The organism is Salinimonas sediminis, assembly GCF_003429285.1.
Lineage (GTDB): Bacteria > Pseudomonadota > Gammaproteobacteria > Enterobacterales > Alteromonadaceae > Alteromonas > Alteromonas indica.
Window position 1 is genome coordinate 2,075,840 of the sequence record NZ_CP031769.1, and the last position, 57,671, is coordinate 2,133,510.

Below are 57,671 nucleotides of genomic sequence, written 5' to 3' on the forward strand. Positions count from 1 at the left end.
GGGAAGGGGACTGTTTTGTGTTTGATAATCGAGTAGCGGTGGGCCACGACTTACAGAAAAGCCAGTATGACGCATGCTATGCGTGCCGCTTACCAATAACCGCACAAGATAAGCAAAGCGATAAATACGAGCCGGGCGTCAGTTGTCCCCATTGTTATGGAACCCATTCTGACGAACAACTTGCGCGTTTTAGAGAACGTGAAAAACAGGTTCAGCTGGCCCATCAGCGCAACGAAGAACATGTGGGCAGCGACGCCCGTATGGCCATGGAAAAACGGCGATTGGACAAAGCGCAGGCACAGCGCGAGAGAGCCCTGGCTGCGAAGCAAAATCAGGCGTAGACAGCGCCTGGTCAGGGCGTTACACTTTGGTATAACAAGTTAGTAAATAGGGAAAATCAGTGAACCCCCAACTTTCAGAAGAAAAAGTAGCTGAGATTAAAAGCGACTTTAGTTTTTTCGACCGTGATGGTAACGGTCAAATCGATCTGCCGGAGTTTATTGAACTTCTTACTGTGTTGTCGCCTAAAACAAAGGCTAGCCACGTGGAAGAAGGCTTTAAGCTTATCGACCACAATAATGATGGTTATATCGACTTTGAAGAATTTCTGGCCTGGTGGCAAGAAGGCTGGTGGGAATACTAATTCTCGCCAATAAAGTAATCAACGCAAAAGGCCTGACAATCGTCAGGCCTTTTTTATTGCGGAGTCTCATCCTAAATAGTGCTGATTACGCGCGGCGGCGAATATCGTATTAGTATAAGCCACCGGTGACTTGCGGTAATAGTGCACTACATCAGTTAACCAGACTATTGTATCTTGCGCCATAGCCTGCTTGGCTGATAGAAGCATACCTAGATGGAGGGCACGATTATGCCTGTTCTTCGTCATCATCGGGTTGGGCTGGTGTGCGTTTTTTACGCATAACCGGCATCTCGCCCACATCTTTGCCCGCGGTAGTATCAACCCGCCGCTTGGTCTTCTTCAACGCGCTTTGGGTACTATCTTTATTGGATGTTTTGGCGCTGCTGCCTGCCGGAGTATTAGCCGAGTCTGGCTTCGGTTTGATGCCGTTGAAGCGCGCCGGTGCTTCACTGTGCGCCTGACATTCTACCGGGTAAGCCAAATGCGCTTGAATGGCGGTGAAGCTTTGCCAGTCACGGGGGCCAACCAAAGACACCGCGTGACCTTTTTGCCCGGCACGACCAGTACGCCCGATACGATGGATATACTCATCGGCATGCTTGGGAAGGTCATAGTTTACTACCAGACCAACTTTAAGTAAATCTAAGCCCCGTGAAGCGACGTCCGTGGTCACCAGAATACTGTGTTGTCCGCGGCTAAACTCACTCATAATCTGAGCTCGCTGATTTTGCGGTAAGTCCCCACGCAGCGCAATTGCTTCAAGACGGTGTTCGTTCAGCATGGCGCAGATACGATCAGTATCGTCACGGGTAGCGGTAAACACAATGGCCTGGTTGTATTGTTGCTCGTTGATACATTGGGTCAGCAGGGTATCTTTATGGCTGATGTTATCAGCAAAATAGAGTTTTTCTGTGATGTCCTGGTGCGCAGCGGTAGACTGACCCACCGTAATCCTTACCGGCGCTTTTAGCAGATTCTTGCTTAAATGGGTCAATTCTATATTGTCCAGCGTCGCTGAAAACAACATAGTCTGGCGCTTACGATGGTCGGCAAACTGATTGATTAGATTAAGCTGGGCCATAAAGCCCAAATCAAGCATGCGGTCTGCTTCATCAAAGATCAGCAGTTCCAAACCATTTAAAAAGAAGGTTTTATCCAGTAAATGGTCGGCAATACGCCCGGCAGTGCCGACTACAATAGCCGGATTTTTGCGTAATACTTTTACCTGGTTATTATAATTTTCGCCGCCCACCACCAACGCGCAGGGCAAGTTCAGCCCAGTGGTGAGATGTTTTGCTTCGCTGAAAACCTGTTTAGCCAACTCGCGGGTAGGGGCCAGAATCACGACGCGAGGATCTTTACGGCTGAGAGCTTTTTCATTCAACAAACGGTTAATGGCTGGAATCAAAAAAGCCAGAGTTTTACCCGAGCCGGTTTGCGAGGACGCAATAATATCTTTGCCACTAATAGCGGGTAACATGGCTTTTTGTTGTATCTCGGTCAGGGTGTCAAACCCTTTTGTTTGTAACCGATTGATAATTTTATGATGTACAGGAAGATCGCTGATTTGCAATGGATAGCCCCTCAGTTTGCATTGCGCGCATTATCTACCAACGGGCCAGTGATTGAAAGCCAGCAAAGGGTTTTATCGTGGGTAGCAGCGCGAATATGCGGTTTATCTACTGTTAACCACAGCCTGCTGTCGGCGCTATCGCTAGCTAACCACAAAAACCTTAATATTACGGCACCATACCTATATAGCGAAACTAAACCATAACGGTAACCCCCAAAAGGGGGTTACCCAAAGCAGGTTTGGCATCGGCGGGGATTCACCATGGGCTTTCGTTCAGTGGGGCGCCCAGGCGTTAATGCTTAGGCGCTTTTGCTGAGGCGCTTTTGCTAAGAAGCTTTTGCCCCAGTGGTTTCTTCCCCGCAGCTTTCGCAGCGGCGCGAACTGAGCGTCGCTCTGCGCCCAGGCGAATGATCCATGGCGAATGATCCTCGGCGTAAACGGGTAACCGCTGCCAAGCTAACGCTAGACCTGCATTTCCGGTACATTATCTGCGGCAACCAGTTTACCTGCGGTCTTTTCCTTAATCTCGGCTACCGACACGCCCGGAGCGCGTTCCTGTAAATGAAAAGCCCCATCTTTAACTTCTAATACGGCCAAATCTGTGATGATACGGGTAATACAATTTACTCCGGTTAGCGGCAACTTACAGGCCGGCAGTAATTTTGAATTACCGTGTTTATCGGCATGCGTCATGGTTACGATGATATTTTTAGCACCTGCCACCAAGTCCATAGCGCCACCCATGCCTTTAACCAGTTTGCCTGGAATCATCCAACTGGCAATATTGCCATTGACATCGACTTCAAACGCCCCCAATACGGTAAAATCAACATGCCCCCCGCGAATCATGGCGAAACTTTCCGCTGAATTGAATATTGAGGCGCCCTTAATCGCTGTAACCGTTTCTTTGCCGGCGTTAATCATGTCGGCATCTAGCTCGTCCTCGTGAGGGTAGCGTCCCATACCTAGCAAACCGTTTTCCGATTGCAGCATGACATCAATGCCGGGTGGTACATAATTAGCAGCCAGCGTCGGTATACCAATCCCCAGGTTGACATAGCTACCGTCTTTAAATTCCTGCGCAACACGCATTGCAATTTGTTCTCGGGAAAGTGCCATGTTAACGGTTCTCCTTAGCTGTCACTTTTCGCTCAATTCGTTTTTCGAATGTGCCCTGTATCACCCGGTCTACATAGATACCAGGCGTATGAATATGGGCCGGGTCTAATTCACCAGGCTCTACAATTTCTTCTACTTCCACTACGGTGATTTTGCCGGCTGTGGCGGCCATGGGGTTGAAGTTTTGCGCAGTATGCCGATAAATACAGTTGCCATAGCGGTCAGCTTTATAGGCCTTTACGATAGCGAAATCGCCGGTAATTGACGGTTCAAGAATATAGGGGCGGCCGTCGAAATGTTTGACGTCTTTGCCTTCTCCTACAGGCGTACCATAACCAGTGGCAGTATAAAAAGCAGGAATACCGGCTCCGCCGGCCCGCATTTTTTCTGCCAAGGTACCTTGTGGGGTAAGCTCTACGTCTAATTCGCCAGCCAGCAATTGCTGTTCAAACAACGCGTTTTCCCCCACATAAGAAGAAATCATTTTCTTAATCTGGCGGTCTTCTAACAGCACACCCAACCCAAAGCCATCCACTCCGCAGTTATTCGAGACCACCGTTAGCCCGGTAGTGCCCATGCGTTTTATCTGACTAATTAACCCTTCCGGGATGCCACACAACCCGAATCCGCCGGCAATCACCGTCATGCCATCGGTGAGGCCGTGCATTGCCTCAGCATAGTCGCTGACGACCTTATCAAAACCTGACATCATAAACTCCTGTAACAGACCAAAGACAAATATGAGTATCAGTGAGGGATAATATTTTGTAAAATTAATTTTATATCAATATTAATAAAATAATTTTATCAATCGTGGCAATCTCTTATCGCAATATGCTGGCGTTCATTCGGGTCGCTGAGTCCTCTACGTTTGCCGAGGCGGCAGAAAAACTTCACCTCACGCAACCGGCACTATCGAGCGCGATAAAAAAAATGGAAGAACAACTGGGCGGGAAGTTATTCAGTCGCAGTACACGCAGCGTAAAGTTAACACCTGAAGGAGAAACCTTATTACCCAGTGCACGGCGCTTGATAAACGATTGGGATGACACCTTCGAAGAAATTCAAAATCTGTTTGCCGTGCAACAAGGCCGGTTAACGGTGGCAGCCATGCCTTCGTTCGCAGAATCACACTTACCGCCCATATTACAGCGTTACCATGCGGCGCATCCGAACATTCGCTTACGGGTACTGGATGTCGTCATGGAGGCGACCCTGGAGTCCGTATTAAGCACTAAAGCGGAAATTGGCTTTACGTTTGAACCAGAAAATACGGACGGTCTGCATTTCGTCCCTTTGTTTGAAGATAAATTTGTGGCGGTACTGTATCCGCAACACCCCCTGGCCAACCAACCCGCTGTAGCGTTCAGCCATTTGCTACAAAGCCCGTTTATCGCCATGAACCGGGGTTCGGCGGTACGTAAATGGATAGAGGGAATTGCCGGTGACTTTGGGCATTTACATATTATTGCCGAAACTGGTCAGCTGGGCTCGGTAGGCCAGTTAATTTCACAAGGATTGGGCGTGTCGGTAGTACCGCAGTTATGTGAGCCACAAATGCGGCGCAACGGCCTGCTGTGTATACCGTTATCTGATAGCCCGCTGATAAAACAAGTGGGGATGGTAAAAGCAGCAAGAACCACGATGTCTGTTGCTGCTCAGACCTTATGGCAACAATGCTTAACGCAATGGGCCAAAACTGAATAAGCGAGCCTCACTTACCATTTTTTCTTCGGCGCAAACAACTCGTCAAGTTCATCCCGTTCGGCTTCCTGGCGTTTAGCCCGGTCTTGCGCGTTCACGCTTTTGAGATTGTCCTGAATCTCCCGTAGCCATTCTTTTAACGTGGCAATACGGCCAATAATATAATCATCGGGCTGGTTTTGATTTTCCAGTGCCGCAATCGCCTTTTCAAAATACTGGCGGCCCGAGCCCATCATATTTGATTGCATTGCAGCGCGGCCGCGCTTAATCAGGGTTTCAACATTAACTCTCAGTTGCAAGCGCTCTAAGGCTTTGTCTTCTTCAGCATAAACCCGGGTTTCTACCTTACCGCGCGAGTGTTCAGAGCGCAGTAATACGCGCAGTTTTTTAACCGCCTGAATATACTGAATAATCATTTTATCGTTATCCGGCAGATTGAAGTCTGTGGCGGGAAGGGCAGTGGGATCGGCATTTTTGACCCGGTTTTCTGCATCGGCCACCCGTTGTTTAATATCGGATGGCCCGGCACCAGATTCTTGCATTGTCTTAAGTGCATTTAGCACCCGAATTTGCAGAATTTGCATCAGCTTGCCAGACACCGGCATATTCGAGCTGGCCATCAGCACATTTTCAGTTTCATCAATAATGTTTTTTTGTTTATTGAGTTCAGCGCGACGATCGGCATCCATTTTTGCCTTATGTTGCTGAAAGGCATTGATGAAGATAGCTGCGATGATCAACACAACAATCAGTATTATTATTATGGTAAACATGAATGGTTTCCGTTCGCTATTTTTGGTTACCGCTTTGCCCTGCACAAAAGGCTAAACAACTGATTCTATTATTAACGGCAGAGTTTACGGTATTTTTACCTCAAATACACTGCCAGCGTATAAACCGCCATTACTCAGCGTGATAGATCCGGTCTTGTCGGGTTGGCTATGCGCATTGGCAATAAGCCTCGCAAAGAACAATCCCAGGCCAGTACGGCCCTGGCTTACCACACAATCTGCCAGTGCTGTCTGGCTTTGCCTGAGCATAGGTTCAGGATAGCCGTTACCATCATCTTCTACTTTAATCACTAAATAACCATCATCACAAAATGCACTTAGTTTGATACGCTGTTGGCCGTATCGCAGGGCATTAATTAGTGCATCGTTAATCAGCAAATAAAGCAGTTCGCTGTCCAGATACCAGCTAAGGTTTTCGTCACATTCTACCTCTACGCTAAACGCTTTGCGCTGCTTATACAGTCGTACCGACCCCATTACATCTTCCAATAAATCTGCGATAAAGCATTTGTCGACGGTTATGGGCAGGTTATCCAGTTGTGCGCGATATAACGACAATAGTTGCACCAGACTGGTATTCAAGCGGGTCGCTTCATAATGTACATCGGCCACCTGGTTGCTGGCCTGGGTATTTGCCGGGTCAAGCGTTTCACTAAGTTGTTCTATTGATTGAATCAGTAGACAAAGAGAGTTCTTCATATCATGTACGGCAGCGGCCAGTACCGAAGAAAAGTCGATATTTTGTGGGGCGGATGAAGGTGTGTCGGGCATACAGATCTTTCGTCGAACTTCGTTAACTGCTTATGCTAGTATCTAACAAAATCACCGTGTTTGCCTGTTTTTTTGCATAAGCTAGCACTTATAACAAAAATGACTATAGAAATGCATGCGGGATTTCGTTATAACACTAGCATACTGAACCAATTGCGCCAGCCGGTAAGGGTCGCCCAACCATGAAATTACAGCAACTACGGTATATCGTAGAAGTAGTGAACAATAACCTGAACGTTTCTGCTACTGCCGAAAGCCTGTATACCTCTCAGCCGGGTATCAGCAAACAGGTTAGAATGCTTGAAGATGAGCTGGGTGTACAGATTTTTGGCCGTAGCGGCAAACACCTGACCCACGTTACCGATGCCGGCAGGGACGTGATCAATATTGCCCGGGAAATTCTGGCGAAAGTCGAAAGCATCAAGTCGGTGGCCCGCGAACATACCTTACCAGACCAGGGTAAGCTGAACATTGCCACCACCCATACCCAGGCGCGATATGCGCTACCTGATGTTATTCAGGGATTTATGCATAAGTATCCACGGGTATCATTACACATGCATCAGGGGACACCCTCACAGATATCCGATCTTGCGGCGAAAGGCGAAGCAGACTTTGCTATTGCCACCGAAGCGCTGCATTTGTACAACGATCTTGTGATGCTGCCTTGTTATCACTGGAACCGTAGCGTCATTGTTAACAAAGACCACCCCTTATCTAAAAAGGGCTCAATCGATATTAGCGATATCGCAAAATATCCGCTGGTCACCTATGTGTTTGGCTTTACTGGCCGGTCGGAGCTGGATCATGCGTTTGAACGGGCTGGTTTAACCCCTAAAATTGTGTTCACCGCCACCGATGCTGATGTGATCAAAACTTACGTCAGGTTGGGAGTTGGTATCGGTGTCATTGCTTCGATGGCGGTAAGTGAGGAACTGGATGACGATTTGGTTAAAATTGATGCCAGTCATTTGTTTGATTACAGCACCACCAAGATCGGCTTTCGAAAAGGCTCGTTTTTACGTAGCTATATGTATGACTTTATCGAGCGCTTTGCCCCGCATCTGACTAAAGACAAAGTCGAAAAAGCGATGATGCTGAAAAATAATGATGAAGTGGAAAAGATGTTCAAAGGTGTGACGCTACCGGTAAAATAAACCGGTAGCGCTCCCCGTATCGAGATTACACGGGCGTTAACACTCAATAATATTGACTGCCAGACCGCCACGCGCGGTCTCTTTGTATTTGGTTTTCATATCATTCCCCGTATCCCGCATGGTTTTGATGACTTTATCCAACGATACCTTATGTTCGCCGCTGCCACGCATGGCTAGCCGTGATGCATTAATCGCCTTTATAGCCCCCATTGCGTTACGTTCAATACAGGGTACCTGAACCAAGCCGCCAACCGGGTCACAGGTCAATCCAAGATTGTGCTCCATACCAATTTCTGCAGCGTTTTCCACGGCCAGCACGGTTCCGCCCATTATTTCGGTTAAGGCTCCCGCCGCCATGGAGCACGCGACCCCAACTTCACCCTGACAGCCTACCTCAGCGCCACTTATCGAGGCATTTTCCTTATATAAAATCCCAATAGCCCCAGCGGTAAGCAAAAAGCGCGCAGCGGTTTCAGTATCCACCGGTCGAATGAATTTATCGAAATAATGCAATACGGCGGGGATAATACCGGCGGCACCGTTGGTGGGGGCGGTGACTACCCGGCCGCCAGCGGCATTTTCTTCATTAACCGCCAGGGCGAATAAATTGACCCAGTCAAGTGTTTGCATCGGATCAGAGGTATTTTCGGTTTGCAAACGGCGATATAAACCGGGTGCTCGGCGCACTACTTTCAGGCCGCCGGGTAATATCCCCTCGCTTTCGATACCGCGCTGAACCGAAGCTTTCATGGTTTGCCAGATACCAAATAAGGTATCTTTAACTTCATGCTCGGGCCGCTGCACAGCTTCATTTTTAAGCATTAGTGAAGAAATCCGCATACCGTGCGTTTTGCACAGTGCCAGCAGGGTTTCTGCGGTTTTAAACGGGTAGGGGACCTGTGTTTGCATAGCCATAGCATGTGACTTGGTGGCAGCAAAATCTTCCGCCTTGATAATAAACCCGCCTCCAATACTGAAATAGGTTTGCTCACGTAATAGCGTTTTACCTTCATAAACATAAAACGTCAGGGCATTGGCATGTTGCGGCAATGTCTTACGGCGGTGAAATACAATGGCGTCTTTATTGGGAAAACGGACTTCATGGGAGCCGTTTAACAATATACGTTGGCTGGCGTCTATCTGTTCGAGCCAGCTATCAATAGCATCGACATCGATGGACTCTGGCGCTTCACCTAACAAGCCCAGGATAACCGCCTTACCCGTACCGTGGCCCTTACCGGTTTGACCCAACGAACCAAATAAGGCTACTTTAATACTGGTTACGCGGGTTAGCTGACCGGTATGCTGAAGTTCACTCACAAACTCAGCGGCAGCACGCATTGGCCCTACCGTATGCGAACTGGAAGGCCCGATACCGATACTAAACATATCAAAAACACTAATCATAAACGTATAGACATCCTTACCTGTTATAGTGCGATCTTGCCTGTACCACTCGTGAACTACAATACAGAAATGCTAATCAGGTGATAAGAATAGCTAATCAGATGTAAATAAAAGTTGGCTAATCGTCAGGGCTGATATGGTGGGACAAATTCCGCAAAATAGCAGCGGTCGCGCCCCAAATCATCCGCTCACCCCAGGCAATAAAATAGATCGGAAAAGGTTCGTTGTGGCGATGAGCATAGTGAATTAAGTGATTTTTCTTATCCATTAAATGGGCTAACGGAACATCAAACACACTGGCGACTTCATTGCTGTCGATGGCATATTGAAAGCCCGGATCAACAAAGCCCACCACGGGGGTTATCTGGTAGCCGCTGATGGTGCGATAAACCGGCATGGCGCCAATAACCTCAACCTGCGCAGGCGGGATCCCGACTTCTTCCATCGCTTCGCGAGTAGCCGTATCAAACAATGATGTATCCTGCGTTTCAAAGCCGCCCCCGGGAAAGCTTATTTGCCCAGGGTGATGGCGTAAATGCAGGGCTCGCTCGGTAAACAACACATGTAAGCCGTCAGGATATTCAAGTAGCGCAATGAGGACTGCTGCATCCCGCCCAGGCTGTTGCAGCGGAAAGTCAGGCTCCAGGTGTACCCGGCGTATATGCTGAAAACGGGCTAAAAACTGACGGCGGTTCACAACATATCTTCCAGTGCCGGAAGTATTCGGGAAACTTTGTCCAGCGTTTCCTGGTATTCCTGTGATTCATCAGAATCAAGCACAATGCCGCCCCCGGCCCAGCAATATAATTGCTGATTTTCAGCCAGTAAGGTTCGAATGGTGATACTGGAGTCCATATCTTGTTTGATGCCATAGTACATAATACTGCCACAATAAATATTGCGTCGGTCAGGCTCCAGCTCCTCAATTATTTCCATCGCACGTATTTTCGGCGCGCCGGTGATTGAGCCCCCCGGAAACGCGCCAGCGAGTAAATCCAGCGCGCACGCATCGGGGCAAAGCTGGCCCTCTACCGTGCTTACCATATGATGCACCGCAGCATAGGATTCCAACGCGAATAAATGGGGCACATGAACACTATGGGGCTGACAATGTTTACTTAAATCATTGCGTAACAAATCAACAATCATCAGGTTTTCGGCGCGATCTTTGGTGGCGCAGAGTAACGCTTGGGCGCTTTGGTTATCTTGCTCGACACAGCTGTATCGGGGGCGTGTGCCCTTGATAGGCTTGGACTGCACCTTGCCCTCGTTTACCGCAATAAAACGTTCGGGCGAGATACTTAAGATACAGCTTTGTTCCAACCGGATAAAGGCACTAAAAGGCGTATTATTGGTCTCGCGTAACCGCTGATATGCTTGCCACTCACTACCCCGGTATGGCGCGCTGAAGCGTTGTGCCATGTTTATCTGGTAGCAATCTCCGGCCACAATATACTGATGGATACGTCGTAGCGCCTGGGTGTAAGTTTGCTGCGACAAATTCGATTGCCAGGGGCCGGTTAAACCAAAACTGGGGGCAGCGGCCGGGTTGTGCTGATACCAGGCTTGTTCGTGTAACGGGCCAATATGCGCCAGGCGGCAATGATACAGTTTACCAGTGTGAGTGTCGGCAATCACAGATTGCTCAAACAAGCCTATTGCCATATCTGGGCAAAGGTAGGGCGAGGGGTTATGTTCAGGCAACGTTTCGTAGTAGCGGCCCAGGTCATAACCGCACAGCCCGGCGGCGCCTACCACGAAAGGCAACTGGTGATATAAAGCCGGGTTATTACAGCGCAATGGCTGGTTACCAAAATGACTGTCCATTAATGTTTTCACACAGGCCAGCGGCGCGCCCGCGTGCTTTACCGCAGATTGGCTGGCAGCACCCGGTCGGTTATCGGTGACATAAACCGTATTCTGCTTGGCCGTGACCATCCAGGCAGGTTGCCATAGCATAATATGATAGCGGCCGTCCTGGGCGCTTGCGCTATCAAACAGCATTGACCAGGCGGCTTGTTCGATGCGACTGAACACATCATAAATACTGATACCGGCAGGCAGTGTAACCGGGTCAATAATAAGTGAGTGCGGGGTGTTGGGTTGAATCATGTAAAGCAATAACCTGTAAACATTAAATGGTATCAAGACGAAGGCGTATACCCACACGCAAAACGTCGCCTGCTGGTGGCGCATCTGCGTAAGACAGACTTAACTACCTGTCCGAGCTTTTCGATGGTGCCAGCTACGCAGATGCGCTAGTATACGGATTTTTAAGCCATACACACCACATAAAGGCTAGTTTTAAGAGGACGCCATGACCGTTATCCGTCAACAAGACTTTATCGATAGTATCGAAGATGCACTGCAGTTTATTTCTTACTATCATCCCCTTGATTATGTTAAAGCCGTTGAAAAGGCTTATCTGAAAGAACAAAGCCAGGCCGCCAAAGATGCCATGGCCCAGATTCTGATAAATTCACGTATGTCTGCCGAAGGCAAACGGCCATTGTGTCAGGATACCGGAATTGTTACCTGTTTCGTCAAAATTGGCATGGGGGTAAGCTGGGATAAGACAGATCTAACCGTGCAGCAAATGGTTGATGAAGGTACACGCCGGGCTTATACCAATGCCGACAACCCGCTACGCGCGTCTATTGTCGAAGACCCGGCCGGCGCGCGGAGGAATACCAAAGATAATACGCCGGCGGTGGTGCACATTGATATGGTGCCAGGGGACCAGATAGAAGTGATGATCGCAGCCAAAGGGGGCGGCTCAGAAAATAAATCCAAAATGGTCATGTTAAACCCCAGCGACGATATCGTGGAATGGGTGCTCAAAACATTACCTACCATGGGCGCTGGCTGGTGTCCTCCTGGCATGTTGGGTATAGGTATCGGCGGGACTGCTGAAAAAGCGGCAGTGTTAGCCAAAGAAAGCCTGATGGACCCGGTTGATATTCAGGAACTGATGGATCGTGGCGCTCAAACCACCGAGGAAAAATTGCGTCTGGAACTGTTTAAAAAGGTTAATGGTCTGGGTATCGGCGCTCAGGGGCTAGGCGGTCTGACCACGGTAGTTGATGTTAAAATAAAATCCGTTCCTACACATGCTGCCTCCAAACCGGTCGCGTTAATTCCAAACTGTGCAGCTACCCGCCACGCGCACTTTCATTTAGATGGCAGTGGTCCGGCAGAGTTAAAGGCACCAAAACTGGAAGAATGGCCTGAAGTGACCTGGGAAGTGGGCGAAAACACCCGCCGGGTGAATTTAGATACGGTTACCAAGCAGGATATCCAGGACTGGAAAGTGGGTGAAACTGTGTTGTTGTCCGGCAAAATGCTGACTGGCCGGGATGCGGCGCACAAGCGCATTCAAACCATGATGGATAACGGCGAAGGGTTGCCCGAAGGGGTTGATTTAACCAACCGGTTTATCTACTACGTGGGACCGGTAGATGCGGTAGGCAGCGAAGTGGTTGGCCCGGCAGGCCCCACCACAGCCACCCGAATGGATAAATTTACCGACCTGATGCTTGAGCAAACAGGTTTGATAGGTATGATTGGCAAAGCTGAACGCGGGCCTGCGACAGTCGACTCCATCGCCAAGCATAAGGCTGTATATCTAATGGCCGTGGGCGGCGCTGCTTATTTGGTTTCCAAGGCGATTAAGAAATCCCGGGTTGTGGCATTTGAAGATTTGGGTATGGAAGCCATCTACGAATTTGAAGTCGAAGATATGCCAGTTACAGTAGCCGTAGATAGCACCGGGGCGAATGCTCACCAAACCGGGCCGGCTATCTGGAAAGCAAAAATAGAAGAGCTCGATAGTGCCATGAGTAAATAACGCCGACAGCGCGTTGAGCAAACTCCTGGTTATAACACAACGGGCGCCTGAAGGTGCCCGTTTTTGTATTGAATTGGGGCACGTGTTACCTCCTTTAGTTATTCTCACTGGATTACCATGTTAGAAGTAAATATGACGTTAGCCGGCATACTGGTTGCTGCACTATTCGCCGGTATGGGTATCGGGATGCTTATCGGCGCGACCGTCGCCCGGCGTAAAAGTCATCAGCAGTACCAGGCCGTAGCACAGCAACTGGCGTTATTACAGCAGCAGGCTGCTTATACCGAGCAACAATTGCAACATCAGTTAGACGATAGCCGTGACGAAGCTAACCGTTATCAGGAAAAGCTTTACCATACGCAAACGCAGCTAGGCGAATTAACGGCCAAGGCCACTCAGTTGGAACGCCTGGAACAAACCCATACAGCGTTACAGGATAGCTATCGCACCTTGCAGGATGAAATGGCAGCACTTAATGCCCGCTTCACTGCGCAGCAGGCTACATTTACCACTTCACAACAAGCCAGTGAAGAAAAGCTGCAATTGATGGAAGCGGCGGAGCAGCGCTTACAAACCCAGTTTGAAAATCTTGCCAACCGCATTTTCAGTGAAAAAAGTGCGTCATTCAGCCAGCTTAATAAATCCGGTTTAGATGCGTTGTTAACCCCACTCAAAGAACAGATTGACGGTTTTAAACGCCAGGTCAGCGAGCAATATAGCCGTGAAGGCCAGGAGCGAGCCTCCCTTAAAACCGAAATTGTCTCGCTAAAAGCGCTCAACCAACGCATAACCGAAGAAGCTGCAGCGCTGACAATGGCACTTAAAGGCGATAACAAAAAGCAAGGGAATTGGGGCGAGGTGGTGCTTGAACGTATTCTTAAAGAATCAGGGTTGCGCGAAGGGCACGAATTTGAAACCCAGGTGTCGGCCCGCTCCCGTGAAGGCAAATTGCAACAGCCTGATGTAGTGGTGCACTTACCTAACGATAAAGACGTGATTATCGATGCTAAAATGAGCTTATCGGCTTATGAGCGCTACTTTAACGCCGCTGACGAAGTAAGCCGGGAGCGCTGGCTTAAAGAGCATGTGACCTCGGTAAGAACCCATATAAGAGGGCTTGGCGCAAAAGATTATCAAGAGTTGGATGCGCTGCGAACCCTCGACTATGTGTTGATGTTTATTCCCGTTGAGCCAGCCTTCTTACTGGCAATAGAAGCAGATCCGGAACTGGTGACCATGGCGCTCAACCACAACATTATGTTGGTTAGCCCAACGAATTTACTGGTGGCGTTACGGACAATTAACAATATCTGGCAGTACGAATACCAAAATCAGAATGCCCAGCGCATTGCTAGCCAGGCGGCGCGGATGTACGATAAATTCACCGGGTTTGTTGCCGACATGGATAAAATTGGCAAATCATTGGAAGCGACGCAAAAGCATTTTGATGGGGCCTTCAATAAACTTTCAACAGGTAAAGGCAACCTGGTCAGGCAAATCGAGCAGTTTCGTAAACTCGGTGTACAACCGAATAAAAAACTGCCTGATGCGCTAACTCGACAGGCTGCCGCTGACGCCGACGATGATGACGAGCTCGACCTCGTTAGTCATCAAAGCAAATCAACTTACCCCGATGAAAACACACAACAGCCGCCTGAACCTGATTTTAAAAAGGAAGGCGAGGGAAGTATAGATTCTCCCTCCTGACAGCCAGCAAGAGAAGGGCGTGGCGAAGGAGCGGCGCAATGCTGTTCGCCGCCTTCGCCCTATACCACCTTAAGTTTATACAGCCTTGAGCTAGAAAACAGCCTTCTGGTAAATAGCCTTCAGCCCCTACCAGCCGGGTGCGCAAAAAACTGCCCTTACTACGCAAAAAGGCTGATAGGCAGGCGGATCGGATGCCACCACCTCTCGCTTCACCCTTGGTTCCAGCACTAGCGGATAATCCAGCTTGATAACCGGGCAAAAGTGCATCAGGCTATAGCGCTACGTATTATCAGGGGCTAACCTCCCAATCAGTGAGATCTAGGCAAAAGCACTGTGCGCGCCGAAACGCCTGAGCAAAGTAGGCTGTGCATTCGTTCTGCTAAGAGGGTGTTGGTTGAGGATAGGCTAACCGGGGCTATGGCACTCAAGGGTGGACGCTTAAGGTATGGCATTTAAGCTTCGATAACGGGGATGACGATAACCCGGAGACGGTAACCAAAGCAAAGCAATACGAGCACCGCAATAGTGCGTGCTGGCGTGGTTTCACGTTGGTACAATGAGTCAACGGTGTACATCGTCCGGTGCGGATGTTGGCCAGCGGCCCCGAGCCCTGGAAAGTGGACGCCCGCACCGCGTTTTGTAACGAGGGGGGCGGGACATTGGCTGGGGTGTACGATCTCGGTCAGGCGCAGGTGTCCCCCGCATTGCATTGTAACGCGTAACGCTTAGTATGTTTGGGCTAACCCGGATTTGCGCCAAATTACAACGGCGCTATAAAATCGGCAGCATAAAACTTCCATCAATAAATACCTAGAGGTGCGTATGTGCGGACGGTTGAATATTACTGACTCAGCGGGCGTTAAGGCCCTTTGTGAGCAACTGGATATCGCCTTGTGGCCAGCACAGGGTATGCAATTTGCGCGCTTTGTCAGGCCTACACAAACGGTATCGATAGTATTTGCCCAGCCAACCGGCAGTCAAGCGCATGGCCAACCGTCCAACGTACGGGTTATGCGCAACGCAGTATGGTGGTTGCTGCTTGAACCCGATGAGCAGCCAGATAGACTAACCTTCAAGCCGTCGCGCTATACCTCCTTCAACACCCGTTATGACAAGCTTAACAAACCCGGCAGTGCAGGTTATCGCGCCTACCGGCAGCAACGTTGTATTATTCCCGCCCATGGTTTCGGGGAGACGTTAGTTCGGGGGAGCCAAAAATACTACCATGATCTGGTACCCGAGCCGCCCACGGGGTTGGCTATGGGAGGCCTATACCGGCAGTGGCAGGGGGTCGATGAAGATGGTCAGGCTACCATTGAGTATTCCTGTTCTGTGGTGACCTTGCCACCACACCAAAAACTCGGGGCGGTCCATACCAAAGCAAGCCCGTTAATCTTAAGTACCGAAGATGACAGCGTTCAGCGCTGGCTTGACCCGACAATCAACGAACCTGCGCGGCTAGACGATTTATTGGTGCCTAGATTACGGCACAGTTATCTGGCACAGCCTGTTGATAAACCGTCTACCTACCAGTCACAGGGTGAAGCTTTTAGCATTTCAAAAGACTAACGCTACCCCCACCACCACATGCTGCGTAATGCCCTGTGGCAATGCAAAATAGGTCTGCTGGTGGTTACTCTTGCCGGCCTTTAACAACAAAATCTATCGGCACAGCCATCGTTGGGTCGGGCCAAGCCAGCACCCTGGGTAACCAGCGCACCAACCTGACCTGCCATGGGTTTATCGCTGCCGCTTAAGTCGGCGCCAAAGCGCTATGGGCAGCAATAGAAATACCCATACAAGCGCGCCGCCACCAGAGCTACTGCTGCTTGAGGAATTAGCTACGGTCTGTTCCGGCGATACCGTAATTACCGCTTCGGCGGAATCACTATTGCCGTAGTTGTCCGTTACCGTGACAGTCAGCGTGTATTGGGTCTGGCTCGTTACCAGCGGTGTGGTAAATGATACCGTACTGGAAGTGGAATTACTCAGTGTCAGGGCGCTGTTTTGCGGTACGCTCCAGACAAACCGCAATGTATCATTATTCGGATCTGAAGCCTCGGCGCTAAGCGTCTGGGTTTGTCTACCGGACACCGACAAAGCCGCCTGTTTACGCCCATTGATGGTAACTTCAGGGGAACCTTCTACCTGCACTCCGCTATACAGTGCAGCAGTTTCTGATTCAGTGCCTTCAATGTTGGTGACCTGGGAGGTAACATTGATAGCAAAAGGCCCCACCGGGGCGCCCGCTTTAATTTGTGCTGAAAAGCCAAGGTCGGCTACCACCTGAATCTCAGCGTTTAGAGGATAATAGCACACGGCGCTGCCCTCGCTTACGCCATAATCTGCGAGCGAAAAGCCCATGCCACGCTTGCCTTCGAAGTCTTCAAAGCCCGCTACCCCATGGGTGTTGTCGGCTACCGTTAAATACCGTACCACCAGCGTTGGCGTAGTCTGGGCGGATTGCTGCTGCATCGCGCGGCTGCCAGCACTGGCCGACGACTCGGACAGTTGGGCAAGCCATAGCTGCATGCTCGCTCTGTTGTTGTTTACATCAAGTAAATCTTGCCAGGTGATGAGTATGGCATCAGTACCTTGCTGAACCGATACGCTGGTCATTTCATCGCTGTCCAACTGTGCCCAGAGCGGCGCGACCACCGCGTTTGGCAGGGCGGGGGAAGGCAATTGCGCGGCCAGGCGGGCGCCGGCGGTTAGCTCATCTGCAAAACTCACAAAACCGTTTCGCGCCACAGTGAGCTGGCTTACCGGCTGGTCCAGGTAGCGCATATTAACAGCAAAGCTGGCGTAGTCGGTTGCCGTATCAAAGGTATAGGCTTTAGCCGAAGACTGCGCTATTGATGAAGCCGTTAGCGCACATTGGTTATCGTTTTGCGCCTGGCTAACGGCAAACAAGGCATCGGGTTGCTGGACCGACGGTTGCAGAATATCCCATGAAATGGTGTTGCCTGTGACTTCGCCACCAGAACCTACTGAGTCAGCATCCAGTTGCAGGGTATCTGGTAAAACAGCGCTGATGGCATAGCGACGATCTTCGGTGGTTTCATTGGTAATAACATTAACCGCAAAATCTACGACATCGCCTACGCTATAACGTCCCGGTGCTGGGGAGCTGAGATAGACATCGTCTTGCTCGCGCACTAAATCAACCTGGGTTAAACCAATATTATTGGGGTTATCGCTATTACTGCCCAGTTCAAATGCGCCGTAATAGCGTTCATCCCGTTGGGCATCAGGTAATTGCCAGAATAACCGCAAATCAAATTCGGCCATTGCAGCAGCCTGAGCCGGGCCTTCTACGCTAAAGTTATCGCTTGGTGTATTGTCGACTACAGCATAATGTAACGTGAAGTCATCGGCCTGAGCGCCGGATCCGGCATAATTTTGTACTAAAATAAAATAGGTACCTGCGGCCGGATATTCCAGGCTGATATACTCGTTCGAATCAAACGCCGTGCTTTGGGCTACCAGCTCACTTTCTTCTGGTACCCCGTTGCCGTTATCATCCCGTGCAAGATACAGGTCAATATCGGGGGAACTGGCATTGGTTACCTCTGCTACGAGCCGGATATCCTGCTCATTTACCACCACAGTATGGGTGTAAATGCCATCTGCGATATCATCGAATAGCGAACTATTGTTGCTATCAGCAGCAAGACGATCTTCAATTTTAGTGGACGCCACCAAGCCATAAGCGGTGGCCGCGAAATCTTCAATGTCGACAGTGAAAATATCTTTTAATACGTAACTGTCGTAATTGCGGTGCGCTTCGATATTGACGGTATCGGGTACCGTACCATTGCTGGCAAAACCCACCACCGGAATATGCAGTTCAGGGCTGTTATCCGTGATTAACCTTACCGTCCCATAACCCCAGACATTATTTTGTAGCGCCGCGGCGTTCATGGTAATCGTGAGCTGTTGAGTCTGGCCTTCGCTTAAAGTGAAACTGGCCGGTACCACGGTAAGCTCAAAGGCCTCGGTAAGTGACTGAGTCTGGGCGCTCCAGGTTCCGCTTTGGGTGGCTGTTACCGTCCGCGTCCAGGTGCAGGTAGTGAAGCAATTTGCATCGACCACCGCAGGCATATTCAGCGCCCGCGGTTCGCCGCCCAGGTCAGGGTTAGCGGCAGTATAGCGGGCGGTGGTTTCATGCATTACCAGTGAGGCACGAATGGCATCATCTACCTGAACCCGACCGGCTCCCATGGCAAACCAGTCAGCCGGCGTCTGGCCATCAGTGGTTACTGCAGTATTGGCGGTCATCATCAGGGCTGAGCGAATTTCATCGACCGACCAGTCAGGGTGGGCGTTGGCTACCAGGGCCGCGGCCCCGGCAACATGAGGGCTAGCCATTGAGGTACCGGAAAGATAAGCAAAATCAGCCGGTGCAGGGCCGGTTTCGTCATGGCCATAATGCTCATCTGAAAATGCTGCGTATACATCAACGCCGGGGGCGGTAAGATGGGGGGTAAGCGTGCTGATCGAAGAGTTGGGGCCGCGGGAAGAAAAATCCGCCATAATGTCAGCCTGATCATCATCGATAGTAATACCGCCGGTAGCGGCAGTAATGGTTGCGCTATGCCCACTACCCAACGCTAACCAGTCTCGTAACCGCGAGGCATCCGCCGCCGTGATATGAATTCCCGGAATCACGTAGGTGTCATTAGCCAAATTATCAGCCCCATCTGCTACATTGGCTAAAACAAAGCCGGCGGCGCCACCGGCCTGGACATTTTTAGCTTTTTGTATCCGCGCAATATCGCCACGATCGCATACCACAATCTGGCCATCAAACGTTCCCGCAGGATAGGGCTCCAGACATTGCGCTGGGTCGGCGCCAGGGTTGTTGGCGTTGGCATAATCTCCAGCGTAAACAATGGCGCCGGACAGCGCTGCGGTATTACTCGAACCGGTAATGGGTGACAGCGGGGTTAAGCCGCCCTCAAAGTTGGTAAGCTGCTTAGAATAATCAATCAGTCTGCCATGGCTACTGGCGCCCACAACCGTTAACCAGGGAGCATGCTTATCGGTCGTATAGGTAGCAGGGCCATCATTACTAGCAGAGTGGCTGGAAAACACGCCGGCTTCGTGGGCATTCAGCCAGGCCGTATTCACCGCGCCGCTCCAGGGATCGCCCCCGCCAGAAACTGAAAAATTGATAATATCTACCACCCCGGAAGCAACCGCATCATCGATAGCTTTAACAATGGCGGAGTCATAACAGCCATTATAGGTATCATCTGTTTCGCCCGGTAAACATACCTGGTAGGACACCAGGTTAGCATGAGGGGCTACCCCGGAAATGCGGGAGTAGACAAAGCCTGATTCTATGCCATCACTAGCCTGGGCCCCGCCATCGGGGAAAACCTCTTTTACCTCATATAACACGTTACCTGCTGCGGTAGCGGCCACATGCGAGCCATGGCCGTTATAATCCTCACCGGTAGGGGCCAGCTCAGGGGTAAACACCTCAGCATCACTATAAGCATTGGTAATATCGGGGTAACTTACAACGCCAATTAATTTATCATTGCACAGGTCGGGATACTGCTGGGCACAGTCACCTAAATAAACCCCGGATCCTAATGGGTTGGTGTGGTCGTAGCCATCATCGCCGACGTCAGCAAAAGAGCGGTGGTCGGTATTGATACCGGTATCCAGCACGGCAATTGTAATGCCCTCGCCAAGGTTGGCCGCCGCGCCATTGTCAAGCTGACCTTCCCATACCGGTTGGGCGCCAATCAATATCGGGCCGGTATCGGTGTTAAGCTTACGTTTATAATCAAGGTGTACCTGCTGAACGCCAGGCATATGGCGAATGTGGCTAATTTGAGCAGGCGTTGCTTTAATCGCCATTCCATTGAGGGCGTACTGATAGCGGCTTACTACCTCTATCTTGCCAACCAGGCGGGTAATATTATCAACTTGTTGCAGCTGGGTTTGTTCAAGTTGTCGCTGATATGCCTGAACGCTGGCATGCTGCGGGTTTAGCCGGGGCATGCTTCGGCCCTTACGGGTGGCAGAAACACTGCGTGGACTCGCATTGCGTAGTCCCGGCTGGCGCGCCACCGGCAGATCATCAAACTGCACGATATATATTTGGCTGTCAGCGCTGCTGTCCGCAAGCGCAGCCGCGGGCCCGGTAACGGGAGTTAGCTGCTGGTTTTTGGCAGCGGACTTGTTGATAGAAACCGGTATACCCGATAACGCCGGGATAGTGCTCGCTGACGGCGCGGCGGAGCCGGCGCTGGCATACAACAGGCCAATGGCAACAAAAGATAATGACGATAACTTCACACACATTCTCCGGCTACAGGTGCCCAGCTGTCTTGAGCACTTCAGTAATGATGATAATAGCAGCCTTATTCTGAACGAATCATGAAACCCCTGCCATATCGGGATATTTTCTTTTGTATACATCGTAATACGTAGGTGCGTATGGGATGGCAGTCTAACGCTGAGTAAATGTTAGTCAATTGCCTGTATAAGTTTAATGTTATGTAAAGATGCAGGACGTACATCATTACTATTGGCCTGTTTTGAGGATACATATTGCAGCAATCGTGCTGCACGTTAGTAAAATAGCAAGGTGTGTAAAGCCCACATGAACTAGCATAGGTTCTATTCGGTAAAAGGTTTTTAACCTTCCTATAACAAGAGGGATTCACAGTGCAAGACAGAAATCATCTGGCACGGGTCACAACCACTCATCAGGTGCATATTATTGAAAATGGCCTGATAGATATACCTATGCTGCAAGTCCTCAAACCAGACGGCACACTTCATGAACAGGCCGAGGAACCTGAGATCACGCAGGAGGTGGCCTGCAAAATCTACGATACAATGGAATATATCCGTATTTTGGATGAGCGGATGATTGGTGCGCAGCGCCAAGGCCGTATCAGTTTTTATCTGGCGTCAACAGGTGAAGAAGCGGCGGCAGTAGGTAGCGCAGCGGCGCTGCAGCCTCAGGATATGATCATGTCGCAATACCGTGAGCAGGGCGCTTTGGCCTATCGCGGCTATACCACCGCGCAATTCATGAATCAGATGTTCAGTAATGAAAAGGACCCGAATAAAGGCCGCCAAATGCCTATTCATTACGGCGATAAAGCGCTTAACTTCATGACCATATCGTCACCATTAGGTACCCAGATACCCCAGGCCGCGGGTTATGCTTACGGCCAAAAAATGGCCGGCCTAGATGCCGTAACTATCTGTTATTTTGGTGAAGGAGCAGCATCAGAAGGTGATTTTCATGCCGGCCTGAATATGGCTGCTGTATTACACTGCCCGGCAATTTTCTTTTGCCGTAATAATGGCTACGCCATTTCTACCCCGGCTGAGGAACAGTTTGCCGGTGACGGCATTGCTTCACGCGGACTGGGTTATGGAGTGAAGACTATCCGGGTGGACGGCAACGATCCGCTGGCAGTGTACGCTGCAACATTAAAAGCGCGGGAACTGGCACTCAGTGAGCGCTGCCCGATATTAATTGAAGCGATGACTTACCGTTTGGCGGCGCATTCTACCTCTGATGATCCTACCGGCTACCGGTCTCGTGATGAAGAAGACAAATGGCGGCTTAAAGATCCGATCCAACGTATGGCTAAGTGGCTGCAGCATAAAGGATGGTTCGATGAAGCGGCTAACAAAGCGCTTATTGATGAGTCGCGACAGGCTGTATTGTCGGCATTAAAAGAGGCCGAAAAAATACCGGTTAATCCTATTGATGACATGGTTACCGATGTTTACGACAAGGTGCCGCCGCACTTGCAGTACCAGATGGACGAGCTTAAAGCACATATCGAGAAATACCCGCAGGCGTATCCTAAAACCGCCGGGAGAAACAAGTAATGGCCAAAATGAATTTGTTACAGGCAATCAATAACGCACTGGTTACCGTCATGGAACAGGATAAGCAGGCGATGGTGTTTGGTGAAGACGTTGGGCATTTTGGTGGTGTATTTCGGGCGACCAGCAATTTACAGGAAAAATTTGGTAAGTCGCGGTGCTTTAATACGCCCTTAACAGAACAGGGTATTATTGGTTTTGCCAACGGTCTGGCGGCGCAGGGCTCAACCGCTATCGCGGAAATTCAGTTTGCTGACTATATCTTTCCAGCCTTTGACCAGATAGTTAACGAAACAGCTAAGTTTCGCTATCGCTCTGGGGGCCAGTTTTCCTGCGGTACGCTGACCATCCGTACGCCGTATGGGGGTGGGATAGCCGGGGGGCTTTATCATAGCCAGTCGCCCGAAGCCTTTTTTGCCCACTGTCCGGGGCTCAAAATAGTGGTACCGCGTAACCCTTATCAAGCAAAGGGCCTGTTACTTGCCGCTATTCGAGATAATAATCCCGTCCTGTTCATGGAGCCTAAACGCTTATACCGGGCATCGGTCAGCGAAGTACCCGAAGAGGATTATGAGCTGCCATTAGGCAAAGCGGATGTGGTGCAAGAGGGCACTGACATTACGCTGTTAGGCTGGGGGGCCCAAATCGAAATATTACAGCAAGCTGCCGAGATGGCCTTAGAAGATGGCATCTCCTGTGAAATTGTCGATTTACGGTCTATCTCACCCTGGGATGCACAGACAGTGGCTGAGTCGGTGATGAAAACCGGGCGTTTACTGATCAATCATGAAGCGCCCCTGACCGGCGGCTTTGCCAGCGAGATCGCAGCTACCATTCAGGATAAATGCTTTTTGTATCTGGAAGCCCCGGTGGCCCGGGTGTGTGGATTGGATACACCCTATCCGCTGGCACATGAAAAAGAATATATGCCAGACCAGTATAAAACGTATGAAGCTATCAAACGTACACTGAAGTACTAGGGGCAACCAATGACGACGGAATTTATTTTACCGGATATCGGCGAAGGTATCGTTGAGTGTGAACTGCTTGAGTGGTTGGTGGCAGAAGGCGACATTATTGAAGAAGACCAGCCGGTGGCTGAAGTGATGACGGATAAGGCGACGGTACAGATCCCGGCAATGCATGCCGGCAAAGTGCTGACCTTGCATTACCAGGTGGGCGATATTGCAAAGGTGCATGCTCCATTATTTGCTATGCAGATTAACGATGAGCAGGCGACTCCGGCAAGTGACGAGGGTAAGCCGGCGCAGCACAACACCGCCGAGATTCCAAGCCTGCCAGAGGCCGATGAGCCGAGCACAACATCTGCACCAGCGCAGGGCGACCTGAGCGCACGTAATAAGACGGGCTCTGACACTACTGAGGACTTTATATTACCTGATATTGGTGAAGGTATTGTGGAGTGCGAAATCGTCAAGTGGCATGTTGCAAAAGGCGATACCATTACCGAAGATCAACCTGTGGTTGAAGTAATGACGGATAAAGCGGTAGTCGAAATACCGGCAAAGCATGCCGGCATCGTGAGTGAGCTTTATTATCAGCAAGGCGATATTGCCAAGGTCCACGCACCGTTATTTTGTCTGACCATCGCCGACAGCGCCGCTACGCCGAAGGCGCCAGCCGATACTGCTGGTCCAGCGCCGTCGGCGCGCTCTACTACACAGGCTACGCCATCCGCTAGCCCGGCTGCGGCAGACACCCACTGGCCGGATGGCGAATTTGAACCGCCTGTAGCAATCCCGGGGCGCGTTCTGGCCAGCCCAGCGGTGCGCCGGATAGCCCGAGAACAGCAGATTGATCTTACCCAGCTAACCGGTAGTGGAAAAAAAGGCCGCATTCTTAAACAGGATGTGGTGAATTATCAGCCACCGGCCGCCCAGCGTTCAGGCGGCGATACCGACGCTGCTGGTGGACAGGCTCGGTCAACAGCCTCATCAAGCGATAGCGCAGTTTCGTCAGCGGGTGGATATCGGGTTGAGGCAGTGCGGGGCGTACGCGCCGCCATGGCTAAACAAATGGCTGCTTCGGTGCAAACTATTCCACACTTTACTGTTAGTGACGAGTTGCGCATGGATGCCTTGATAGCCCTACGTGAGCAGTTAAAGCCAGCGTTTGCGGAACAGGGCGTAAAACTTAGTTTTATGCCATTTTTTGTAAAAGCCTTGTCGCTGGCACTAAACGCGTTCCCGATCTTAAATAGTCAGCTTAATGACGATGTCACCGAGCTGCGTTATTTTGACGATCATAATATTGGCTTCGCGGTGGATTCAAAAATCGGCTTGTTAGTACCCAATATCAAGCAGGTACAAACCCTGAGCTTATTCGATATTGCCAGCCAGATGCAGGATATTATTGAGCAGGCGCGGGCCGGAAAAATTGCCGGTGATACCCTTAAAGGGGGCACCATCAGTATTTCTAATATCGGTGCGTTGGGCGGGATAACCGCTACCCCGGTTATTAATAAGCCTGAAGCAGCTATTGTAGCGCTGGGTAAAACCCAGCGTTTACCTCGCTTTAATGCCAATGATGAGGTTGAAGCCCAACACATTATGCAGGTTAACTGGTCTGGCGATCATCGTATTGTAGATGGCGCCACCATGGTTAAGTTTAATAACTTGTGGTGCCATTATTTAATGAACCCTACTGCGATGCTGGCCCACCTACGCTAACCCCACTCGCGCTTGCCAAAAGGGACAAGCTAGCGCGCAGGGGCCTCAATAGGCCCCTGTCTATTTTCGTGCAGCACAGGTAAAATACCCCCTTTAACCAATCTTTGATCAGGGTTTTACGTGCTTAGTTACCGTCACGCCTTTCACGCTGGCAACCATGCCGATATTCTTAAACACATCGCCTGGCTTGGCGTTATCCAACATCTGAAGCGCAAAACCAAACCCTTTGTGCTATTCGATACGCATGCCGGTGCGGGTGAATACCCATTAAGTGCGCAACAGACGCAGCTTAATCAGGAATATACTTCTGGTATGAGCGCGCTGGATGGTATCCACGCGGTGAGTGCTTTGCTGCAAGACTACCTCAGTTTTAATCAGCCATGCTGGGATGCAGGGGTGTATCCCGGTTCTCCTCGGTTGTTGGCCGAAGCTATCCGCGCCCAGGACGAGGCGCATTTAATGGAGTTACATCCGGCAGAGATAGCGCCGTTGCAGCAATGTGTCTATAACAGCGGGCATGAAGGCATTCACGTACATCATCGTGACGGACTTGAGGGTCTCATTGCTATGACCCCCCCCACACCCAACCGGGGAGCGGTGCTTATTGACCCTCCTTATGAACAAATCGGCGAATATAAAACGGTTAGCCAAACAGTAGATAAAATGCTGCAACGCTGGGCGAATGCACAGGTGGTGGTGTGGTATCCGCTATTGTCTGAACGAGCCGCTGATAAAGCCGCCGCTTGCCAGCAGATGCTGGACACGTTGGCCGGTATGGGCAGTACCTGCTTCACGGCGCAGTTGACCGTGGCCGATAATACTCATGATGCCGGCATGTACGGGTCGGGCGTGTGTATTATTAACCCCGCCTGGCAGTTGGATGAGCACATTACGCAGGCTATGAAAGAAGTGACCGGATACTTGTCAGCGTCGGCGAGTTTCTCACTGGACTGGTTAAAACAAGAAGCGCCATAATGGAGCAGCCGCGCGCGCTTAAGCATTTTTATATTCCTGAAGAACAGTCGGTTTATTTGCTAAGCCATGCTGATGCAAAAAAACTTAAAGACTGGGTGACCTTGTGTACCCGGCAACTTGCGGTCCTGGGTTATCAGCATATCGCGCTTATTGGGAAGGGCGCGTTCGGCTTTGTGTTTGCTGGTAATGGTCCAGCCCAGCAGCAACATGTCTTTAAATTTTCTCGTATCACGTTACCCCAGCATGTACAGGATCGTCTGGAAGATGAAGCTTATATGTTGTCGCAGGTTAAGCATTCCCACGTACCGCCGCTTATCGAATTCCAGCGGGTACGCAAACAGGCCATCCTGGTTATGCAGCGCGCGCCCGGCCAGGATTTGGAACAGGTTAGTCTTCAGCATGGGCCGTTACCGCCCCGTATCGTGGTTAAAATAACGGTGCAGATTGCCCGCTTACTGCAGCACCTGCGTCAGCACACCTATCAGGATTTACCCAAACCTATTGTTCACGGAGATATTAAGCCATCGAATTTGATGTGGGATGCCCGCAGCGAAACGTTACAACTTATAGACTGGGGTTCATCTGTGTTTGCCCAGGTGGATGTTGATGGGCAGTTTGTCACTGCTAATGTAATGGATCTCATGTCGGCAGACATGCAGCAGACCAATGCACGGCTCGGCGACGTCTATTTTATTGGTGAAGAGCAGCTCAACGGCGCGCTATCTTCGCCGCGATTCGACGAGCAAGGCCTGGCCAGTACCGTATATGCGTTGGCCTCAGGTCAGTCGAGCCGGTTTGGCCGTAAGGTCATCACCCCCAATGCGCTGGGTTTGCCCAAGTTGCTGGCCGGTATTCTTACCCACATGTTAAGCGATGACCCGGCAGAACGACGGCGCGGCGGTGATTATCTATTTGCGCATTTACACGTATTGCAGCAAATGGTTTTCGCGGGGGATAGTAATATGACTTATCAACCCCTCATCCCCTGTTGGGCAAGTCAGCACCCCAAAGAGATTGAGACGGTCGTTTACAGTTCGCGAAAGTCGTATTTACGGCAACATCAGGATATCGCTGATAATGAACTTAACTATATCAATGATGCTCAGTTTGAACGTTATTACAAAAATTATCTGATGGGGATGGGCGAAACCGAAAAAGCCTTTATTGCCGCAGTCAGCCGACTGGGAAAATATCCCGTAGTAGGTGGAATGGCTATACGCTGGGAGCCTGAAGGTATTTATGTTGATTCCAGTTTGAATCTGTATAGCGCGCCTGCCAAAGCCGCCTTTGAACAATCAGTCAATAATGTTATCAGTCTGGCGCGGGCTATTCACCGTAGTGGTGTATTCAAGTGTTGTATGTTCAATGCAAAGGACACACTGCATATTGAGCGAGCAGATGAATATAGTCCGTTTGTGCCTCCAGAAAAGTGTCATATTACTTTTGAAGTGTCGCGGGTGTCGGTTACCGAAGATAGCAGCCGTATCCACTCTTACTTTGAAGATGGCGAGGATCCAGACGAACTGCTGCGTTTGCCCCCCAGCTTAATGGCCTTATTGGCACAACTTAATACCATTCATCACACCGGCTGCATTATTTTTGAAGCATTGCCAACGCACTTAAAAATTCATAATTACTATATGCTGCTTGACCATACTCAGCAGCATACTTTTGAGCAATTACTGGACGCCATTGTTGCAGAGGTGCCCAGTATTACCGGGCTGGGGATTTCAGGCTTTATGAAATTACCCTATAAAGATACCCGTTTTTTTGAACACAAAGCGCAGTTACCGGAGCGTTATTATCCGCGTAACCCACGACAAATAAATAATACGGAGTGAACCATCATGGCTGAGGTTAAAATGTCCTCATTGTTTGAACTGGAACCTATTGAGCAAGGACTGTTTCGCGGCCAAAGCTGGGATTTAGGCTTCCGGGCGCTGTTTGGCGGACAAGTCTTGGGACAAGCCCTCGCTGCAGCGTATCGTACAGTGGAGCCGGACCGGGTAGTGCATTCTTTTCATACCTACTTTCTGCTGCCTGGCGATGCCAAAAAGCCAGTAGTTTATGATGTTGAGGTGGTACGCGATGGCCGCAGTTTTTCGGCCCGTCGTGTTAAAGCTATCCAGGATGGTAAAAATATCTTTTATATGACCGCCTCGTTCCAGGTTGAGCAAGCCGGCATGTCTCATCAGTACGCTGATATGCCAAAGGTGCCCGATCCCACTACACTGGACTCGGATGTGACATTTTATGAGAAAAACTTCGAGCGTTTATCTACGGGTATGCAAGAGGCGCTGAGCTATCATAAACCTATCGATATTCGCACAGTCGATGCTGCAGACTCATTCAGGGCAAAAGCCCGTGAGCCATTTCGTCATGTGTGGCTGAAGGCCCGCGAACCGCTGGCTGATGATTTAGGGTTACATCAGGCTACGCTGGCCTATGCTTCTGACTACCATTTTCTAAGTACAGCTCTACAACCCCATGGCATAGGCGTATCGGATAAAGGATTACGCATTGCCACTATTGATCATGCTATGTGGTTTCATCGGCCGGTAAATCTGAACGACTGGCTACTTTACGCCATGGAAAGCCCGTTTTCCGGCAATAGCCGCGGTATCGTGAAAGGGCAGATATTTAATCAGCAGGGGGAGCTGGTGGCTTCGACAATGCAAGAGGGTATGATGCGAAAAATGTCTGAAACTGCTTAAGACTGACGCTGTTTGGGCCATAAAAAATGCCCGGAGCTTTCGTTCCGGGCCTAGGGGAATGGCTCATTGCTGAGCCGTGCGCTAACTTTTGCATAGGGAGAAGTTCATGCAAATTACTTACAGCGGAAGATAATAATAGATCAAAACTGTTCAATTTATAAACAAATTATTATGAATTTTTTTTGAAACCGTTTAGCTAACCCATAAATTAAACAATAAGCCTCTGCTTAACAAGCCTTTTACGACCGGTCTGATCAGTTGCTATTGGGGTCTGTGCGGTAACATTATGCGCCCGCCCTGGGAGCAACGCACGGGGGAAATGCGCCCCAAAGCCTACTGTTAACTCCTGCTAGCATTCATATCGTTAATGTTCGCCATCGGCAATTGTAGTCTTGTGAATATGTTGTAACATTGTTGCCTGTTTTTTTATTTTCTGCTTTTTCAGGCAGCCACTTAATTGCGAGGGCGAGCACATGGCGACACATAGCACATTTATACCACCTGAACGGACGTTAATGGGCCCGGGCCCATCTGATGTGAGCCCACGGGTCCTTAATGCCATGGCCAGGCCAACTCTGGGCCATCTGGATCCGTTGTTTATTCAATTGATGGACGACATCAAAAGTTTATTACAATATGCGTTCAAAACTCGTAATTCCCTGACTATGCCCGTGTCTGCGCCAGGTTCTGCGGGTATGGAAGCTTGTTTTGTGAACTTGGTAGAGCCTGGCGATAAGGTCATCGTTTGCATAAATGGTGTGTTTGGTCAGCGTATGGTAGAAAATGTCATTCGCTGTGGCGGCGAGGCCATCAAAGTTGAAGATGCCTGGGGCCAGCAAACTAACCTGAATAAAGTGGAAGATGCCTTAAAAGCCCACCCCGATGCCCGCATTGTAGCGTTTGTTCATGCTGAAACGTCTACCGGCGTGCGCAATGATGCTGCGGCGTTATGCCAGTTAGCCCGACAATATGATTGTTTAAGTATAGTCGATGCGGTTACCTCGTTAGGCGGCATAGAAGTCGATGTGGACGGGTGGGGTATTGATGCGGTGTACTCGGGCTCACAAAAGTGCTTAAGTTGCGTGCCTGGGTTGTCGCCGGTTTCTTTTAGTCCACGCGCGGTAGAATTCATTCAACAGCGTCAGAGCCCAGTACAGAGCTGGTTTTTAGATATGAACCTGATTGTTGGATATTGGGGCCAGGGCGGCAAACGCGCCTACCATCATACTGCGCCGGTCAATAGCTTATATGCGTTACATGAATCATTATTGATGCTGCACGAAGAAGGGCTGGAACAAGCCTGGCAGCGGCATCAGCAAGGCCATGTGAAATTGCGGGATGGCTTAGCCGCGCTGGGTATGCAGTTTGCCGTTGATGAAGCCTATCGTCTACCGCAACTGAACGCGGTATGTATTCCGCAAGGGGTGGATGATGGCGCCGCCCGGGCTCGTTTGCTCAACGATTTTAATTTAGAAATCGGGGCTGGTTTGGGGGCACTGGCAGGCAAAGTATGGCGGATAGGGTTAATGGGCTATGCCTGTAAAGATCGTAATATAGACCATTGTATCGCGAGTCTTGGCAAGGTAGTGCGCTAGCGCGATGAGAGCGCCCGGTTAAGCGGGCGCCCTAAGCTATATCGCTAATGGTGTTTAATGCGATCTGGCGTCCACCCTGTTCCGCCATTTTATTAACGGGGGAAGGCTAGCAGAGCCCAGCCTATAATAAGCGCTATCGCAAAACTGATTAGCGTGCCGAGCATCATATATTCAGTTAAGCGCATGTCTTTGGTTTTCGATAAATCGCCAACCCGAAAAACAGTTTTTGTGGCTACCAAAAAACCCAGCCCGGTGTATTGGTCAACTAACACAAAAGATAACGCCAATAACCGCTCTACGTAGCCTATCCAGCGCCCGGCCGTTCCCAGGCTCTGGCTATCCATATTTTGCAGTTTGGCGGCATGGCCGGCCAGTAATTGGCCGATGAAAATACTGGCAGGTTGCAACACCACCAGGTACCCCACAATATAAATCAACACGTGCGGCTGTCGTAATTTACTTGCGCTGGCCAGCAAGGTATCCAGCGCGACAGGGGTTACTATCACCGTCACTATTGTAATAATGAGCAAATGCGCCAGTTGATCAAGTACAAAGGCTTGGGTTGAGGTATGGCCGGCTTTAAGCCAGTCAATTACGCCGTGGCTTAAGGCTATGACAGCGCTCCATATTGCGATGGCAGGCCACGGTAAGCCAGCGGTGTACAGTGCTAGTATGGCCAGTACACCATGTACAGCAGTATGCATATAGAGCGCGCGCGAACGGGCTCCATAGGCATTTCTGTTCGCTATCCAGCGGGTAGGTTGTAAATAAAAATCACCGATAAAATGGGCGGCTAATAATAATAATAGCAAACTCATTGGGGCGCTCCACAAGACTGACGACAGCACTGTTGGGCAAACCCGATAAATTCAGGCAACAGGTCTGCCCCGGCGGCTTTTAGTCGTTCACTGATATTTTGCCGGGTAGTATCATGGGTTTGGGCAAGCGCTTGGTGCGTTGGAAAACCGGCGTTCAGGTACTCATACAATAACGCACTTTGGCGGGCACTCAGACGGTTGAGAATATAACTTAGCTGGTTACACAATAACGCCACCGCTTCTTGCTGTGGGCAGTTTTGTATGTGTAACATCAGCTGGGCGCTACGCAACGTTTCTAGCGTGCGGCCCGAGGTGATCAGGGCCGGGCCACTATTCATACCTGGGTCGCGACCACTGAGCGCACCTTCGCCACAGGCGCCTGACAAAGTACAGTGAATAGCCGGGATATCTTCTCCCGAAGCCAGCCACAGCTTTATTTTAAGCAATATAACGGGCAATTGGTCAGTGGCGTAGCCAGCCAGTTGGAAACCATCGCCCCGATAGAGTGAATGAACCGTTTCATACTGCTTCGACAACGCATCAAGATAATGTTGCAACGCACGAATGGTGCGTTGGTAATCTACTGTGTCTAGTTGCGTTGAGCGTACCAGATCGCCCGTGATGACCATTATCATAAACTGTTCCTTGGCAAGGCTTTAAGCTTGCTATCCAAAAGGCAAGGCCCTGAACTTGCTAGTGGAGTGGAAAGCCTGGGGGCTTGCGATAAAGAGTATACCCTGAATTAGCGAAAAAATGAAAAAGCTCTGATACACTGAACTAAATACGTTGGGTATACAAGCAGTTATGATACACAGAATTTGGTTGTCGTTTATTCTAATCGCGTTCATAGCAACCTGCTATCAAGCCTTATGGGGCGGGCAGCCGGGTGGTTTTGAAGCCGTGATGACGGCGGTAACCAGTATGGCCCAGTTGAGCGTAGAGATTGCGCTTGGACTAATCGGTGTGCTGGCGTTTTGGCTGGGTATATTTCAGGTAGCAGAACGCTCGGGTCTGGTAGATAAACTCGCCCGGGTGTTGTCTCCGCTATTACGCCGCATAATGCCAGACATCCCGGCCCGCCATCCCGCGCTGGGCAGTATTACCATGAATATGGCAGCAAATATTCTGGGGTTAGACAATGCCGCCACTCCATTTGGTATTAAAGCGATGCAGGATATGCAAAGCCTTAACTCACAAGCCGACACGATTACTAATAGCCAGATATTATTTCTGGTACTAAATACCTCCTCGGTCACCTTGTTTCCTATTGCCGTATTTTTGTATCGCGCAGAGCAGGGCGCGGTGCAGCCCACCGATGTATTCATACCAATATTGCTGGCCACCAGCGCCTCTACTCTAAGCGGCTTGGTGGTAACCGCGATGGTGCAAAAAATAAACTTGTTTAACCGTATTATATTGCTGTACTTAAGCCTGGCATTTGCATTATTAGCCGCGGTAGTCGTGTACTTTTCCAGTATTGCGGCCAGCGAACTGGCAAATCAGTCTTCAATATTGGCCAACGGCCTGTTATTTACCTTTATCGTGGTGGTATTGGTAGCCGGGCATAGACGGGGGCTAAATACCTATGAGTTGTTTGTCGAGGGCGCGAAAAAGGGCTTCGAGGTTGCTATCTCACTGATTCCGTTTCTGCTGGCAATGTTAATCGCAATTGGTATGCTGCGTGCCAGCGGTGTATTGGACGCGCTGGCCAGTGGGTTAGCCGCGGTGGCTGCGGGGTTAGGTATGGATACCCGTTTCGTCGATGGTCTGCCTACCGCGTTGATGAAACCCCTCTCCGGCAGTGGGGCGCGCGCTTTAATGATTGAAACCATGCAGCACCATGGCGCAGATTCGTTCGCTGGACGGTTAGCCTCGGTATTGCAAGGTTCCACCGAAACCACATTCTATGTGCTGGCAGTGTACCTGGGGGCCGTGGGCATCAAACATGCGCGCTATGCCGTGGCATGCTGTCTGGCCGCAGATATCGCCGGTATCACCGCGGCAATAGGGGTAAGTTACTGGTTTTTCGGATAATCTATTCATACCCTATTCAGGGCTTGTTCATGTTGCCAGCGGCACCTTAAAGGCGAACCTTCTCGTGTCGCATAAACACCTCGGCAGGGCCGAGACTGGCGCAGAAGGAAACAATTAATTCAGGACTAAACAGTCAGCATAAATATACCGTAAAAGGATGCACTATGTTACCTAAACGCTTTTTCTCTATCGCTTGTATAAGTCTGCTTATGGGGCCGATGGCTGCAGCCAGTGCTCAGACAGCAACAGCACCAACCGTCGCCCAGGCCCAGATACAAGTAAATGGCACCGGGACGGTAGAGGTAGTACCTGATACCTACACGGTGACATTTGTGCTGGAACAAAAGGGCGCCACCCTCACCAAACTCAATAGCCAGTTGCAACACGATCTTGGCCAGTTAAGCCGCTTTTTACTTGATGAAGGGGTAGCAGCCGAGCATATAGCCTCCATGCAGGTCAGGTTGAACCCGTGGTATGAGTCAGGGCCGCAGGGCCGCGAAGAAAAAGGTTTTGTGTTAAGCCGTGAAGTCACGGTGGTGCATAACGACCTGGATCATTACGATCGTATCATCGATGGCGCATTGAAACGCGGGGTGACCCGTATTAGTCAATTTGAACTGGGAACTGAAAATCAGCAAAAAGCCTATCAGCAGGCCTTGATAAATGCGGTCAAAGACGCAAAATCAAGAGCCGGACTATTAGCGCAAGAGCTTGGCGCGAGTGTCGGACCGGTCATTACCATCAGCGAACATCACTCAGGGATCGTAATGGCGGCCGGAAGAAGCAAAATGATGATGGCGGAAAGTGGCCCTGCAATGCCAGGCCAACAGCATATCGAAGCAACCGTTAGCGCAACGTTTGCATTGGAACACCAATAACTACGGAGATTATCCACTTTGTTGAATTCATTTTATCAGCGTTTAGAGCAACAGGCGCGAGCGCTGCTAAGTGGCGAGTCGGACACGATTGCCAATATGGCGAATATTAGTGCGCTGCTGTACAACGAACTTGACGGCGTAAACTGGGCAGGTTTTTATTTATATAAAGAAGAGCAGTTGGTGCTAGGTCCTTTTCAAGGACAGCCGGCCTGCATCCGAATTCCGATGGGGAAAGGGGTGTGCGGGACTGCCGCCGCGACCTTAACCACCCAGCGCATAGACGATGTCCACGCTTTTGATGGCCATATAGCCTGCGATGCAGCATCCAATTCAGAAATAGTTATTCCATTGGTGGTCAATGGTGCATTACTGGGCGTATTGGATATTGACAGCCCTGACTTCAACCGCTTTAACAGTGAAGATGAAGCAGGGCTGACCGCGATTGCAAATGCGCTGGTAGAAACTCAGTTATGAAAGATAATGTCGATATTCATGTGGTGCTGGCCACACCCGAAGACATGGGGGAGTACCATGAGGACCCCTCGGAGGCGGCAGAACGGTTAAATTTTATTCTTCACGCAATGTATGATCACGCGGAAGAAGATATCGAAACCGACCGACTTGAACGAATTTTGCACTACACATGGGAGCAATGGCACCAAAATAGCAGTTTATTGGAGATAGACGACGACGAATTGCTTGATTGGGTTGACCACACGCTGGCAACTTGGGATGATGCGGATAATTCGGAATTTTACTAACTAGCGTTAAATTTAATGGAAGCACCAGAGAAGTTTTCTAACAGTAAAGAAGTCATCGCTTATCTTGCCGAGCGTTTTCCTAACTGTTTCTCCACCGAAGGCGAAGCCCGCCCGCTGAAAATTGGCATATTTCAGGAATTGGCTGAACGACTTGAAGATGATGAACGGGTAAGCAAAACCCTGCTACGGTCAACTTTACGTCATTACACTAATAGCTGGCGTTATCTGCATAGCATCAAAGAAGGCGCGTATCGCGTTGACCTTGACGGCAACAACGATGCGCAAATTGAAAAAGAACATGCTGACCATGCAAGTCAGCAGTTGCAGGAAAGTAAAGCGAAAGCGGCTGAAAAACGCAAAGCTCGACAGCCTCGCGACGCTGAAAAACGTCCGCCTCGGCGCTCGCCACCAAAAACGGGTGGGGAAAACCGCAGTAGTGAGACGAGCAAAGGAACTAAACCGAAAACTGGCAGACCAATGAAGACACCCCCGGCAAAATTGTCTGAGGCTGATCTTCACCCTGGCACAAAAGTGACGGTGAAACTGGGTAAGGCACCTATGCCTGCTGTAATTACTGAAGTTGCCAAAGACGGAATTCATGTTCAGCTCGATAGCGGCATGGTCGTGAAAGTAAACTCCGACGCTTTACGTTTGGCAAGTTCCAAGAGGTCGTAAAATGAAAGATATCCTTCGTATTTCTATTGCTAGTGCGTTTCTTACTCTTGGAGTAGGCGCCGGTGCTGTCACCACTACCCCTGATGTAGAGGAGCTTCCCATCCTTGTTCAGGAGTCACAGCATAGTGTTGCTGCTAAGCGGGTAAGTGCATTATTTACCCGCGCGCACTACAAAGAAATCACGTTGGATAACGCCCTATCAGAACAGGTCTATGAGCGATACCTCAAAGCAATGGATAGCAACAAGCAGGTATTGCTTAAGTCTGATGTCGAGCAATTCAGCCATTTTCGTGATGATTTTGACGAAGCCCTGTCCCGTGGCAACCTAAAGGTTGCCTACGATATTTTCAATCAAACCTCGGAGCGTCGTTTACAACGATTCGAATATGCGCTGACCCAATTGGAAAAGCCGTTTGATTTCGAAAAAGTGGGTGACAAGTTCTACTATGACCGGGAAGAGGCTGATTGGCCTGAGTCAGAAAAAGCATTAGATGAAATCTGGCGTCAACGGGTTAAATACGATGCGCTGAATCTGATTTTGGCGGGTAAAACCTGGGAAGAAGCAAAAGAGTTGCTTACCAAGCGTTATAACCGGGCAATTAAACGGTTAAAACAGACACAAAGCGAAGACGTTTTTCAAACTGTGATGAACGCCTTTGCTCGTACCATCGAAGCGCACACCAGTTATCTGTCGCCGCGTAATGCCGATCGCTTCCAAATGGAGATGAACCTGTCTTTTGAAGGCATCGGGGCAGTATTGCAAAGCGAAGATGATTTTACTGTCATCAAAAGTATCGTGCCTGGTGGCCCTGCCGATAAATCCAATGGTTTAAAACCAGAAGATAAAATTATTGGGGTAGCTCAGGATGACGAAGAGTTTGTCGATGTCGTCGGCTGGCGTTTAGATGAAGTAGTCGATCTTATCAAAGGGCCGAAAGGCTCAACGGTACGTTTGCAGGTTCAAAAAGGGGCCAGCGACAGCAAATCAATGTCGGTGGTGGCGCTTACTCGCGATAAAATTAAACTGGAAGATCGCGCTGCGAAATCTGAAGTTTATGTGCCGGATACCGGACCGCATCAGGGGGAAAAACTGGGTGTTATTACAATTCCGAGTTTTTATAACAACCTGCATGCGGACGTAAACAAGGAAATTGAAGCATTAAAAGCCCAGGATGTTAAAGGTGTAATAGTCGATCTGCGCGGTAACGGTGGCGGTTCATTAACGGAAGCTACGTTGCTCACCGGGCTGTTTATTGAAAAAGGGCCGGTAGTACAGATTCGCTATGGCGAAGGTAAAGTCAGTGTTAACCGCGATACCGATGGCAATGTGGCTTATGATGGTCCACTAACTGTGCTGGTAGACCGGTACAGTGCATCAGCATCTGAGATTTTTGCTGCCGCCATGCAGGACTATAACCGAGCGCTTATCATTGGCGAACAAACCTTCGGTAAAGGCACCGTTCAGCAACACCGCGGATTAGGCCGAATTTATGATCTGTATGAAAACCCGTTAGGTAGCGTGCAGTTTACGATTGCTAAATTTTATCGCATTAACGGTGGTAGCACACAACACAAGGGTGTGGTACCGGATATCCAGTATCCTTCGCCGATAGATCCGGCGGAATGGGGTGAGAGTCAGGAAGAATCCGCCTTGCCCTGGGATAGTATCGAACGGGCCAATTATGCCACTTTTGCTGATAGCCAAAGTGCTCTTGATGTACTGACTGCCAAACATAACAAGCGCATTATGCAGAACCCCGAATTCGGTTATCTGTATGAAGATATTAAAGATTATAAAGAGAAAAAAGAGCGAGACTATATCTCGTTGGTTGAATCTGAGCGCGTGGCTGAAAAAGACCGCGAAGAAAAACAGAATTTAGCCAGAGTGAATGAGCGACTTGCCAGAATGGGTAAAGAGCCGGTAGCCAAGGTTGATGACCTGGCCGAGGAAGTGGAAGAAAGCCTGGAAGAGCTGGACCCGTTTTTGGACGAGGCTGCCAACATTACCTACGATATGCTGAATACCGGAAAGTACGCGATTAATCATAAATAATAAAAACTTAGCGAAAGGGCTGGTGTAAAAGCCAGCCCTTTTTGCATATAAAGTACACTAACGACAACAATAATAAGCAGGAACATTATCATGGCTATGCGCGGAGAATTCTCGTCCCGTATCGGCTTTATACTGGCTGCCGCGGGTTCCGCCGTGGGTTTGGGAAACATCTGGGGGTTTCCTACCCAAGTCGCCAGTAATGGCGGTGCAGCATTTGTATTAGTCTATTTATTGCTGGCCTTTGTACTGGCCTATCCAGTACTGATGGCAGAGCTCATTATTGGCCGCGCCAACCGCGCCAATATGGTGGACGCGTTGGGAAATATCTCAAACCATGCAGCGGGTCGCCTGACCGGTATCTGGGGTTGCGTTACCGTATCGTTAATACTGGCTTTTTATGCCATTGTGGGTGGCTGGATGCTGGCTTACTTTGCTGATGCTGGGGTTAGCCTGGCTGGCGCAACGCAAGCGTCCCAGTGGTTGCTGGCGTTTTCAGATACCCGGAATATCCTATTTTGTGCCGGCTTTTTAATGCTTACCTCCTTTATTGTATTAGGCGGGGTGAAAGCCGGAATCGAAAAATGGTCAGTAAGGTTAATGCCGACACTGGTCATAATTATCGTAGCATTAATTATATATGTTAGTTTTCAGCCCGGGGCGGTTGAGGGGTGGAGTGCCTATCTGGTACCTGATTTTTCGAGGGTGCTGGACCCTGAGTTACTAATCAGCGCAATGGGCCAGGCGTTCTTCTCTATGTCGCTGGGCGTAGGTACCATGCTGGTCTATGGCTCTTATGTCAGTAAAGACGAAAATCTGCCGGCTATTGGTGCGTCGGTAGCCTTGGTGGATATAGGCGTGGCCATCATAGCCGGTATGCTGATTATCCCAGCTATGTATGTGGCATTAAATAACGGGGTGGAAATTTTCGCCGCCGATGGCGCCCTTATTGCCGGTGACAAGCTTATTTTTACCGTGTTACCCGCTTTATTCGACACCATTGGCGCGGCAGGTTTGTTTGTGGCAATGGCCTTTTTTGCACTGATGGTCATTGCCGCCGTCACCTCGTCTATATCAATGCTGGAGGTGCCGGTTGCGTATCTGGTCGAAAGCCGCGGTATTGCCCGTAAACGGGCGGTATGGGTCATGACTACTCTTATTTTTCTATGCAGTTGTATTATTATTCTCAACTTTGAAACCCTGTTCGGCGTGGTCATTAAAGCCACCACCGAATGGAGCCAGCCATTATTAGGCTTGGCATTGTGCGTATTTGCCGGTTGGGTCTGGCGCCGTGATGCTATTTTAACCGAACTAAAGTCCGGTTATCCGGATGTCGAAGCCAGTGTATTTTGGAAAATCTGGCCTTGGTATGTACGCTTTGTGTGCCCGGTGATTATCGCCGTAATGTTTGTCCGCTCTGTGATGTAAGGGATAATAATAATAACTATGACTAACAAACTGAAAGCACCCACCCTGACCGATGCGCTGATTCCGCTTATTGCCCTGATTATTATGATGGGCTCGGCCGTTTATTTGTTCGGGGATGGCTCATCCTTCGGCCCAAACCAGATAGCATTGTTGCTGGCTACTGGCCTGGCAGCGGTCATCGGCATGAAAAACGGACACCGCTGGAAAGAAATAGAGCAGGGCATTGTAAATGGCATTTCAATGTCGCTAGGGGCGTGTCTGATACTTCTGGCAGTTGGTTCCTTAATTGGTACCTGGATGCTTGCCGGTACCGTACCAACACTTATTTATTATGGCCTGGAGCTGTTAAACCCTTCATTCTTCTATGCCGCCACGTGTTTGATTTGTGCCGTTGTAGCAATGAGTATCGGCAGTTCCTGGACTACCGCTGCTACGGTAGGTGTGGCGCTGATGGGGGTGGCCGCGGGCATGGATATGTCACCGGCTATTGCCGCCGGGGCCGTGGTATCGGGTTCCTATTTTGGCGATAAAATATCACCCCTGTCAGAAACCACGAATCTGGCGCCCGCGGTGGCCGGAACCGACTTGTTTGAACACATCCGGTATATGCTATGGACCACCATTCCCAGTTTTATTATCGCGTTGGTGTTGTTTGTTATTTTAGGGTTTAGTGAAGCTGGCGGTGAAAAAGCGCAACGTATAGAGCAAATGCAACAATTGCTTAATGAATCATTCGATTTGGGCTGGCATTTGCTGATCCCGCTGGTTGTACTTTTGACCCTGGCTGTACGCAAAATGCCGGCATTTCCTGCTGTATCGATAGGCGCACTTATCGGTGGCTTATGGGCGGTGTTGTTTCAGCAGGATGTGGTGCTAAGTATGGCTGATGCCAACGATAGCGCAGCAATTGGAATACTAAAAATTGTATGGACAGCCTTGTTTGACGGCGTATCGTTTTCAACCCCGGATGAAAACCTAAATAGCCTGCTTAGCCGTGGGGGCATGTCGTCAATGCTAAATACGATATGGTTAATCATCTGCGCCATGTCATTTGGTGCGGTGCTGGAAAAAGCGGGTTTGTTGAAACGTGCAGTAAGTACTATTTTGCGGGGCGCAAAGTCGGCGGGCGACATGATAAGTCGTACCATCTTAACTTGTATCGGCACTAACTTGGTCACAGCTGACCAGTATATCTCTATTGTCATGCCGGGACGCATGTACAAGCAGGAATACGAGAAGCGGGGTTTACACCAACTTAATTTATCACGCAGTCTGGAAGATGGCGGAACGCTGACATCGCCACTTATTCCCTGGAATACGTGCGGTGCCTATATGCATGGCGTGCTTGGCGTACATCCGTTTGAATACATCTTCTACACGTTTTTCAACGTAATTAATCCAATACTGGCGGTAATTTACGCGTATGTTGGAATTAAAATTCTTCGAATAAAGCCTCCTTTTGATACTGAGACAAAGGAGCACAACGCTTAATATCCCTGGAGGACAGATGAGTATACAAGTGAAAAAACGGGTCGACTATCGCGCGCCCGTTTTTACCATTACTGACGTCAATATGGATGTTCGCCTGCATCCAACGCAAACCCGGGTGAGCAGTACCATTGAGGTCAAACGTAATGGTGAGCACGACTTACCGCTCACGCTCGATGGCGACCACCTTACGCTGGTCAGTCTTACTATCAACGATACTCCCCACACAGATTATCAGGAAACACCAGGGCAGTTGGTTGTTAATCAAGTGCCTGATACATTTAGTTTAACTATCGTTACTCATATTGACCCCCAACATAACCAGGCGCTGGAAGGCTTGTACTTATCCGGCGGCACGTATTGCACTCAATGTGAGGCTGAAGGTTTTCGGCGCATAACTTATTATCTGGACCGTCCCGATGTACTGGCGCGTTTTCAGGTTACTCTGCATGGCGATAAAGATACCTATCCTACCTTGCTGGCTAACGGCAACCCTATTGCTCGTGGCAACAACGATGACGGCACCCATTGGGTGACCTGGCAAGATCCTCACCCCAAACCGGCGTATTTGTTTGCTTTAGTTGCCGGTGATTTTGATTTGCTGGAAGATACCTTTACAACCATGAGCGGCAAGCAGGTGAAGCTTGAGCTGTATGTCGATAAAGGTAAGCAGGATAAAGGGCATTTTGCATTAGCCGCGCTAAAACGCGCCATGCTATGGGACGAGCAAACCTTTGGCCTTGAATATGATTTAGACATCTACATGATTGTGGCAGTCGATTTCTTCAATATGGGCGCGATGGAAAATAAAGGCCTGAATATTTTCAACAGTAAGTTCGTGCTTGCCAGCCAGGACAGTGCAACAGATGAAGACTTCTTTAATGTGGAAGCGGTAATTGCTCACGAGTACTTCCACAACTGGACCGGAAACCGGGTAACCTGCCGGGACTGGTTTCAGTTAAGTCTGAAAGAAGGGCTTACTGTATTTCGGGATCAACAGTTTAGCGCCGACATGACCTCGCCCTTGAGCAACCGTATCAAGCATGTCAGGGTTATGCGGGAACATCAGTTCGCCGAAGATGCCAGTGCGATGAGCCACCCGATTCGTCCTGAAGAAGTCATCGAAATGAATAATTTCTATACGGTGACGGTATACGATAAAGGTGCGGAAGTTATTCGCATGTTCCATACTATTCTGGGCGAACAGACGTTTCGCGCGGGCATGGATGAATACATTAAGCGTCACGATGGACAGGCCGTTACGTGCGATGATTTCATTGCCGCCATGCAAAGTGTTACCGATATTGATTTGTCCCACTTCGCGTTATGGTATTCACAATCTGGTACACCGGTCATTGAGGTGACTACCCAGTACGATGCCGACAAGGGGTTGATGGATATAACGTTGTCCCAGCATACGCCGAAAACCGCTGATCAAAACGATAAAGTATCCCTGTATATCCCTGTCGCGTTTGATTGTATCGACAGTCAGGGTCAGCATTACCAGGACGATGACGGACAAATCAGCAACGGTATGTTGATGTTGGATACCGCCGCGAAAACACTGCATTTTAGTAATGTAAGCGAACCCTTAATTCCGGTTATTTTAGGCAATTTCTCTGCCCCGGTTAAGGTCGACAACGAACTTAATGCCAGTCAATTGTTGGCAGTGTTTAAATACGCTCACGATAATTTTAATCGGTGGGATGCGTTACAGTCGCTATATAGCTGGTGTATCGTCCAGTATGAAAAAAATACTGAAAACAATGTTGATAACCAGATTTGGCAGGGCTTGGAGCAGGTTATTACCACTGAAGCAGACAATCACGAACTGCTTGGTGAGTGTTTGGTGATACCCAGTTTTGAAACCCTTTGCCAGACCCGGAAACTGGTTGATGTGGGCGCACTAAATCGTGCGCGAGAAGCATTTTGCAAGGCATTTGCCGATAATCTGCAGCAGCCGTTGCAAACCTTATTCGACAAACTGCCAGTTAACCCATACCAATATAGCCAGCAGGCCGTGAACGCGCGCCGCTGTCGAAACGTGGTATTAGGGCATCTTGCCAGAACCGCTGACGCGCAGGGCTTAATTGAACAACAGTTCGCGAATGCCGATAACATGACAGACTCGTTAGGGGCACTCAAAGCAGCACAGATTAGCGCAGGGCCGTTATTTGACAAACTGATGACACAGTTTGAAGAACGCTGGAACCAGGATCCGCTGGTCCTGGACAAATGGTTTGGCCTACACGCAACTACCGAACGTGACGACATACTTAGTCAACTGACATTGCTACAACAGCACCCGCGTTTTGCTATGGGTAATCCTAATCGTGTTCGCGCGGTAGTAGGGAGCTTTGCCTTTTTCAATACCGCAGGCTTCCATCGGACCGATGGCAGTGGCTATCAGTTTGTTACGGATTATTTGCTTGAACTGGATGCGGTGAATCCTCAGGTGGCAGCACGTATAGTTACACCGTTAACCCAATGGCAGAATTATGCTCCGCAATACCAGAACCTGATGAAAACCCAACTACAACGGTTAATGAATCACGGTAAACTGAGCGGAGATCTATACGAAAAGGTCAGTAAAAGCCTGGCCTATGACAGTCAAAGTGAGCAGTACTAATACCTATTACTTCACATTAAACCTGAGTTACAACCAGTGTGAGCGGTTGTACCAGGCAGGCTATCAACACGCTGTGCTCAATGCCGACAGCGGTCATCGCGTACAAATTCCGATTGTGCGCTTACGCCCCTTTGTGACCACCCTCGGTCTCAAGGGGCGTTTTCGCCTGATAACCAATGCCGCTAACAAAATTGTAACTTTTGAACGTTTAAATTAGCGAAATTCCCTTCTTTATACCATCCTCTTATAGATGCCCATTAACTAATTGAATAGACGAGCGTTATTCTTTTTGTTAACTGGTACGATTAGTTCTTGCGATTATATAAAAATGATGTAATTATTTTGTTAATCGTTATGGTTGGTCCACGGACCTGCGCCACCAAAACGTCAACTTGGGAGAATAAAAATTATGACAAGAAGGCTTTGCGCATTTAAAAAAACACCCGTCGCAGCCGGGGTCATTGCCTTATTGGGTATTGCCTCAGTACCCGCGAACGCCGCTAATTGGCAAATTGGTGATGCCAGTGTAACGTTAGATTCCACGTTCACTTTAGCCACTAGTATTCGGGTAGAAGACAGGGATTACAGTTTAATTGGCAATAGTAACCACCCACAGTTTGACTGGACCGGCTATAACGCCGCAACCAATGTCATTTATCCCAGTGCAGATGTTTGGGCGTTATCCGGTGATGGCGCTTATTCCGCCAACGGCGATCTGGGCAATTTAGCCAATGATCCAGGTGAAGCCTTTTCTTCTCAGGTAGCAGGTAACCATGAACTAGATGTTAACTTCGGCGATTACGGATTTTTCGCCCGTGGTTTCTGGTTTTACGATTTTGAACAGGAAAATGGTACCACAGCGTGGGCCAACCCAATCACCGGCCAGCAACGTGACCTCTGTCAGGATGCTGATGCAAAAGATTTATTATGTGCCGATATTCGGCTTTTAGATGCTTTCTTTTATGGCGATTGGTGGATAGACGATAAGCCACTTACTGTTCGTATTGGTCAGCAAGTTATCAGCTGGGGTGAAAGTACCTTCATTCAGCATGGTATCAATACCACCAATCCGGTCGATGTTACCCGTGCACAAGCACCAGGTGCTGAATTAAAAGAAGTTTTTATCCCAGTGGGCATGGTCTACGCTTCTTTAGGTTTAACGCAGAATCTTAGTGTTTCAGGGTACTATCAATACGAATGGGAACGTAGCTGGTTGCCTGTCGCAGGAAGTTATTTCGCGACTAACGATTTTGCCGGCGAAGGCGGGCAGTTCAGTAATATTCAATTAGGCTTTACCGGTAATCCGGATATCAATCTTGATACTTTGTTAACCCAGCTTAACGCACTCGGTTCAGCCCTGGGCGCGGGCGCTGACCCGGCGCAAATTTCACAGGCATACCTGGCTTATCCGACCAAAGTGGCCGTTCGTGGTTATTCAGATGAAGCCCATATTGATGCGGACGATCAGGGCCAATTCGGCTTGCGAATGACTTGGTTTGCCGAAGATTTTTATGAAACAGAGTTCAGTTTTTACCATATTAATTACCATAGTCAACGTCCGTTAGTATCGGGTATTACGTCAGATTTTACTGCCGAAGGGATAGGTCAGGACATTGCCTATCTGGCCCAAAACACCATCACTCGCGAAAATATCACAGACCTGGTCGCCTTTACTAAGACACAATTTTTGTATCCTGAAGATATTAAGCTGTATGGCATGAGCTTCAACACGAATGTGGGCACTACGGCGTTCGCGGGTGAATTTGCTTATCGGGTAGATGAGCCATTACAAATAGATGATGTAGAGTTGTTGTACCAGGCCATGCCTGAGCAGTTAGCTAAAGCTGGCTTACGGCCGGACTTAGCTGGAATAGCCCAGTTAAAAAATATCGGCCGCGACGTTGGGCCGGGAGAGTCAGCCGAAGGCTTCCTGCTATCTGATACCTGGCAGGCACAGTTTACCTTGTCACACGTGTTTGGTCCGATGCTGGGCTCGGATAACTTTGTGCTATTGGGCGAGGCGGGTTATGTGAATATCGTCGATTTTCCTGATCCTGAAATTATTCGCTTAAACGCCCCGGGCACCGGACGAACCCCATCGCTTGAACCGACAGCGTCAGGCAACCCGCGCACCGGTTTACATACCGGATTATCCAACGGGCCAGAAACTAATCCGTTTGCCACTGACGATGCATGGGGTTATCGCCTGTTAGCCGTGGCCGACTACAACAATATTATGGCGGGCGTGAACATGCGGATGCGTGCCACTTTCTCCCATGATGTGGAAGGAACCACCCCGGATCCACTGTTTTTGTTCACCGAAGATGTTAAGTCGGCGAACCTTTCATTCACCTTTGATTATTTGAGCAAGTGGTCAGCAACCGCATCGTATAATGCGTACTGGGGCGGCATTGGTACTACCAACGCGCTGGCAGACCGGGACTTCATCTCATTCAATATCAAATATTCTATTTAAGGGGCGTAATTCAGATGAAGAAAATAACCTTGATTGGAGCAGCGGTATCATTGTCGGTAGCCAGCGGCTGCGCGTTTGCTAAAATTTCACAACAGGAAGCGGACAAGCTGGGTAATCAGTTAACCCCGTTAGGTGCAGACAAAACAGCCAATGCCGATGGCAGTATCCCTGCCTGGAACGGTGGTATTACAAAAGCCCCGAAAGGCTATTCAGCAGGCGATCACCATCCTGATCCCTTTCCCGGCGACAAAATGAAATTCGAAATCACTGGCAAAAACTACAAAGAGTACGCCGAATTTTTATCCGAAGGGCAGATTAAACTATTTGAAACCTATCCTGACACCTACAAAATGCCGGTTTATGAATCGCGCCGTTCGGCATCCAATCCGCAGGATGTTTATGACATTACCAAAGTCAACGCGTTAAACGCTGAGCTTATTGAAGGTGGAAACGGTATTAAAGGCGCGGTGCGCGGTATCCCTTTTCCTATCCCGTCCAATGGTTTAGAAGTCATCTGGAATCACATTCTTCGTTATCGCGGTGAAGCCATTCAGCGGTTTGGCGGCCAGGCCGCGGTTACTACCTCGGGTGACTATAACGTCATCGGCTTTGACGAGCAGTTATTGATTAAGTATGCCGAAGCAGATATGACGCCTGAGCAACTTGAAGAAGACAATATTTTGTTTATGTTCAAGCAAAAGGTTACTAAACCTGCTCGTTTAGCCGGCACCGCCTTGTTGGTACATGAAACGGTAGACCAAATTAAAGAACCGCGCCGGGCCTGGACCTATAATACGGGACAACGGCGGGTGCGAGCGGCGCCCAATATTGCTTATGATACACCTGGAACTGCTGCCGACGGCTTACGGACCACCGACGATTTTGACATGTTCAATGGCTCGCCCAATCGCTATAACTGGGAATTAAAGGGCAAAAAAGAAATGTATGTGGCGTACAATAATTACACACTACATAGTGACAAAATCAGTTACGATGAGATTTTGCAGCCTAACCATATAAACCCTGATTTAACCCGGTGGGAAAAACATCGGGTATGGGTAGTGGAAGCCAGCTTAAAAGAAGGTTTCCGGCATGTATACCAAAAGCGGGTATTCTTTATTGATGAGGACAGCTGGCAAATCCAGGTTGCGGATATGTACGACAACCGGGGCGAGTTGTATCGGGTAGGTATATCCTACGGAGTGAACTATTACGATGTGCCTACCCAGTGGTCCACACTGGATGTATATCATGACTTAAACTCGCGCCGGTATTTGGCGATGGGTTTAGATAATGAAGAAGATGTATATAACTTCTCAATCCGGCCTCGTGATGTAGAGTTTACTCCTCAAGCCCTTCGTCGTGAAGGCATGCGCTAATAGCACCAGCCGGGTGGAGCAAAAATGCTCCGCCTGGTCCTTTTGCTTTTAATTTTTCAGGATTGTTTTATGAAAAAACCACTGGCGGCCTTTGCCGCATTGGCTTTAAGCACCTGTGTCTGCGCGCAAACAGCTTTTCAGGCTCCTTTAGTGGAGCAATCTTTACTACTGGATATTGCCGCTGCAAAGCACCTGGTAATGGTAGGTGAACGGGGCCATATATTATTGTCAGATGACGGCCAGCAGTTTACACAGGCCGTCGCGCCTACTACCGCCACACTCACCGCTACCACCATCGTTGGCGACAATATATGGGCTGTGGGGCATGATGCGACTATTTTGCATTCGGCGGATGCCGGCAAAACCTGGCAGGTGCAATTATCGAAACCAAAAATTGAGCGGCCATTTTTAGATGTGCACTTTTTTGATAGCCGTCATGGGATCGCGGTAGGGGCTTATGGCATGTTTTACCGTACCGAAGACGGCGGCGAACACTGGCGCTCAGAGCTGCATGCAGCCTTACTGGATCCCTACGATAGAGAATATCTGGAACAGCTTCGCGAAGAAGATGAAGACTTCTACAATCAGGAGCTGGGTTCAATTTTACCTCACCTGAACCGTTTATCTGCAGCGAACGGGCGGCTGTATCTGGCCGGCGAAGCCGGTACCCTGGCGGTAAGTGACGATGAAGGTAAAACCTGGCAACGCTTTGAGGTGGATTATGCCGGGTCTTTCTTTGATATTGCACCGTTAGATAATAATACGATGATGGCGGTCGGACTGCGCGGCAATATTTTTGTTATGCGTACGCCTGGCGAGTGGGAATACGTAAAAACCTGCTCCACTAGCACACTTAATTCTATCATGGTACTTAGCGACACTAAGGTCGCGGCGCTGGGTAATAATGGCATGATCGTAACCCTGCAACGTCCGTTGCCGGTAAGTGAACCCGACCCCTACGCCAACCCCGCTCAATGTACTGCTGCCGAAGGAATCGACGTTACCCAGATCAAAGATAAGGCGGCGATCGTCAATGCTATTACCTTTAACAACCAGATTCTGGCCGTGTCGGCAAACGGCATAAAACAGCTTAACCTGAAGTAAGAGTCTATTATGTCGCGTATTACAAATTTTCTTGAAAGGCTGGTATTTACTCACCGTAAAATGGTCGTGGGGTTATTTGCACTAGTCACGCTATTTTTGGGCTATCAAGCCTCGTTACTCAAACTTGACGCCGGTTTTGAAAAAAATATTCCGCTAAACCACGAGTACATGCAAACCTACATGGCGCACCGTAATGACTTTGGTGGGGCGAATAGCGTATATGTTTCGGTGTGTGATAAACAAAGCGATATTTTTAACCCGGCATTTTTCGATACCCTCAAAAATGTACACGATCAATTATTCTTCATTAATGGCGTTGACCGCTCACTCGTGGTGTCGCTGTTCTCTCCCTCTACCCGTTTTACTGAAATAGTAGAAGGAGGCTTTGCCGGGGGCCCGGTTATTCCTGCAGACTTTAATGCTAACAATCCACAAGCATTAGATTTGGTGGCGGCGAATATCGAAAAAGCCAATATTGTCGGGCGGCAGGTCTCAAATGATTACAGCTGCGCCATGGTCACCGCACAATTGTTGGATTTAGACCCCGAAACGGGTAAACCATTAGACACCCTGGCCCTGGCCAGCGAATTGGAAACCCAACTGCGCGGGCAGTTTGAAAACGAGCGTATTTCCATCCATGTTATTGGTTTTGCCAAAATGATTGGTGATGTAGCTGAAGGGGCCAAAGACGTTGTCCTCTTTTTTGCGCTGGCGCTGGCCATTACCGCTATTATGGTATTTTTCTTTTCCCGCAGCATGATGCTTACCTTACTACCGCTGGCCTGTTCATTTATCGCCGTGGTATGGCAGCTCGGCCTGCTGACTGTCATGGGCTTTGGTATTGATCCTATGTCGATACTGGTGCCATTTCTGGTATTTGCTATCGGGGTGTCACATGGCGTGCAGATGATTAACGCCGTTGAGAAAAAAGCGGTGGCTGGAGCGGGGGCGAAACACGCGGCTATGTTTGCCTTTCGTAGCCTGTTAATTCCAGGCGGCATCGCACTGCTGTCAGATACCGTAGGGTTTATGACCCTGCTGGTAATTGATATTGGTATTATACGAGAGTTAGCAATTACGGCGAGTATGGGGGTGGCGGTAATTATCCTGACCAACCTGGTGTTACTACCCGTATTGATGAGCTTTTTAAAGCTCGATCATAAGTATGTCGCCAAGTTTGAAGGTAAAGAAGCACACTCAACCCGTTTCTGGCAATGGGTAGCAGGTTGCGCTGAGAAAAAATCGGCCTACGTTATTTTGCTGATCACCACGTTGTTGTTTGTTGGCGGCTTGTATCAGGCTCAGCAAATGAAGATTGGTGACTTGCATGCAGGTGCGCCCGCCTTACATGAGTCGTCCAGATACAATCAGGATACGTTTTTGATTACCGACAAATATGAAGTGACAGTGGATTATTTATCGGTATTAGTAGAAACCAGCCCTGAAGCATGTACCTCGTACAGTGTCATGCGCGCGATGGAAGATTTTGAATGGAAAATGGAGAATGTGCCCGGCGTACAGTCGACCGTTTCGCTGGCGTCTATCGCCAAGGTGGTGAACGCAGGATATAACGAGGGTAACGTTAAATGGCAAGTATTGCCGCGCAATCAGCAAACGTTGGTCCAGGCAATTTCTCGGGTTCCTACCTCTTCAGGCTTGCTAAACGGTAATTGTTCGGTGATGCCCATTATACTATTTATGGAAGATCACAAAGCCGAGACTATCTCTACGGTGGTAGATGCCGTGAAGCAATACCGCAGTGAGTACCAGACCGATGATGTTAAGTTTAGTCTGGCCTCCGGCCCGGTCGGCGTAATGGCAGCGACGAATGAAGCGGTACAGGAAGCGCAAATTCCGATGATGGCCTACGTATTTGGGGCGGTTATTCTATTGTGCTTGCTAAGCTTCCGATCACTTAGAGCGACATTGTCGGTAGTCATTCCGCTGTATGTGGTTTCTGTATTAGCTCAGGCGCTAATGACCCTGCTGGAGATCGGGCTTACCGTATCGACACTACCGGTTATCGCACTGGGCGTAGGCATTGGCGTGGACTATGGTATTTATATTCTGTCTACCATGAATGCGCGAATTAAACATGGCGACACGGTACAGCAAGCCTATCTGGCCGCCTTGCAGGAGCGGGGCAGTGCAGTATTGTTTACCGGTATCACCCTGGCTATTGGCGTAAGTACATGGGTGTTTTCGTCACTTAAGTTCCAAATGGATATGGGTATTTTGCTTACATTTATGTTTGTAGTGAACATGCTGGGGGCAATTATCGTACTACCCGCACTAGCCCAAATTTTATGGGGCAACAGAAATAAAGATAAGTCGCCCGACCAGTGAGTTATTTTTTGCATAGCTAAACAGATAAAAGGGCCGTAAGGCCCTTTTTTATAGGTGTTTTTTGCATACTTATCTATGCTGTTAATATTCCGTTAAAACAGGGCTTTCAATTAGTTCGGTATTTAGCGAAAATGGTTAGGGTTTTTCTGCACTTACGTTAATTAAAGGTTTATTCATGACAGTCACCTCAAAGCGACACTCTGTACTACTGGATAATGTATTTTCGCTAATTGATAAGAAGGTGGATGCGAAACAAAAGGAGCTGGTAACACAGTTCGGTCGGCTTCTGTATAAAAATATTTCCCAAGAAGATTTAGAAGACCGCAACGACAGCGACCTGTATGGCGCCACGCTAAGTTTATGGAACATTCTGTACGACTTCGATAAAAATAAACCGTACATAAAAGTATTCAATCCTGAAATCGCTAAGCATGGCTGGCATTCCAGCCACACTATTGTTGAAATAGTGGTTCGGGATATGCCCTTTTTGGTCGACTCAGTGCGCATGTCGCTCAATCGCATGGGGATCACGGCACATCTGTTATTGCATAGCCCGATAAGCTTGACCCGGGATAAATCTAACCAGCTGACCGGGTTCGTGGAATCGAGTAAAAACGGTAATGGTAAAGATAAAGAAACCGTACTGTTTATAGAGATTGATCGCCAGACCACAAAGAAAGAACTGGATAGCCTGACCAAAGAACTCCACTCGGTGGTAGATGAAGTATCGTTGGCAGTAAATGACTGGCAAGGTATGGCTAACCAACTCAAACAGGTAAAAGACAATATCGGTGATTTGAATTGGCCTGCAGATAAAAGTACCCATGCGCAAACCAAACGTTTTCTCGACTGGTTAGCTGACCATAACTTCACCATGATGGGATATCGCTATTACAATGTAAAAGCGATTGAAGGCGATCACCGCTGGATTCCAGACAATGATAGCAGCTTGGGGTTGATGAAGAATTCGATCAGCGAGCGCGATCGGTTACTGTCAAAATTACCTGCCTCAGCTCGTGAAGAAGCGCTTAGCGATAACGCTTTAATGCTGACCAAAACCAATACGCGTTCACGGGTCCATCGCCCGGCGTTTATGGACTATATCGGCATAAAAGTATTCAATAAAGAGGGGCAGGTTACCGGTGAACATCGCTTTCTGGGCTTGTACTCGGCGTCGTTTTACAACAGCAGTGTAACTCAGCTACCTATCCTGAGTGAGAAAATTCAGAAAATCTGCGATTTGAGTGGTTTTGAGCCAGGCACCCATGCCTACAAAGCCTTTGTGAATATTGTTGAAACCTACCCTCGCGATGAATTGTTGCAAACCCCTGCAGAAGAACTCAAGCAAATAGTGATGGGTATCTTTCAGATGCAGGAACGTGGAATCACCCGTTTATTTGTGCGTAAGGACGTATTTGGCCGGTTTTTCTCGTGCATGGTGTTTGTGCCGCGTGAACGCTATAACACACAATTGCGAAAAGACACCCAGACGCTGTTAAAAGAATCGCTAAATGCGGTGGAAGAAGTTGAGTTTACGACTTTCTTTTCTGAGTCTGTGTATGCCAGAACCCATTACATTGCCAGGGTTGAAGACAACAATGCGGAATATGATGTGAAAGAAATTGAGCAAAATATCATAGAGTTGACTAAAAGCTGGAATGACCGGTTGGCTAACGCTATAAGCCAGGCATACGGCGAAGCTACGGGTAAAGGTCTGGAACGTAAGTACAATAAAGCCTTCAGCCGTAGCTACATGGAACAAAACTTACCCAGTGCTGCGCTGATTGATATAGATAAGCTGGAAACGCTGAATGATGAGCATAAGCTCGACATGCTGTTTTACCGGCCGCAGGAAGAAGGCAAAGATAGCCAGGTAGTGAAGCTAAAGCTGTTTCATAAAGCCGAGCCTATCCACTTGTCAGATGTTTTACCCATGCTGGAAAACTTTGGTTTACGGGTAATAGACGAAAGTCCGTTTAAAATTACCTGTTCAGAGGGTGAATTAAACTGGGTCATGGATTTCACCATGCTGCATAAAGCGGGTGAAAAGCTGGATATGGAAAAGGCCCAGCAATTATTCCAGGATGCCTTTGCGAAGGTATGGGCAAACACGCTTGAAGATGATGCGTTCAATCGCCTCATACTGGGTGCCGGCATGACCGGGCGCAAAGTGACTATCTTGCGCGCCTATGCCAAATATATGCGGCAGACCGGTTCGTCCTTCAGCCGGGATTATATCGCCAATACGCTGTCTAACTATCCGCAAATAGCTAAACTACTGGTAAGCTTTTTCGATCAACGTTTTAACCCGTCGAAAAAACGTGTACAGAAGAAAGAAGATACCATCCTGGATGATATCAAAGCACAGTTAGATAATGTACAGAACCTGGATGATGACCGGATTATCCGTCGCTATCTGGATATGATGCTCGCCACCCTACGGACTAACTTTTACCAAAATGATAATGAGGGTAATGAAAAACCCTATGTGTCGTTTAAGTTATCGCCGGACCAGATACCAGAAATGCCGTTGCCACTGCCAAAATTTGAAATATTTGTTTATTCGCCTAAGGTTGAAGGCGTGCATTTACGCGGCGGTAAAGTGGCCCGGGGCGGACTGCGCTGGTCTGATCGTCAGGAAGATTTCAGAACCGAAATTCTTGGCCTGGTTAAAGCCCAGCAGGTTAAAAATACGGTCATAGTGCCAGTAGGCGCCAAAGGCGGGTTTGTATGTAAACAGCTACCCACAGGCGAAGGCCGTGAAGCCATGCTTGAAGAGGGCAAGGCTTGCTATCGTACATTTATACGCAGTTTGCTGGATATCACCGATAATATCGTTAATGGTGAAGTCGTGCCGCCGGACAATGTTGTACGCCTGGATGATGACGACCCTTATCTGGTGGTTGCCGCTGATAAAGGCACCGCTACCTTTTCTGATATCGCGAATGGTATTTCAGAAGAGTATAACTTCTGGATGGGGGACGCCTTTGCCTCGGGCGGAAGTATCGGTTATGACCACAAGAAAATGGGTATTACCGCCCGCGGCGCGTGGGAATCGGTCAAGCGGCATTTCCGGGAAATTGGGATTGACTGCCAGACCACTGATTTTAGCTGTGTCGGCATAGGTGATATGGCCGGTGATGTCTTCGGCAATGGTATGTTGTTATCTGAACATATTCGTTTGCTTGCGGCGTTTAACCATTTGCATATCTTTTTCGACCCCAATCCGGATGTAGCCGCGAGTTACCAAGAACGCCAACGGTTGTTTGAAAACCCCCGTTTAGGCTGGGACGATTACGACAAAGGGCTTATCTCCAAAGGCGGTGGCGTTTTCAATCGCTCTGCCAAGTCCATCAAACTGACCCCAGAGATGAAAAAATGTCTGGGCACCCGGCAAACGACCATGACGCCAAACGAGCTTATTCATAATATCTTGAAGATGGAAGTGGATTTGATATGGAATGGCGGTATTGGCACTTACATTAAAAGTCGCAAAGAGTCGCATTCAGATGTGGGCGACAGAGCCAACGATGATTTGCGCGTAAATGGTCAGGATGTGCAGGCGAAAATTGTCGGCGAAGGCGGTAACCTTGGGTTAACCCAGTTAGGACGTATTGAATACGCAGCCAATGGCGGGCGGGTGAATACTGACTTTATCGACAACGTGGGCGGGGTAGATTGTTCCGATAATGAAGTGAACATTAAAATTTTGCTCAATAGCTTGGTAGCGAATGGTGATTTAACCATCAAACAACGTAATAACCTGCTAAATGAGATGACCGATGATGTCGCGCAGCTGGTTATTGAAGACTGTTACCGGCAAACCCAGTCAATATCTATTACTGAGCGGGCCGGAGTCTCTGCCTTAAAAGAGCAGCTACGCTTTGTTCACGGGCTGGAGCGGGAAGGGCGGCTGAATCGTGAACTGGAATTTATCCCTACCGATGATGAAATTTCAGACCGGGTAGCAGCGGATCGTGGCTTCACGCGCCCGGAACTTAGTGTACTTATTGCCTATGGCAAAATGGTGCTCAAAGATGAATTAAATATTCCGGCGATTACTCAGGATCCCTATCACGAACAAATGCTGATAAAAGCGTTCCCTGAGGTTCTGCGCGAACGCTTTGCTGAACAAATGCAGCAACATCCGCTGCGTGGCGAAATTATCGCGACAAAGTTAACCAATGCAATGGTTAACGACATGGGGCTTAACTTTGTTTTCAGAATGCAGGAAGAAACCGGGGCGTCGGTAGATGAAATTGCTGATGCTTATTCTATTGTGAAAGGCATTTTCCAGATCGGTCCGTTGTGGGATCAAATCGAAGACCTCGATAATACCATTGATGCTGATCTGCAATTGCGAATGCTGGAAGAAGCGCGCCGGATAATGCGGCGGACCGCCCGCTGGTATATTCGCCATGGCAATAAATCGCTGGGCATTCAAGAAGCAATTGATGCATACCGTACCACCTTCGACGGCTTGAGCAATAATTTGCAAGAGTATTTGGTGGAAGATGAATATGCAATGCTCGAGCGCAATACAGCCAGTTTGGTAGAGGAAGGCGTGCCCGAGGACATTGCCGGCCGGGTTGCCAGTTTCTCGAATATGTTTTCTACCCTGGATATTGCACAAATTGATGAAGCCGACGACCGCGAGACCTCGGTTATCGCTAAGTTGTATTTCCAGTTAGGACACCGTTTGGAACTGCACTGGTTCCTTGAGCAAATTAACAATCAGGCGGTAAGTAACCACTGGCAGGCGCTGGCTCGCGCCTCGTATCGTGAAGAGCTTGACTGGCAACAACGGTCAATTACCGCGAATTTACTGGCCAGCCGTCCCGAAGTTAAAGATGCAGACGAAATTCTGAACGACTGGATAGACAATAATAAAGCGCTGTTAAAACGCTGGTATCATATGATGTCAGAATTTAAAACCAGCTCAGCACACGAATTTGCCAAGTTTTCGGTGGCATTGCGTGAATTGATGCTTTTAAGCGTGAAGTCTAACCATTAGAATACCCTGATTCGCAGAATACCAAGCCCTGTCTGACAGGGCTTTTTTATAAGTACACTTATTATGTCCACTATAGCCCAGAAACTCCTGTTAAAATGTGAACCGGAGACGAGTCACGATCTTGCTATTAATTGGCTCAAACGTACCCAGCATACGCCACTAAAGTGGATGTATAGCAATGAGACGGTACCCAAGCCTATTAAGGTAGCCGGTATCACCTTTGCCAACCCCGTGGGTTTAGCCGCAGGACTGGATAAAAATGGCGAGTGTATTGATGCGTTCTCGGCAATGGGCTTTGGTTTTATTGAAGTGGGCACGGTCACGCCCCGCCCGCAAGCAGGAAACCCTAAACCCAGACTGTTCAGGATTGCCGAAAAACAGGCGATTATTAACCGCATGGGTTTCAATAATAAGGGGGTTGATCATCTGGTGCAAAATGTAAAGAACGCCAGATATAAAGGGGTAATAGGCATAAATATCGGTAAGAACAAAGATACCGACGAGGCAAAAGCCCTGGATGATTACCTGATATGTTTAAATAAGGTGTATCCTTATGCCAGTTATGTCACGGTAAATATCTCATCGCCTAATACTCCCGGCCTGCGAAATCTACAATACGGGGCTGCGCTTGACGCACTGTTAGCCGGCTTGAAGCAAGCTCAGGAAAAGCTCTGCCAGACCCATGGGCGTTATGTACCATTGTTTATTAAAATAGCGCCGGACTTAAGCGATGCTGAAATCGATAGCATTGCTAAATCATTAATCGCCAGTGGAATGGATGGGGTGATTGCGACTAACACCACATTAAGCCGTACTTCTGTTGAGGGGCTACCGCACGCCCAAGAAGCCGGTGGGTTGAGTGGCTCAGTTATGACGCAAATGGCCTGCGAAGTAACCCGAAAATTATCGCTGGCGTTGGATAGAGCTATCCCAATTATTGGCGTAGGGGGAATTGATAACCCGAAAGCAGCACAGGATCGGCTGGATGCCGGTGCGTCGCTAATACAGGTCTATTCCGCCTTCATTTATCAGGGCCCTGAATTGGTCCGTCAGATAGCCAAAGCTATTTAAACACTCACTGTTGCCGGTAAAAACCGAGTCAGGTAATCCATATTTTATGAACAAAATTCTCGTTACAACCAGCCGCGGGCTGGATGAACTATTAAAACAGGAAATTGAAACCCTGTGCCCAGACGTTGACGTCAGCGTAACCCCAGGCATGCTGAGTTTTGAAGGCACGCTGGAACAGGCATATACACTTTGTCTGTGGTCGCGTCTAGCTAACCGGGTTATCTGGCAGCTGGCCTATGGTAAGTGCGATAGTGCTGAGGCGTTGTACAACGTTGCTGACAGTATTGATTGGGGGATGCACCTGAAACCCAATCAAACGCTGGGGGTTCAGTTTAACGGGACCAACCGGGTCATCAATAATACGCAGTTTGGTGCGGTTAAAATAAAAGACGCTATCGTTGACCAGTTTACCCGGCAAAGTAGCCAGCGGCCGTCCGTTGAGCGCCGCCAGCCTGACCTGCCAATTTATGCAAAATGTCATCGCGACTACGTCGCCATCGGGATCGATCTTTCTGGTAATAGTTTACATCAGCGGGCTTATCGTCAGCAGACCGGCGAAGCACCACTAAAAGAGCATATCGCCTGTGCGATGTTAATGCGTTCAGGTTGGCATCAGCAGGTAGATAAGCCGCTGGTTGATCCCATGTGCGGCTCCGGCACAATTGCAATTGAAGCGGCGTATATAGCGCGCAATATAGCGCCGGGTATTAAACGCAGCTACTGGGGGTTCAACCGGTGGTTACAACATGACGCCAGTTTATGGGATACCCTGGTAGATCAGGCGCTAGCGCAACAGCAGCCAGCAAAAGGCAATATCTTTGCCAGCGATGTTAGCCGCCGGCTAATCGCTATTGCCCGAACCAACGCCGATGAGGCCGGGGTCTTCAGCGACATACAGTTTTCGGTGCAAGATGCCACTAAAGCAGCGCCGCCAGTTAAACAGAAAGGCTATATG

Annotated in this window: 42 protein-coding genes (2 of these 42 running past the window's edge); 31 read left to right on the plus strand and 11 right to left on the minus strand. The window is 49.1% G+C overall.

Annotated features, from left to right (window positions below; genetic code table 11):
* Together trhO and D0Y50_RS09270 are read left to right on the plus strand one after the other, a co-directional pair.
* Positions 1–341, plus strand: partial view of an oxygen-dependent tRNA uridine(34) hydroxylase TrhO gene (gene trhO / locus D0Y50_RS09265; RefSeq protein WP_117316595.1) — the final stretch only. 655 nt of this gene lie to the left of the window's left edge; 341 of the gene's 996 nt are visible here — the last part of the coding sequence; its start codon lies beyond the left edge, outside the window; the stop codon is at positions 339–341.
* A gap of 59 nt (positions 342–400) precedes the next feature.
* Positions 401–643 carry an EF-hand domain-containing protein gene (locus D0Y50_RS09270; RefSeq protein ID WP_108568005.1) on the plus strand — a complete coding sequence of 81 codons (243 nt, stop codon included), beginning with the start codon at positions 401–403 and terminating at the stop codon, positions 641–643.
* A 226-nt stretch (positions 644–869) separates the two neighbouring features.
* Here D0Y50_RS09270 and D0Y50_RS09275 read toward each other — a convergent pair whose 3' ends face one another.
* The 3 genes from D0Y50_RS09275 to D0Y50_RS09290 all read right to left on the minus strand — a co-directional run bounded on the left by D0Y50_RS09275 (position 870) and on the right by D0Y50_RS09290 (position 4,044).
* Positions 870–2,216 (minus strand): DEAD/DEAH box helicase, encoded by a 1,347-nt coding sequence (locus tag D0Y50_RS09275; RefSeq protein ID WP_108568006.1) that lies wholly within the window; start codon positions 2,214–2,216, stop codon positions 870–872.
* Between the two features lie 462 nt (positions 2,217–2,678).
* On the minus strand, positions 2,679–3,335 hold the full coding sequence (locus tag D0Y50_RS09285; RefSeq protein WP_108568008.1) for a CoA transferase subunit B: 657 nt from the start codon (positions 3,333–3,335) through the stop codon (positions 2,679–2,681).
* Between the two features lies 1 nt (position 3,336).
* The gene (locus D0Y50_RS09290; RefSeq protein ID WP_117316598.1) at positions 3,337–4,044 is read right to left on the minus strand and encodes a CoA transferase subunit A; all 708 of its coding nucleotides are present in this window, start codon (positions 4,042–4,044) and stop codon (positions 3,337–3,339) included.
* Positions 4,045–4,148: 104 nt separating this feature from the next.
* Here D0Y50_RS09290 and D0Y50_RS09295 point away from each other — a divergent pair, with 104 nt between their 5' ends.
* Positions 4,149–5,042, plus strand: a complete 894-nt coding sequence (locus tag D0Y50_RS09295; RefSeq protein WP_117316600.1) for a LysR family transcriptional regulator — start codon at positions 4,149–4,151, stop codon at positions 5,040–5,042.
* 11 nt (positions 5,043–5,053) lie between these two features.
* On the opposite strand, the gene D0Y50_RS09300 is transcribed toward D0Y50_RS09295, so the two are convergent.
* Complete coding sequence (locus D0Y50_RS09300) at positions 5,054–5,812, minus strand: hypothetical protein (RefSeq protein WP_117316602.1); 759 nt, start codon at positions 5,810–5,812, stop codon at positions 5,054–5,056.
* 84 nt (positions 5,813–5,896) lie between these two features.
* Positions 5,897–6,601 (minus strand): sensor histidine kinase, encoded by a 705-nt coding sequence (locus tag D0Y50_RS09305; protein WP_117316604.1) that lies wholly within the window; start codon positions 6,599–6,601, stop codon positions 5,897–5,899.
* A 182-nt stretch (positions 6,602–6,783) separates the two neighbouring features.
* Between D0Y50_RS09305 and cysB the strand changes: the two genes are divergently transcribed.
* Positions 6,784–7,758, plus strand: coding sequence for an HTH-type transcriptional regulator CysB (gene cysB / locus D0Y50_RS09310; RefSeq protein WP_108568013.1), 975 nt, complete (start codon positions 6,784–6,786; stop codon positions 7,756–7,758).
* A gap of 36 nt (positions 7,759–7,794) precedes the next feature.
* Here cysB and D0Y50_RS09315 read toward each other — a convergent pair whose 3' ends face one another.
* The 3 genes from D0Y50_RS09315 to pabB all read right to left on the minus strand — a co-directional run bounded on the left by D0Y50_RS09315 (position 7,795) and on the right by pabB (position 11,277).
* Entirely contained in the window at positions 7,795–9,165 is a 1,371-nt protein-coding gene (locus D0Y50_RS09315; RefSeq protein ID WP_117316606.1) for an L-serine ammonia-lyase, read from the minus strand.
* Positions 9,166–9,283: 118 nt separating this feature from the next.
* Positions 9,284–9,862 (minus strand): CoA pyrophosphatase, encoded by a 579-nt coding sequence (locus D0Y50_RS09320; RefSeq protein WP_108568015.1) that lies wholly within the window; start codon positions 9,860–9,862, stop codon positions 9,284–9,286.
* Positions 9,859–11,277: an aminodeoxychorismate synthase component I gene (gene pabB, locus D0Y50_RS09325; protein WP_117316608.1), complete on the minus strand. Its 1,419-nt coding sequence runs from the start codon at positions 11,275–11,277 to the stop codon at positions 9,859–9,861. Before pabB ends, D0Y50_RS09320 begins: the two co-directional genes overlap by 4 nt.
* 205 nt (positions 11,278–11,482) lie before the next feature.
* Here pabB and D0Y50_RS09330 point away from each other — a divergent pair, with 205 nt between their 5' ends.
* From D0Y50_RS09330 to D0Y50_RS09340, 3 genes are all read left to right on the plus strand, one after another.
* The gene (locus D0Y50_RS09330) at positions 11,483–13,012 is read left to right on the plus strand and encodes a fumarate hydratase (RefSeq protein WP_117316610.1); all 1,530 of its coding nucleotides are present in this window, start codon (positions 11,483–11,485) and stop codon (positions 13,010–13,012) included.
* A gap of 117 nt (positions 13,013–13,129) precedes the next feature.
* On the plus strand, positions 13,130–14,719 hold the full coding sequence (rmuC, locus tag D0Y50_RS09335; RefSeq protein WP_117316612.1) for a DNA recombination protein RmuC: 1,590 nt from the start codon (positions 13,130–13,132) through the stop codon (positions 14,717–14,719).
* A gap of 822 nt (positions 14,720–15,541) precedes the next feature.
* On the plus strand, positions 15,542–16,288 hold the full coding sequence (locus D0Y50_RS09340; protein WP_108568018.1) for an SOS response-associated peptidase family protein: 747 nt from the start codon (positions 15,542–15,544) through the stop codon (positions 16,286–16,288).
* A gap of 171 nt (positions 16,289–16,459) precedes the next feature.
* Here D0Y50_RS09340 and D0Y50_RS09345 read toward each other — a convergent pair whose 3' ends face one another.
* Positions 16,460–21,034, minus strand: coding sequence for a S8 family serine peptidase (locus D0Y50_RS09345; RefSeq protein WP_170145476.1), 4,575 nt, complete (start codon positions 21,032–21,034; stop codon positions 16,460–16,462).
* Between the two features lie 372 nt (positions 21,035–21,406).
* On the opposite strand from D0Y50_RS09345, the gene D0Y50_RS09350 reads away from it, so the two are divergent.
* The 7 genes from D0Y50_RS09350 (at position 21,407) to D0Y50_RS09380 (ending at position 30,565) form a co-directional block, all read left to right on the plus strand.
* The gene (locus tag D0Y50_RS09350; RefSeq protein ID WP_117316616.1) at positions 21,407–22,594 is read left to right on the plus strand and encodes a thiamine pyrophosphate-dependent dehydrogenase E1 component subunit alpha; all 1,188 of its coding nucleotides are present in this window, start codon (positions 21,407–21,409) and stop codon (positions 22,592–22,594) included.
* Positions 22,594–23,571: an alpha-ketoacid dehydrogenase subunit beta gene (locus D0Y50_RS09355; RefSeq protein WP_108568021.1), complete on the plus strand. Its 978-nt coding sequence runs from the start codon at positions 22,594–22,596 to the stop codon at positions 23,569–23,571. Before D0Y50_RS09350 ends, D0Y50_RS09355 begins: the two co-directional genes overlap by 1 nt.
* A gap of 9 nt (positions 23,572–23,580) precedes the next feature.
* Complete coding sequence (locus tag D0Y50_RS09360) at positions 23,581–25,281, plus strand: dihydrolipoyllysine-residue acetyltransferase (protein WP_117316618.1); 1,701 nt, start codon at positions 23,581–23,583, stop codon at positions 25,279–25,281.
* A 120-nt stretch (positions 25,282–25,401) separates the two neighbouring features.
* Positions 25,402–26,256: a 23S rRNA (adenine(2030)-N(6))-methyltransferase RlmJ gene (locus D0Y50_RS09365; protein WP_117316620.1), complete on the plus strand. Its 855-nt coding sequence runs from the start codon at positions 25,402–25,404 to the stop codon at positions 26,254–26,256.
* Positions 26,256–28,097 carry a serine/threonine protein kinase gene (locus D0Y50_RS09370; RefSeq protein WP_117316622.1) on the plus strand — a complete coding sequence of 614 codons (1,842 nt, stop codon included), beginning with the start codon at positions 26,256–26,258 and terminating at the stop codon, positions 28,095–28,097. The genes D0Y50_RS09365 and D0Y50_RS09370 overlap by 1 nt, the downstream gene beginning before the upstream one ends.
* A gap of 6 nt (positions 28,098–28,103) precedes the next feature.
* On the plus strand, positions 28,104–28,970 hold the full coding sequence (tesB, locus tag D0Y50_RS09375) for an acyl-CoA thioesterase II (RefSeq protein ID WP_108568025.1): 867 nt from the start codon (positions 28,104–28,106) through the stop codon (positions 28,968–28,970).
* Positions 28,971–29,443: 473 nt separating this feature from the next.
* On the plus strand, positions 29,444–30,565 hold the full coding sequence (locus D0Y50_RS09380) for a pyridoxal-phosphate-dependent aminotransferase family protein (protein WP_170145477.1): 1,122 nt from the start codon (positions 29,444–29,446) through the stop codon (positions 30,563–30,565).
* 92 nt (positions 30,566–30,657) lie between these two features.
* On the opposite strand, the gene D0Y50_RS09385 is transcribed toward D0Y50_RS09380, so the two are convergent.
* Together D0Y50_RS09385 and D0Y50_RS09390 are read right to left on the minus strand one after the other, a co-directional pair.
* Positions 30,658–31,383 (minus strand): DUF3307 domain-containing protein, encoded by a 726-nt coding sequence (locus D0Y50_RS09385; RefSeq protein WP_108568027.1) that lies wholly within the window; start codon positions 31,381–31,383, stop codon positions 30,658–30,660.
* Positions 31,380–32,018 carry a hypothetical protein gene (locus D0Y50_RS09390; RefSeq protein WP_117316624.1) on the minus strand — a complete coding sequence of 213 codons (639 nt, stop codon included), beginning with the start codon at positions 32,016–32,018 and terminating at the stop codon, positions 31,380–31,382. The genes D0Y50_RS09385 and D0Y50_RS09390 overlap by 4 nt, the downstream gene beginning before the upstream one ends.
* Positions 32,019–32,187: 169 nt before the next feature.
* Between D0Y50_RS09390 and D0Y50_RS09395 the strand changes: the two genes are divergently transcribed.
* From D0Y50_RS09395 to rlmKL, 17 genes are all read left to right on the plus strand, one after another.
* The gene (locus tag D0Y50_RS09395; protein WP_108568029.1) at positions 32,188–33,417 is read left to right on the plus strand and encodes a nucleoside recognition domain-containing protein; all 1,230 of its coding nucleotides are present in this window, start codon (positions 32,188–32,190) and stop codon (positions 33,415–33,417) included.
* A gap of 164 nt (positions 33,418–33,581) precedes the next feature.
* Entirely contained in the window at positions 33,582–34,295 is a 714-nt protein-coding gene (locus D0Y50_RS09400) for an SIMPL domain-containing protein (RefSeq protein WP_108568030.1), read from the plus strand.
* 18 nt (positions 34,296–34,313) lie between these two features.
* Complete coding sequence (locus D0Y50_RS09405; protein ID WP_232366491.1) at positions 34,314–34,769, plus strand: GAF domain-containing protein; 456 nt, start codon at positions 34,314–34,316, stop codon at positions 34,767–34,769.
* Positions 34,766–35,056, plus strand: a complete 291-nt coding sequence (locus D0Y50_RS09410; RefSeq protein WP_108568031.1) for a hypothetical protein — start codon at positions 34,766–34,768, stop codon at positions 35,054–35,056. The genes D0Y50_RS09405 and D0Y50_RS09410 overlap by 4 nt, the downstream gene beginning before the upstream one ends.
* Before the next feature lie 15 nt (positions 35,057–35,071).
* Positions 35,072–35,731, plus strand: a complete 660-nt coding sequence (gene proQ, locus D0Y50_RS09415) for an RNA chaperone ProQ (RefSeq protein WP_108568032.1) — start codon at positions 35,072–35,074, stop codon at positions 35,729–35,731.
* 1 nt (position 35,732) lies between these two features.
* Complete coding sequence (gene prc / locus D0Y50_RS09420) at positions 35,733–37,784, plus strand: carboxy terminal-processing peptidase (protein ID WP_108568033.1); 2,052 nt, start codon at positions 35,733–35,735, stop codon at positions 37,782–37,784.
* 90 nt (positions 37,785–37,874) lie between these two features.
* Positions 37,875–39,209: a sodium-dependent transporter gene (locus tag D0Y50_RS09425; RefSeq protein WP_117316626.1), complete on the plus strand. Its 1,335-nt coding sequence runs from the start codon at positions 37,875–37,877 to the stop codon at positions 39,207–39,209.
* Positions 39,210–39,227: 18 nt separating this feature from the next.
* The gene (gene nhaC, locus D0Y50_RS09430; protein WP_117316628.1) at positions 39,228–40,700 is read left to right on the plus strand and encodes a Na+/H+ antiporter NhaC; all 1,473 of its coding nucleotides are present in this window, start codon (positions 39,228–39,230) and stop codon (positions 40,698–40,700) included.
* A gap of 16 nt (positions 40,701–40,716) precedes the next feature.
* Positions 40,717–43,326: an aminopeptidase N gene (pepN, locus tag D0Y50_RS09435; protein ID WP_117316630.1), complete on the plus strand. Its 2,610-nt coding sequence runs from the start codon at positions 40,717–40,719 to the stop codon at positions 43,324–43,326.
* A complete protein-coding gene (locus D0Y50_RS09440; protein ID WP_232366492.1) occupies positions 43,313–43,543 on the plus strand; it encodes a DUF2835 family protein in 231 nt (76 codons plus the stop codon). The genes pepN and D0Y50_RS09440 overlap by 14 nt, the downstream gene beginning before the upstream one ends.
* 192 nt (positions 43,544–43,735) lie before the next feature.
* Complete coding sequence (locus tag D0Y50_RS09445) at positions 43,736–45,802, plus strand: DUF1302 domain-containing protein (RefSeq protein WP_108568038.1); 2,067 nt, start codon at positions 43,736–43,738, stop codon at positions 45,800–45,802.
* A gap of 14 nt (positions 45,803–45,816) precedes the next feature.
* Complete coding sequence (locus tag D0Y50_RS09450) at positions 45,817–47,181, plus strand: DUF1329 domain-containing protein (protein ID WP_117316632.1); 1,365 nt, start codon at positions 45,817–45,819, stop codon at positions 47,179–47,181.
* 69 nt (positions 47,182–47,250) lie between these two features.
* Complete coding sequence (locus tag D0Y50_RS09455; RefSeq protein ID WP_117316634.1) at positions 47,251–48,285, plus strand: WD40/YVTN/BNR-like repeat-containing protein; 1,035 nt, start codon at positions 47,251–47,253, stop codon at positions 48,283–48,285.
* Between the two features lie 9 nt (positions 48,286–48,294).
* Positions 48,295–50,631 carry an efflux RND transporter permease subunit gene (locus tag D0Y50_RS09460; protein ID WP_117316636.1) on the plus strand — a complete coding sequence of 779 codons (2,337 nt, stop codon included), beginning with the start codon at positions 48,295–48,297 and terminating at the stop codon, positions 50,629–50,631.
* A gap of 175 nt (positions 50,632–50,806) precedes the next feature.
* The gene (locus tag D0Y50_RS09465) at positions 50,807–55,645 is read left to right on the plus strand and encodes an NAD-glutamate dehydrogenase (RefSeq protein ID WP_108568042.1); all 4,839 of its coding nucleotides are present in this window, start codon (positions 50,807–50,809) and stop codon (positions 55,643–55,645) included.
* Positions 55,646–55,708: 63 nt separating this feature from the next.
* Positions 55,709–56,716 (plus strand): quinone-dependent dihydroorotate dehydrogenase, encoded by a 1,008-nt coding sequence (gene pyrD, locus D0Y50_RS09470; protein WP_117316638.1) that lies wholly within the window; start codon positions 55,709–55,711, stop codon positions 56,714–56,716.
* 46 nt (positions 56,717–56,762) lie between these two features.
* Positions 56,763–57,671, plus strand: partial view of a bifunctional 23S rRNA (guanine(2069)-N(7))-methyltransferase RlmK/23S rRNA (guanine(2445)-N(2))-methyltransferase RlmL gene (gene rlmKL / locus D0Y50_RS09475; protein WP_117316640.1) — the beginning only. Its footprint extends 1,188 nt past the window's final position; 909 of the gene's 2,097 nt are visible here — the first part of the coding sequence; its start codon is at positions 56,763–56,765; the stop codon falls past the right edge of the window.

Excerpts from the sequence above, each read along its gene's own strand:
- D0Y50_RS09285 (WP_108568008.1), bottom strand. The coding sequence starts at position 3,335 with ATGGCACTTTCCCGAGAACAAATTGCAATGCGTGTTGCGCAGGAATTT.
- D0Y50_RS09290 (WP_117316598.1), bottom strand. The coding sequence starts at position 4,044 with ATGTCAGGTTTTGATAAGGTCGTCAGCGACTATGCTGAGGCAATGCAC.
- D0Y50_RS09300 (WP_117316602.1), bottom strand. The coding sequence starts at position 5,812 with ATGTTTACCATAATAATAATACTGATTGTTGTGTTGATCATCGCAGCT.
- D0Y50_RS09305 (WP_117316604.1), bottom strand. The coding sequence starts at position 6,601 with ATGCCCGACACACCTTCATCCGCCCCACAAAATATCGACTTTTCTTCG.
- cysB (WP_108568013.1), top strand. The coding sequence starts at position 6,784 with ATGAAATTACAGCAACTACGGTATATCGTAGAAGTAGTGAACAATAAC.
- D0Y50_RS09315 (WP_117316606.1), bottom strand. The coding sequence starts at position 9,165 with ATGATTAGTGTTTTTGATATGTTTAGTATCGGTATCGGGCCTTCCAGT.
- pabB (WP_117316608.1), bottom strand. The coding sequence starts at position 11,277 with ATGATTCAACCCAACACCCCGCACTCACTTATTATTGACCCGGTTACA.
- D0Y50_RS09330 (WP_117316610.1), top strand. The coding sequence starts at position 11,483 with ATGACCGTTATCCGTCAACAAGACTTTATCGATAGTATCGAAGATGCA.
- rmuC (WP_117316612.1), top strand. The coding sequence starts at position 13,130 with ATGTTAGAAGTAAATATGACGTTAGCCGGCATACTGGTTGCTGCACTA.
- D0Y50_RS09340 (WP_108568018.1), top strand. The coding sequence starts at position 15,542 with ATGTGCGGACGGTTGAATATTACTGACTCAGCGGGCGTTAAGGCCCTT.
- D0Y50_RS09355 (WP_108568021.1), top strand. The coding sequence starts at position 22,594 with ATGGCCAAAATGAATTTGTTACAGGCAATCAATAACGCACTGGTTACC.
- D0Y50_RS09360 (WP_117316618.1), top strand. The coding sequence starts at position 23,581 with ATGACGACGGAATTTATTTTACCGGATATCGGCGAAGGTATCGTTGAG.
- D0Y50_RS09370 (WP_117316622.1), top strand. The coding sequence starts at position 26,256 with ATGGAGCAGCCGCGCGCGCTTAAGCATTTTTATATTCCTGAAGAACAG.
- tesB (WP_108568025.1), top strand. The coding sequence starts at position 28,104 with ATGGCTGAGGTTAAAATGTCCTCATTGTTTGAACTGGAACCTATTGAG.
- D0Y50_RS09380 (WP_170145477.1), top strand. The coding sequence starts at position 29,444 with ATGGCGACACATAGCACATTTATACCACCTGAACGGACGTTAATGGGC.
- D0Y50_RS09385 (WP_108568027.1), bottom strand. The coding sequence starts at position 31,383 with ATGAGTTTGCTATTATTATTATTAGCCGCCCATTTTATCGGTGATTTT.
- D0Y50_RS09390 (WP_117316624.1), bottom strand. The coding sequence starts at position 32,018 with ATGATAATGGTCATCACGGGCGATCTGGTACGCTCAACGCAACTAGAC.
- D0Y50_RS09395 (WP_108568029.1), top strand. The coding sequence starts at position 32,188 with ATGATACACAGAATTTGGTTGTCGTTTATTCTAATCGCGTTCATAGCA.
- D0Y50_RS09400 (WP_108568030.1), top strand. The coding sequence starts at position 33,582 with ATGTTACCTAAACGCTTTTTCTCTATCGCTTGTATAAGTCTGCTTATG.
- D0Y50_RS09410 (WP_108568031.1), top strand. The coding sequence starts at position 34,766 with ATGAAAGATAATGTCGATATTCATGTGGTGCTGGCCACACCCGAAGAC.
- proQ (WP_108568032.1), top strand. The coding sequence starts at position 35,072 with ATGGAAGCACCAGAGAAGTTTTCTAACAGTAAAGAAGTCATCGCTTAT.
- prc (WP_108568033.1), top strand. The coding sequence starts at position 35,733 with ATGAAAGATATCCTTCGTATTTCTATTGCTAGTGCGTTTCTTACTCTT.
- D0Y50_RS09425 (WP_117316626.1), top strand. The coding sequence starts at position 37,875 with ATGGCTATGCGCGGAGAATTCTCGTCCCGTATCGGCTTTATACTGGCT.
- nhaC (WP_117316628.1), top strand. The coding sequence starts at position 39,228 with ATGACTAACAAACTGAAAGCACCCACCCTGACCGATGCGCTGATTCCG.
- pepN (WP_117316630.1), top strand. The coding sequence starts at position 40,717 with ATGAGTATACAAGTGAAAAAACGGGTCGACTATCGCGCGCCCGTTTTT.
- D0Y50_RS09445 (WP_108568038.1), top strand. The coding sequence starts at position 43,736 with ATGACAAGAAGGCTTTGCGCATTTAAAAAAACACCCGTCGCAGCCGGG.
- D0Y50_RS09450 (WP_117316632.1), top strand. The coding sequence starts at position 45,817 with ATGAAGAAAATAACCTTGATTGGAGCAGCGGTATCATTGTCGGTAGCC.
- D0Y50_RS09455 (WP_117316634.1), top strand. The coding sequence starts at position 47,251 with ATGAAAAAACCACTGGCGGCCTTTGCCGCATTGGCTTTAAGCACCTGT.
- D0Y50_RS09460 (WP_117316636.1), top strand. The coding sequence starts at position 48,295 with ATGTCGCGTATTACAAATTTTCTTGAAAGGCTGGTATTTACTCACCGT.
- D0Y50_RS09465 (WP_108568042.1), top strand. The coding sequence starts at position 50,807 with ATGACAGTCACCTCAAAGCGACACTCTGTACTACTGGATAATGTATTT.
- pyrD (WP_117316638.1), top strand. The coding sequence starts at position 55,709 with ATGTCCACTATAGCCCAGAAACTCCTGTTAAAATGTGAACCGGAGACG.